The 56795-nt window shown below is 69.8% G+C and carries 51 protein-coding genes, 4 tRNA genes and 2 pseudogenes (1 of these 57 running past the window's edge); 26 read left to right on the top strand and 31 right to left on the bottom strand.

Annotation, left to right across the window (positions count from 1 at the left end; all coding sequences use genetic code 11):
* Positions 1-559 carry the start of a sensor histidine kinase gene (locus IEZ04_RS17995; RefSeq protein WP_189217902.1) on the bottom strand. 836 nt of this gene lie to the left of the window's left edge, so the window shows 559 of its 1395 coding nt (coding positions 1-559); it begins with the start codon at positions 557-559; its stop codon lies beyond the left edge, outside the window.
* A gap of 167 nt (positions 560-726) precedes the next feature.
* Between IEZ04_RS17995 and IEZ04_RS17990 the strand changes: the two genes are divergently transcribed.
* From IEZ04_RS17990 to IEZ04_RS17960, 7 genes are all read left to right on the top strand, one after another.
* Positions 727-1587: a hypothetical protein gene (locus IEZ04_RS17990; protein WP_189217901.1), complete on the top strand. Its 861-nt coding sequence runs from the start codon at positions 727-729 to the stop codon at positions 1585-1587.
* Positions 1588-1601: 14 nt separating this feature from the next.
* Positions 1602-1677: transfer RNA gene (locus IEZ04_RS17985), tRNA-Gln, on the top strand.
* Between the two features lie 122 nt (positions 1678-1799).
* Complete coding sequence (gene glmU, locus IEZ04_RS17980; protein WP_189217900.1) at positions 1800-3248, top strand: bifunctional UDP-N-acetylglucosamine diphosphorylase/glucosamine-1-phosphate N-acetyltransferase GlmU; 1449 nt, start codon at positions 1800-1802, stop codon at positions 3246-3248.
* 105 nt (positions 3249-3353) lie between these two features.
* Entirely contained in the window at positions 3354-4334 is a 981-nt protein-coding gene (locus IEZ04_RS17975; protein WP_189217899.1) for a ribose-phosphate diphosphokinase, read from the top strand.
* Positions 4335-4564: 230 nt separating this feature from the next.
* Positions 4565-5158, top strand: coding sequence for a 50S ribosomal protein L25/general stress protein Ctc (locus IEZ04_RS17970; protein WP_189217898.1), 594 nt, complete (start codon positions 4565-4567; stop codon positions 5156-5158).
* A 107-nt stretch (positions 5159-5265) separates the two neighbouring features.
* Positions 5266-5868, top strand: a complete 603-nt coding sequence (gene pth / locus IEZ04_RS17965; protein ID WP_189217897.1) for an aminoacyl-tRNA hydrolase — start codon at positions 5266-5268, stop codon at positions 5866-5868.
* Positions 5869-5964: 96 nt separating this feature from the next.
* Positions 5965-6492: a hypothetical protein gene (locus IEZ04_RS17960; RefSeq protein ID WP_373296327.1), complete on the top strand. Its 528-nt coding sequence runs from the start codon at positions 5965-5967 to the stop codon at positions 6490-6492.
* Positions 6493-6563: 71 nt separating this feature from the next.
* Here IEZ04_RS17960 and ppc read toward each other — a convergent pair whose 3' ends face one another.
* Positions 6564-9296: a phosphoenolpyruvate carboxylase gene (gene ppc / locus IEZ04_RS17955; protein ID WP_189217896.1), complete on the bottom strand. Its 2733-nt coding sequence runs from the start codon at positions 9294-9296 to the stop codon at positions 6564-6566.
* A 315-nt stretch (positions 9297-9611) separates the two neighbouring features.
* Here ppc and IEZ04_RS17950 point away from each other — a divergent pair, with 315 nt between their 5' ends.
* From IEZ04_RS17950 to IEZ04_RS17940, 3 genes and pseudogenes are all read left to right on the top strand, one after another.
* Positions 9612-10715, top strand: a complete 1104-nt coding sequence (locus IEZ04_RS17950) for an acyl-CoA desaturase (protein WP_229821099.1) — start codon at positions 9612-9614, stop codon at positions 10713-10715.
* 7 nt (positions 10716-10722) lie between these two features.
* Entirely contained in the window at positions 10723-11388 is a 666-nt protein-coding gene (locus IEZ04_RS17945; RefSeq protein WP_189217895.1) for a TetR/AcrR family transcriptional regulator, read from the top strand.
* Positions 11389-11489: 101 nt separating this feature from the next.
* A pseudogene (locus IEZ04_RS17940) lies at positions 11490-12119 on the top strand (Uma2 family endonuclease).
* Here IEZ04_RS17940 and IEZ04_RS17935 read toward each other — a convergent pair.
* Positions 12091-12921: a trans-aconitate 2-methyltransferase gene (locus tag IEZ04_RS17935; RefSeq protein ID WP_189217894.1), complete on the bottom strand. Its 831-nt coding sequence runs from the start codon at positions 12919-12921 to the stop codon at positions 12091-12093. The pseudogene IEZ04_RS17940 and the gene IEZ04_RS17935 overlap by 29 nt on opposite strands.
* Before the next feature lie 112 nt (positions 12922-13033).
* Between IEZ04_RS17935 and tamR the strand changes: the two genes are divergently transcribed.
* Entirely contained in the window at positions 13034-13531 is a 498-nt protein-coding gene (gene tamR / locus IEZ04_RS17930; RefSeq protein WP_189217893.1) for a MarR family transcriptional regulator TamR, read from the top strand.
* Here tamR and IEZ04_RS17925 read toward each other — a convergent pair.
* Positions 13490-14257: a LuxR C-terminal-related transcriptional regulator gene (locus IEZ04_RS17925; protein WP_189217892.1), complete on the bottom strand. Its 768-nt coding sequence runs from the start codon at positions 14255-14257 to the stop codon at positions 13490-13492. The genes tamR and IEZ04_RS17925 overlap by 42 nt on opposite strands.
* A gap of 310 nt (positions 14258-14567) precedes the next feature.
* Here IEZ04_RS17925 and IEZ04_RS17920 point away from each other — a divergent pair, with 310 nt between their 5' ends.
* A complete protein-coding gene (locus tag IEZ04_RS17920) occupies positions 14568-15011 on the top strand; it encodes a GNAT family N-acetyltransferase (protein WP_189217891.1) in 444 nt (147 codons plus the stop codon).
* A 174-nt stretch (positions 15012-15185) separates the two neighbouring features.
* On the opposite strand, the gene tuf is transcribed toward IEZ04_RS17920, so the two are convergent.
* The 4 genes from tuf to rpsL all read right to left on the bottom strand — a co-directional run bounded on the left by tuf (position 15186) and on the right by rpsL (position 19564).
* Positions 15186-16379, bottom strand: a complete 1194-nt coding sequence (gene tuf / locus IEZ04_RS17915; RefSeq protein WP_189217890.1) for an elongation factor Tu — start codon at positions 16377-16379, stop codon at positions 15186-15188.
* Positions 16380-16553: 174 nt separating this feature from the next.
* Positions 16554-18680: an elongation factor G gene (fusA, locus tag IEZ04_RS17910; protein ID WP_189217889.1), complete on the bottom strand. Its 2127-nt coding sequence runs from the start codon at positions 18678-18680 to the stop codon at positions 16554-16556.
* Positions 18681-18719: 39 nt separating this feature from the next.
* The gene (gene rpsG, locus IEZ04_RS17905) at positions 18720-19190 is read right to left on the bottom strand and encodes a 30S ribosomal protein S7 (protein WP_003998848.1); all 471 of its coding nucleotides are present in this window, start codon (positions 19188-19190) and stop codon (positions 18720-18722) included.
* Between the two features lie 2 nt (positions 19191-19192).
* Complete coding sequence (gene rpsL, locus IEZ04_RS17900) at positions 19193-19564, bottom strand: 30S ribosomal protein S12 (protein WP_003948652.1); 372 nt, start codon at positions 19562-19564, stop codon at positions 19193-19195.
* A gap of 446 nt (positions 19565-20010) precedes the next feature.
* On the opposite strand from rpsL, the gene IEZ04_RS17895 reads away from it, so the two are divergent.
* From IEZ04_RS17895 to IEZ04_RS17870, 6 genes are all read left to right on the top strand, one after another.
* Positions 20011-20805 carry a Crp/Fnr family transcriptional regulator gene (locus IEZ04_RS17895; RefSeq protein ID WP_189217888.1) on the top strand — a complete coding sequence of 265 codons (795 nt, stop codon included), beginning with the start codon at positions 20011-20013 and terminating at the stop codon, positions 20803-20805.
* A gap of 115 nt (positions 20806-20920) precedes the next feature.
* Positions 20921-21763: a hypothetical protein gene (locus IEZ04_RS17890; RefSeq protein ID WP_189217887.1), complete on the top strand. Its 843-nt coding sequence runs from the start codon at positions 20921-20923 to the stop codon at positions 21761-21763.
* Positions 21760-23994: a hypothetical protein gene (locus tag IEZ04_RS17885; RefSeq protein ID WP_229821098.1), complete on the top strand. Its 2235-nt coding sequence runs from the start codon at positions 21760-21762 to the stop codon at positions 23992-23994. Before IEZ04_RS17890 ends, IEZ04_RS17885 begins: the two co-directional genes overlap by 4 nt.
* A gap of 62 nt (positions 23995-24056) precedes the next feature.
* Positions 24057-25745, top strand: a complete 1689-nt coding sequence (locus tag IEZ04_RS17880; RefSeq protein ID WP_189217886.1) for a hypothetical protein — start codon at positions 24057-24059, stop codon at positions 25743-25745.
* Positions 25742-26311 carry a Pycsar system effector family protein gene (locus IEZ04_RS17875; protein ID WP_373296326.1) on the top strand — a complete coding sequence of 190 codons (570 nt, stop codon included), beginning with the start codon at positions 25742-25744 and terminating at the stop codon, positions 26309-26311. The genes IEZ04_RS17880 and IEZ04_RS17875 overlap by 4 nt, the downstream gene beginning before the upstream one ends.
* A gap of 48 nt (positions 26312-26359) precedes the next feature.
* Complete coding sequence (locus IEZ04_RS17870; RefSeq protein ID WP_189217885.1) at positions 26360-27526, top strand: M48 family metalloprotease; 1167 nt, start codon at positions 26360-26362, stop codon at positions 27524-27526.
* Between the two features lie 69 nt (positions 27527-27595).
* Here IEZ04_RS17870 and IEZ04_RS17865 read toward each other — a convergent pair whose 3' ends face one another.
* From IEZ04_RS17865 to IEZ04_RS17820, 10 genes are all read right to left on the bottom strand, one after another.
* The gene (locus IEZ04_RS17865) at positions 27596-31495 is read right to left on the bottom strand and encodes a DNA-directed RNA polymerase subunit beta' (RefSeq protein WP_189217884.1); all 3900 of its coding nucleotides are present in this window, start codon (positions 31493-31495) and stop codon (positions 27596-27598) included.
* A 97-nt stretch (positions 31496-31592) separates the two neighbouring features.
* Positions 31593-35075, bottom strand: coding sequence for a DNA-directed RNA polymerase subunit beta (rpoB, locus tag IEZ04_RS17860; RefSeq protein WP_189217883.1), 3483 nt, complete (start codon positions 35073-35075; stop codon positions 31593-31595).
* 697 nt (positions 35076-35772) lie between these two features.
* Entirely contained in the window at positions 35773-36162 is a 390-nt protein-coding gene (gene rplL, locus IEZ04_RS17855) for a 50S ribosomal protein L7/L12 (protein WP_189217882.1), read from the bottom strand.
* Positions 36163-36271: 109 nt separating this feature from the next.
* Positions 36272-36802 carry a 50S ribosomal protein L10 gene (gene rplJ, locus IEZ04_RS17850; protein WP_189217881.1) on the bottom strand — a complete coding sequence of 177 codons (531 nt, stop codon included), beginning with the start codon at positions 36800-36802 and terminating at the stop codon, positions 36272-36274.
* A 313-nt stretch (positions 36803-37115) separates the two neighbouring features.
* Positions 37116-38090 (bottom strand): SCO4651 family lipoprotein, encoded by a 975-nt coding sequence (locus IEZ04_RS17845; RefSeq protein WP_189217880.1) that lies wholly within the window; start codon positions 38088-38090, stop codon positions 37116-37118.
* 212 nt (positions 38091-38302) lie between these two features.
* On the bottom strand, positions 38303-39028 hold the full coding sequence (gene rplA / locus IEZ04_RS17840) for a 50S ribosomal protein L1 (protein ID WP_189217879.1): 726 nt from the start codon (positions 39026-39028) through the stop codon (positions 38303-38305).
* 77 nt (positions 39029-39105) lie between these two features.
* Positions 39106-39540 (bottom strand): 50S ribosomal protein L11, encoded by a 435-nt coding sequence (gene rplK, locus IEZ04_RS17835; RefSeq protein WP_189217878.1) that lies wholly within the window; start codon positions 39538-39540, stop codon positions 39106-39108.
* A gap of 205 nt (positions 39541-39745) precedes the next feature.
* Entirely contained in the window at positions 39746-40576 is an 831-nt protein-coding gene (gene nusG / locus IEZ04_RS17830) for a transcription termination/antitermination protein NusG (protein WP_189217877.1), read from the bottom strand.
* A 76-nt stretch (positions 40577-40652) separates the two neighbouring features.
* Positions 40653-40940, bottom strand: coding sequence for a preprotein translocase subunit SecE (gene secE / locus IEZ04_RS17825; protein ID WP_030572584.1), 288 nt, complete (start codon positions 40938-40940; stop codon positions 40653-40655).
* 105 nt (positions 40941-41045) lie between these two features.
* Positions 41046-41118: transfer RNA gene (locus tag IEZ04_RS17820), tRNA-Trp, on the bottom strand.
* A gap of 237 nt (positions 41119-41355) precedes the next feature.
* On the opposite strand from IEZ04_RS17820, the gene IEZ04_RS17815 reads away from it, so the two are divergent.
* Both IEZ04_RS17815 and IEZ04_RS17810 read left to right on the top strand, forming a co-directional pair.
* The gene (locus IEZ04_RS17815) at positions 41356-42582 is read left to right on the top strand and encodes a pyridoxal phosphate-dependent aminotransferase (protein WP_189217876.1); all 1227 of its coding nucleotides are present in this window, start codon (positions 41356-41358) and stop codon (positions 42580-42582) included.
* A 143-nt stretch (positions 42583-42725) separates the two neighbouring features.
* Positions 42726-43766 carry an adenosine deaminase gene (locus IEZ04_RS17810; RefSeq protein ID WP_189217875.1) on the top strand — a complete coding sequence of 347 codons (1041 nt, stop codon included), beginning with the start codon at positions 42726-42728 and terminating at the stop codon, positions 43764-43766.
* 15 nt (positions 43767-43781) lie between these two features.
* On the opposite strand, the gene IEZ04_RS17805 is transcribed toward IEZ04_RS17810, so the two are convergent.
* On the bottom strand, positions 43782-44390 hold the full coding sequence (locus IEZ04_RS17805) for a TetR/AcrR family transcriptional regulator (RefSeq protein WP_189217874.1): 609 nt from the start codon (positions 44388-44390) through the stop codon (positions 43782-43784).
* 67 nt (positions 44391-44457) lie between these two features.
* Here IEZ04_RS17805 and IEZ04_RS17800 point away from each other — a divergent pair, with 67 nt between their 5' ends.
* A complete protein-coding gene (locus IEZ04_RS17800; RefSeq protein WP_189217873.1) occupies positions 44458-45090 on the top strand; it encodes an NAD(P)-dependent oxidoreductase in 633 nt (210 codons plus the stop codon).
* A 25-nt stretch (positions 45091-45115) separates the two neighbouring features.
* On the opposite strand, the gene IEZ04_RS17795 is transcribed toward IEZ04_RS17800, so the two are convergent.
* The 6 genes from IEZ04_RS17795 to IEZ04_RS17770 form a co-directional block, all read right to left on the bottom strand.
* On the bottom strand, positions 45116-46171 hold the full coding sequence (locus IEZ04_RS17795) for a UDP-N-acetylmuramate dehydrogenase (protein ID WP_189217872.1): 1056 nt from the start codon (positions 46169-46171) through the stop codon (positions 45116-45118).
* A 152-nt stretch (positions 46172-46323) separates the two neighbouring features.
* Positions 46324-46752, bottom strand: a complete 429-nt coding sequence (locus tag IEZ04_RS17790; RefSeq protein ID WP_189217871.1) for a MaoC family dehydratase — start codon at positions 46750-46752, stop codon at positions 46324-46326.
* Positions 46753-46756: 4 nt separating this feature from the next.
* Positions 46757-47212, bottom strand: a complete 456-nt coding sequence (locus tag IEZ04_RS17785) for a MaoC family dehydratase N-terminal domain-containing protein (protein ID WP_189217870.1) — start codon at positions 47210-47212, stop codon at positions 46757-46759.
* A gap of 104 nt (positions 47213-47316) precedes the next feature.
* Complete coding sequence (gene rpmG / locus IEZ04_RS17780; RefSeq protein ID WP_003948671.1) at positions 47317-47481, bottom strand: 50S ribosomal protein L33; 165 nt, start codon at positions 47479-47481, stop codon at positions 47317-47319.
* 85 nt (positions 47482-47566) lie between these two features.
* Positions 47567-47642: transfer RNA gene (locus IEZ04_RS17775), tRNA-Met, on the bottom strand.
* Positions 47643-47688: 46 nt separating this feature from the next.
* Positions 47689-47761 (bottom strand) — tRNA-Thr (locus IEZ04_RS17770).
* A 354-nt stretch (positions 47762-48115) separates the two neighbouring features.
* Here IEZ04_RS17770 and IEZ04_RS17765 point away from each other — a divergent pair.
* Together IEZ04_RS17765 and IEZ04_RS17760 are read left to right on the top strand one after the other, a co-directional pair.
* Positions 48116-49387: an amidohydrolase family protein gene (locus tag IEZ04_RS17765; protein ID WP_189217869.1), complete on the top strand. Its 1272-nt coding sequence runs from the start codon at positions 48116-48118 to the stop codon at positions 49385-49387.
* A gap of 198 nt (positions 49388-49585) precedes the next feature.
* Positions 49586-50242 (top strand): NAD(P)H-binding protein, encoded by a 657-nt coding sequence (locus IEZ04_RS17760; protein ID WP_189217868.1) that lies wholly within the window; start codon positions 49586-49588, stop codon positions 50240-50242.
* 36 nt (positions 50243-50278) lie between these two features.
* Here IEZ04_RS17760 and IEZ04_RS17755 read toward each other — a convergent pair whose 3' ends face one another.
* Positions 50279-50485, bottom strand: a complete 207-nt coding sequence (locus IEZ04_RS17755) for a hypothetical protein (RefSeq protein WP_189217867.1) — start codon at positions 50483-50485, stop codon at positions 50279-50281.
* 190 nt (positions 50486-50675) lie between these two features.
* Between IEZ04_RS17755 and IEZ04_RS17750 the strand changes: the two genes are divergently transcribed.
* Positions 50676-50921 carry a hypothetical protein gene (locus tag IEZ04_RS17750; RefSeq protein ID WP_189217866.1) on the top strand — a complete coding sequence of 82 codons (246 nt, stop codon included), beginning with the start codon at positions 50676-50678 and terminating at the stop codon, positions 50919-50921.
* A 349-nt stretch (positions 50922-51270) separates the two neighbouring features.
* Complete coding sequence (locus IEZ04_RS17745) at positions 51271-51762, top strand: YajQ family cyclic di-GMP-binding protein (RefSeq protein WP_189217865.1); 492 nt, start codon at positions 51271-51273, stop codon at positions 51760-51762.
* Positions 51763-51881: 119 nt separating this feature from the next.
* Here the strand turns inward: IEZ04_RS17745 and IEZ04_RS17740 are convergent, their stop codons facing one another.
* Complete coding sequence (locus IEZ04_RS17740; protein ID WP_189217864.1) at positions 51882-52148, bottom strand: GlsB/YeaQ/YmgE family stress response membrane protein; 267 nt, start codon at positions 52146-52148, stop codon at positions 51882-51884.
* Positions 52149-52293: 145 nt separating this feature from the next.
* On the opposite strand from IEZ04_RS17740, the gene IEZ04_RS17735 reads away from it, so the two are divergent.
* A complete protein-coding gene (locus IEZ04_RS17735; RefSeq protein ID WP_189217863.1) occupies positions 52294-53580 on the top strand; it encodes an APC family permease in 1287 nt (428 codons plus the stop codon).
* Positions 53581-53607: 27 nt separating this feature from the next.
* Here IEZ04_RS17735 and IEZ04_RS17730 read toward each other — a convergent pair whose 3' ends face one another.
* The 4 genes and pseudogenes from IEZ04_RS17730 to IEZ04_RS17715 form a co-directional block, all read right to left on the bottom strand.
* Positions 53608-54000, bottom strand: a complete 393-nt coding sequence (locus IEZ04_RS17730) for a YccF domain-containing protein (protein ID WP_189217862.1) — start codon at positions 53998-54000, stop codon at positions 53608-53610.
* Positions 53997-54860 carry a zinc metalloprotease HtpX gene (gene htpX / locus IEZ04_RS17725; protein WP_189217861.1) on the bottom strand — a complete coding sequence of 288 codons (864 nt, stop codon included), beginning with the start codon at positions 54858-54860 and terminating at the stop codon, positions 53997-53999. The genes IEZ04_RS17730 and htpX overlap by 4 nt, the downstream gene beginning before the upstream one ends.
* Before the next feature lie 206 nt (positions 54861-55066).
* Positions 55067-56602 carry an NADH-quinone oxidoreductase subunit N gene (locus tag IEZ04_RS17720; protein WP_189217860.1) on the bottom strand — a complete coding sequence of 512 codons (1536 nt, stop codon included), beginning with the start codon at positions 56600-56602 and terminating at the stop codon, positions 55067-55069.
* A pseudogene (locus tag IEZ04_RS17715) lies at positions 56599-56795 on the bottom strand (NADH-quinone oxidoreductase subunit M); the annotation flags it as partial. The pseudogene IEZ04_RS17715 and the gene IEZ04_RS17720, both read right to left, overlap by 4 nt.

The raw sequence follows: 56795 nt of genomic DNA, 5'->3' as shown, positions 1-56795 counted from the left end.
CCCGCTCCCGCAGACTCTCCATCAGCCGCCGCCGCGCCCCCACGTACAGCCCCAGCAGCACCGAGGGCGCCGTCAGCCCGATCGCCAACGTCAGCGCCACGAACGGCGGGAACCACTCCCCACCCAGCTCGGAGGTGTGCCGCACACCCCGCGACGTCTCCACGATCGCGACGATGAACGTACCCACGAACGACATCCCCGACAGCGCCGCGATGACCCGCCGCGGCGCCTCCGACGCGGCCAGCGTGTACAGGCCGAGGACGCCCATCAGCAGGCCCATCTGGGCCGGCGTGATCGCGATCGACACCAGCACCACGGCGACCGGCCAGATCCGCCGCACCAACAGCACGGAACCGGCCACCAGACCGAACGCCACACCCGCGAACACGGGTACGCCCGCGTCCCGCGCGAAGGTCACCCCCTCCGCCGCGCACTCCAGCGCGGACACCAGGGCGAGCCCCACGTCCAGCGCCGCACCGCGCCTGCGCCTCCACCACCACGGACCCGCCGGACCTGCCCTGGTCCCGGTTCCCGCGTGGTCTTCCCCCGTCGTGGTCATGCACCCAGCCTACGGTCGCCGACCGCGGCTTTTCCGGTGAGTTTCCCGTACTGGCCTACACCACACTCCGTGACCGGACGGAAGCGAAATGCACCGATCTACCTCGAACTGCTGAATCGCTCACCGTTCGACCCCGGAAGCGATCATTCCGCCCGGACGGTAGGCGCATGGCACGTTCATCCGACAAGTACGCGGACTTCGAGGGGTTGCGGGCACGGGCGGTCGCGCTGCGGCGCGAGGGCCGCAGCCTCCGGCAGATCCGTGACGAGCTGAAGGTCTACAACAACGACATCCTCAACCAGCTGGTGAAGGGGGAACCGCCGCCCGAGTGGACAAAGCGCCCGCGAGCCAAGGACGACCTCCGCGCGAAAGCCCGTGAACTGCGCCTGCAGGGGTGGACATACGACCGGATCGAATCGGAACTCGGCTGTTCCAGGAGCTCGGTGTCGCTGTGGGTGCGGGACCTGCCGAAGCCCACGCCGCGCTACACACCCGAGGAGCAGCGAGCCCTCATGAACGAGGGGCTGGCCCGGTTCCGCTCAGCACGGAACGAAGAACTGCAAAGCGTCAAAGCCGCAGCCCGACAGGAGATCGGCGACCTCTCGGACCGCGAGCTGTTCATGGCCGGTATTGCGCTGTACTGGGCGGAGGGCGCCAAGAGCAAGCCCTACGCTCGGCGCGAGCGCGCCGTCTTCATCAACAGCGACCCCGGCGTCATTCTCACCTACCTCGCATGGCTCGACCTGCTCGGCGTCGAGGAGAACCGCCTCGGCTACCGGGTCCTCATCCACGAGTCGGCGGACGTCGATGCGGCTCTCAGGTACTGGGCAGATGTCGCCGCTGTCGACACCGCCGTCTTCGCGAAGCCGACGCTCAAGAAGCACAACCCCGTGACCGTCCGCAAGAACACCGGCGACGACTACCACGGCTGCCTGGTCATCACCGTGGCGAGAAGCGCTGATCTGTACAACCGCATCGAGGGCTGGTGGTACGGAATCGTGGCCCAAGCGAAGGAACGTCTCCGGTAAGGTCAGACGTGCTGTCCCCCGTGGTGTAACTGGCAGCACACTAGGTTTTGGTCCTAGCAGGACAAGGTTCGAATCCTTGCGGGGGAGCCACAGCACACATCACCCAAGTTCGGGTCCTGACCCAAGTCGGGACCCGTTCACATTTGACCCCCACTACGCCCCGGTATCCTGCGGATGACCCACCCCACCCATCCAAAGCCGAAGGGCACACCGTGAGCGCCATCTGCCCGGCCGCCGTCGTCGTACTCGCAGCGGGTGAGGGCACCCGTATGAAGTCGGCCACCCCCAAGGTCCTGCACAGCCTCTGCGGCCGATCCCTCGTCGGTCACGTCCTCGCCGCCGCGCGCGAGTTGGAGCCGGAGGAGCTGGTCGTCGTCGTGGGCCACGCCCGCGAGCAGGTCTCGGCCCACCTCGCGGAGATCGACGCGAACGTACGGACCGCCGTGCAGGCGCAGCAGAACGGCACGGGGCACGCGGTCCGCATGGCCCTGGAGGAGCTCGGCGGCACCGTCGACGGGACGGTCGTCGTCGTCTGCGGCGACACCCCGCTGCTCACCGGCGAGACGCTGAGGAAGCTGGCCTCCACCCACGCCGCCGACGGCAACGCTGTCACGGTCCTGACCGCCGAGGTTCCGGACGCGACCGGTTACGGCCGCATCGTGCGCGACGGCGCCTCGGGTGCCGTGACCGCGATCGTGGAGCACAAGGACGCCACGGAGTCGCAGCACGCGATCCGGGAGATCAACTCGGGTGTCTTCGCGTTCGACGGGCAGCTGCTCGCGGACGCGCTGGGCAAGGTGCGGACGGACAACAGCCAGGGCGAGGAATACCTCACCGACGTGCTCGGCATTCTGCGCGAGGCCGGTCACCGCGTGGGCGCCTCCCTCGCGGCCGACCACCGCGAGATCGTCGGGATCAACAACCGCGTGCAGCTCGCCGAGGCCCGCCGCATCCTGAACGACCGGCTGCTGACCGACGCGATGCTGGCCGGTGTGACCGTCGTCGACCCGGCGACCACCTGGGTGGACGTCACGGTGACGTTCGAGCAGGACGCGGTGGTGCACCCGGGGACGCAGCTGCTGGGGACGACGCATGTCGGCACGGGCGCCGAGGTGGGGCCGAACAGCCGGCTGAAGGACACGCGGGTCGGCGCGGGTGCCCGGGTGGACAACACGGTGTCGGACGGCGCGGAGATCGGCGAGGACGCGACCGTCGGACCGTACGCGTACCTGCGTCCGGGCACGCGGCTCGGGCGCAAGTCGAAGGTCGGCACGTACGTCGAGACCAAGAACGCGTCGATCGGCGAGGGCACGAAGGTGCCGCACCTGTCGTACGTGGGGGACGCGACGATCGGTGAGTACACGAACATCGGCGCGGCCAGCGTGTTCGTGAACTACGACGGCGAGGCGAAGCACCACACCACGGTCGGCTCGCACTGCAAGACGGGCTCGGACAACATGTTTGTGGCGCCTGTCACGATCGGGGACGGCGCCTACACCGCCGCGGGCTCTGTGATCACCAAGGATGTGCCGCCCGGTTCGCTGGCCGTCGCGCGCGGTCAGCAGCGGAATATCGAGGGTTGGGTGGCTCGTAAGCGTCCGGGCAGCGGCTCGGCGAAGGCGGCCGAGGCGGCTCGCCGGGAGGCGGCCGGCGAAAGCTGACCGGAAACAGGTACGTCCGGGACGGCGTACCGTGATAGGTGCCATCACCCTTCAGCTGAGACGTTCCCCCATGCCCAGCTGAGACACCTCTGAGGAGATTGTGCTGTGACCGGGATCAAGACGACCGGCGAGAAGAAGATGATGTTCTTCTCCGGCCGCGCCCACCCCGAGCTTGCCGAGGAGGTCGCCCAGCAGCTGGGTGTCGGGGTCGTCCCGACGAAGGCCTACGACTTCGCCAACGGCGAGATCTATGTCCGTTACCAGGAGTCGGCGCGAGGCGCGGACTGCTTCCTGATCCAGAGCCACACGGCTCCGATCAATAAGTGGATCATGGAGCAGCTGATCATGATCGACGCGCTGAAGCGTGCGTCGGCCCGCTCCATCACGGTCATCGTGCCGTTCTACGGTTACGCGCGGCAGGACAAGAAGCACCGTGGACGTGAACCGATCTCGGCGCGTCTGGTCGCGGACCTGATGAAGACGGCGGGTGCGGACCGGATTCTCACGGTGGACCTGCACACGGACCAGATCCAGGGCTTCTTCGACGGTCCGGTGGACCACCTGTTCGCGCTGCCGCTGCTGGCGGACTACGTGGGCAACAAGGTCGACCGTTCGAAGCTGACGGTGGTGTCCCCGGACGCCGGCCGGGTGCGGGTGGCGGACCGCTGGTGCGACCGGCTGGGTGCGCCGCTGGCGATCGTGCACAAGCGGCGTGACAAGGACGTCGCGAACCAGGTGACGGTGCACGAGGTGGTCGGTGATGTGAAGGGCCGGGTGTGTGTCCTGGTCGACGACATGATCGACACGGGTGGCACGATCTGTGCGGCGGCGGACGCGCTGTTCGCGCACGGTGCGGAGGACGTCATCGTGACGGCGACGCACGGTGTGCTGTCGGGTCCGGCGGCGGACCGGCTGAAGAACTCGCGGGTGAGCGAGGTCGTGCTGACCAACACGCTGCCGACGCCGGGTGAGCTGGGCCGTGACCTGGACAAGATCTCAGTGCTGTCGATCGCGCCGACGATCGCGAGCGCGGTGCGTGAGGTGTTCGAGGACGGTTCGGTGACGAGCCTGTTCGACGAGCAGTAGGACACCCACCGGGGCTTCCCCGGGGTGATCGATTTTCCTGCGGCCTCCCTGGCCGAGTACCCTGATGAGGTTGCTCGGCGAGGGAGGCCGTCTCCGTTCACGCGGATACGGCGGTCCGTTATCGACGCGCTCTTCGTAGCAGGCCGTTCGTGGCCGGGTGACCACGACCGTTTCCGTCGTACGCCCCTTGTGCGGGTTCGTACGACCGCTTACTTCTACGAGGAGTGAACATGTCCGAGGTGAAGCTCACCGCCGAGACCCGTACCGAGTTCGGCAAGGGTGCGGCCCGTCGTATCCGCCGTGACAACAAGGTCCCGGGTGTGCTGTACGGCCACGGCTCGGCCCCGCTGCACCTGACGCTTCCGGGCCACGAGCTGCTGCTGGCGCTGCGTACGTCGAACGTTCTGATCGCCCTGGACATCGACGGCAAGACCAACGAGCTGGCGATCCCGAAGGCCGTGCAGCGCGACCCGCTGAAGGGCTTCCTGGAGCACGTCGACCTGCAGCTGGTCAAGCGGGGCGAGAAGGTCACCGTCGAGATCCCGGTCCACGCCGAGGGCGAGCTGGCCCCGGGCGGCAACCTGCTGGAGCACGTCCTGGACGCGCTGCCGGTCGAGGCCGAGGCCACGCACATCCCCGAGTCCGTCACCGTCTCGGTCGCGGGCCTGGAGGCCGGTGCGTCCGTCCTGGCCAAGGACATCACGCTGCCCGAGGGTGTCTCGCTGAACGTCGAGGAGGACGCGGTGGTCCTCCAGGTGCTGGCCGCGCAGGCGGAGGAGCCGTCGGAGGGGGCCGCCGAGGGCGGCGAGGCCACCGAGGCCTGATCCTTCGGCAAGGATCCCCGCAAGGGGTTCCCGGGGCAGAATGCACATCAGCCGCCGGGCCCGCGCCGCGAGCGCGGGCCCGGCGGCTGACGCATACGTGAGGAGACATGGACGTGACGACCGACGCGGGCGCCCCCTGGCTCGTGGTGGGCCTGGGCAATCCGGGCCCCGGGTACGCCATGAACCGGCACAACGTGGGGTTCATGGTGGCGGATCTGCTGGCGGAGCGGATCGGCGGGAAGTTCAAGCGGGCCCAGAAGGCGCAGGCGCAGGTGGTCGAGGGGCGGATCGGTCCGCCCGGTCCGGGCAGCCGCCGGGTGGTGCTGGTCAAGCCGACGTCGTACATGAACCTGTCGGGCGGTCCGGTGAACGCGCTGCGGGAGTTCTACAAGGTGCCGGTGGGCAACATCGTGGCGGTCCATGACGAGCTGGACATCGACTACGGGACCCTGCGCCTGAAGCTGGGCGGTGGGGACAACGGTCACAACGGGCTGAAGTCGATGACGAAGGCGATGGGGCCGGACTACCACCGGGTGCGGTTCGGGATCGGGCGGCCGCCGGGCCGGATGCAGGTGGCGGACTTCGTGCTGAAGGACTTCTCGGCGGCGGAGCGCAAGGAGCTGGACTACTTCGTGGACCGGGCGGCGGACGCGGTGGAGTGTCTGCTCGCGGAGGGGCTGGAGCGGGCGCAGAGCTCGTACAACTCCTGATCGGGCAGTGACGTACGCGGACAACTGCCGACTTGTCCACCCGCATTCTCGGCCGAAAGTTGACCGATCGCGGCGCCATGGCCAATTATCGCCGCCATGCCAGCCAGGTCAGCCGTGCCAGCCAGGTCAGCGTCGCGCAGGACCCGCCGGGGCGCGCGCACCGTGCTGCGGTTCGGCCGTCTCGCGGCGATGGGTACGGTCGCCGCGCTGATCCTGGTCGCCGGGGTGTGGGCGTCCTGGGGCACGGCCCAGCACGTGATGCTCAGCAAGGGGCGCGAGCAGGGCACGATGAAGGTGACGGAGTGCGGCGAGGACGTGTGCGCGGGGCCGTACACACCGGTCTCGCCGGGGTCCGAGGCGCGGCACCGGGTCGTGATCGACGACTCGGTGGCGGTGGACGAGGGCGGGACCTACTCGGTCGCGGTGAAGCCCGGCGGCGACGGCGGCAGCGTCGACGTGGTCCGTACCGGTGCCTCGGGGCTGCTGTACGCGTGGGTGCCGCTGGGCGGTGCGCTGCTGCTGAGCTCGGTGGTGGTGGCGGGCGGTCTGCGGATGAGCCGGTCGGCGTGGGTGCTGGGTGGCGTGGGACTGGCCCTGATCACGGCGGCGTACGTCGCGCTCTGAGGGTGGTGGCTGCTCATGGTGGTGCCCCGTGGCCGTACGGCCACGGGGCACCACCATGAGCACCGGGTGTCTCAGCCGGTGTTGCGCAGGCCGGCCGCCACGCCGTTGACGGTGAGCAGCAGGGCGCGGGCCAGCAGCGGGTCGGGTTCGGCGCCCGCGGCGGCGGCGTCGCGCTGGCGCTTGAGGAGCGCGACCTGGAGGTAGCTGATCGGGTCGAGGTAGGCGTCGCGGATGGCGAAGGTCTGCTGGAGGACGGGGTTGGCGTCCAGCAGCTTCTCCTCGCCGGTGATGCGGAGGATCTCGCGGACGGTGAGCTCGTGCTCGGCCTCGATGGTGGCGAAGACGTGGCGGAGCTCCTCGGGGACGAGGGTCTCGACGTAGTGGCGGGCGATCCTGAGGTCGGTCTTGGCGAGGGTCATCTCGACGTTGGAGACGAAGTTGCGGAAGAAGTGCCACTGTTCGTGCATCTCTTCCAGGACGCTGTCGAGGCCGGCCTCGCGCAGTGCCTTGAGGCCGGAGCCGACGCCGAACCAGCCGGGGACGATCTGCCGGGACTGGGTCCAGCCGAACACCCAGGGGATGGCGCGCAGTCCGTCGAGGCCGGCGCCGGAGTCGGGGCGCCGTGAGGGGCGCGATCCGAGGTGCAGGTCGGCGAGCTGGTCGACGGGGGTGGCGGCGAAGAAGTAGGAGGGCAGGTCGGGGTCCTCGACCAGCTTGCGGTAGGCGGCGTGGGCGGCGTCGGAGACGACGTCCATGGCGGCGTCCCAGCGGGCGAGGGCCTCGACGGACTGGCGGGGCGCGGTGTGCAGGGCGGAGGCCTGGAGGGTGGCCGCGACGGTGAGTTCGAGGTTCTCCCTGGCGAGGGACGGCACGAGGTACTTGTCGGAGATGACCTCGCCCTGTTCGGTGACCTTGATCTCGCCTTCGAGGGTGCCCCAGGGCTGGGCGAGGATCGCGTCGTGGGAGGGGCCGCCGCCGCGTCCGACGGTTCCCCCGCGGCCGTGGAAGAGGCGGAGCCGTACGCCGTAGCGGTGGGCGACGTCGCGCAGGCGGCGCTGGGCGCGGTGGATCTCCCACTGGCTGGTGGTGATGCCGCCGAACTTGGAGGAGTCGGAGTAGCCGAGCATGACCTCCTGGACGTCGCCGCGCAGGGAGACGAGGCGCCGGTAGGAGGGGTCGGAGAGCATGTCCTCCAGGATGGTGTCGGCGGCCTTGAGCTCGTCGGTGGTCTCCAGCAGCGGCACGATGCCGATCCTGGCCCAGCCGGCGTGGAGGTCGATGAGTCCGGCCTCGCGGGCGAGGACGGTGGCGGCGAAGACGTCGTCGGCGCCCTGGCACATGGAGATGATGTACGACTCGATGACCTCGGGTCCGAAGACCTCCAGGGCCCGCTTGACGGTCTCGAAGACGCCGAGGGTCTTGCTCCCGGCCGCGTCGAGCGGGGCGGGGGTCGGCGCGAGGGGCCGCCTGCTGCGGAGTTCCTTGGCGAGCAGCTTGTGCCGGTACTCGCGGGGCATGTCCTCGTAGCGCCAGGACTCCTCGCCGAGGCGGTCGAAGAGCTGGCCGAGCGCGTGGTGGTGGGCGTCGGCGTGTTCGCGGACGTCCATGGTGGCGAGCTGGAGGCCGAAGGCGGCGAGGGTGCGGATGGTGCGGTTCATCCGGCCGTCGGCGAAGAGGCCGCCGCGGTGCTCGCGCAGGGAGGTCTGGATGAGGACGAGGTCGTCGAGGAGTTCGGCGGTGCCGAGGTAGTCGTGGCCCTCACGGTGGGGGGTGCCCTTGGCGAGGCGCTGCTTGGTGTTCTCCAGCTTCTGCCGGATGGCGGTGGCCTTGAGCCGGTAGGGCTCCTCGGCGTTGAGGCGCTTGTAGCGGGGGCTGATCTCGGGGAGGGCCTCGAGGTCGGCCTGGAGCGAGGCGAGGAGTTCCTCGGTGGCGCCGGTGTAGCGGATGGAGTTGGAGAGGAAGCCGCGCAGCTCGTCGATGAGGTCGAGGGCGTCGTTGATGCCGTGTTCGTGCTGGAGGATCAGCACGTCCCAGGTGACCTGCGGGGTGACGTTGGGGTTGCCGTCGCGGTCGCCGCCGATCCAGGTGCCGAAGGTGAGCGGGCGGGTGTCGTCGGGGAGGGTCACGCCGACGCGTTCGAGTTCGGCGGTGAGGTCCTCGAGGACGTCGCCGACGGCGTTCGCGTGGAGTTCGTCGAGGTAGTAGATGGCGTTGCGGGCCTCGTCGGCGGGTTCGGGGCGGACGACGCGGAGTTCGTCGGTCTGCCAGACGAGGTCGATGTTCTCGGCGAGACGGATGTCGTGGCGGCGCCGGTCGGACTCGATGACCGGGGTTTCGAGGAGGGCGGCGATGCGGCGGAGCTTGTTGAGGACGGAGCGCCGGGCGGCCTCGGTGGGGTGGGCGGTGAAGACGGGCCGCACGTTGAGGTTGGCGACGGTCTCGCGCAGGTGTTCGGGGTCGGCGTCCTTGAGGCGGTCGGCCGTGCGGGCGAGGAGGCCGCCCTCGGCGGAGCGCCTGGCGCGCAGTTCCCGGCCGCGGTGGACCTGTTCGGTGACGTTGGCGAGGTGGAAGTAGGTGGAGAAGGCGCGGACCAGCTTGGCCGCGGTCTCCAGTTCGGTGCCGCGCAGCAGTTCGGCGGCGGCTTCACCGTCCTCACGGGTGAGGCGGCGGACCTTCTCGACCAGCTCCAGGAGTTCCGGGCCCTCCTGCCGGACGAGCGTCTCGCCCAGCAGGTCGCCGAGGCGGCGGATATCGGCACGCAGCTCACTGCTGACCGTCGTGGTCTGGTCGTCGGCACTGCTCACAGGTGCGGCTCCTTGCAGTTGCAGTGTTGAAGCTCGTCTGGGAGGGGGGCACCCGGCTGCCGGCCGGGCGGCTGAGCCGCGTACGGCCGGGCGACCGGGCAGTATTTCGCAGCGGACCGCGCTGTCCGACCGACATCAAGGATAGGTGTCGAAGGGGTCCATGGGGACGCGCGGGCTCAAGGGCTCTTGCCGCCGGCCACCGCGCTGCCATACTTACGATGCCGTAGGTTACGGAACCGTAGGGAGCCCCACCGTCCCCCACGGACCGCCGCCGCGGGCACCTGCCCCGATCCTCGACCCCACAGGGGACGCCCCATGACCACAAGCTCCGATGTGATCGAAGACGCCCCGGAGGCGAACGGTCCCGATGGGACCAAGGCATCCACGACAGCCAAGGCATCCGGAGGAGCCGCGGATACCAAGGGTTCCCGGGCCGCCTCCGCCACCTCCGCGACCGACACCCCCCTGCCCTCGGCGACGCTGGGCGGCGAGCAGAAGCGCTCGGTCGAGCAGCTGGCGCTGCTGGCGTTCATCACCGTCCCGTTCCTGGCGCTGGTGGCGGCGGTGCCGCTGGCCTGGGGGTGGGGCGTGAGCTGGCTGGACCTCGGCCTGCTCGTGTTCTTCTACTTCCTGGGCTGCCACGGCATCACGATCGGTTTCCACCGGCACTTCACGCACGGTTCGTTCAAGGCGAAGCGTCCGCTGAAGGTCGCGCTGGCGATCGCGGGTTCGATGGCGGTCGAGGGGCCGCTGGTGCGCTGGGTGGCGGACCACCGCAGGCACCACAAGTTCTCCGACGCGGAGGGCGACCCGCACTCGCCCTGGCGGTACGGGGAGACGGTCCCGGCGCTGTTGAAGGGCCTGTGGTGGGCGCACGTCGGCTGGATGTTCGACGAGGAGCAGACCCCGCAGGAGAAGTACGCGCCGGACCTGATCAGGGACCCGGCACTCCGCGCGGTCTCCCGCCAGTTCGTCCTGTGGACGGCGCTGTCCCTCCTGCTGCCCGCGCTGATCGGCGGTCTGGTGACGATGTCCTGGTGGGGCGCGTTCACGGCGTTCTTCTGGGGCTCGCTGGTCCGGGTGGCCCTCCTGCACCACGTCACCTGGTCGATCAACTCGATCTGCCACGCGGTCGGCAAGCGCCCGTTCAGGTCGCGTGACCGTTCCGGCAACGTGTGGTGGCTCGCGATCCTGTCCTGCGGTGAGTCCTGGCACAACCTGCACCACGCGGACCCGACCTCCGCGCGGCACGGTGTGGAGCGCGGGCAGCTGGACTCCTCGGCCCGGCTGATCCGCTGGTTCGAGCAGTTCGGCTGGGCGTACGACGTGCGCTGGCCGTCACGCTCGCGTATCGATTCCCGCCGCAACACGGACCAGGACGGCTCCCGACGCAAGAAGGCGGCCGTCAAGGCGGCATGATGGGCGGGTGGCGACCGATTCGAGCAGTACTCCCAGCAGTGACAAGCCGCGGCGCACTCGCCGGACTCGGATGACGGGCGCCGAGAGACGTCAGCAGCTCCTCGAGATCGGCCGCACCCTGTTCGCCGCCAAGGGCTTCGAAGGCACGTCGGTGGAGGAGATCGCGGCGAAGGCCGGGGTCTCCAAGCCGGTGGTGTACGAGCACTTCGGCGGCAAGGAGGGCCTGTACGCGGTGGTGGTGGACCGCGAGATGCGGCGCCTGCTGGACATGGTGACCGGCTCCCTCACCGCCGGCCACCCCCGCGAACTGTGCGAGCAGGCCGCCTTCGCGCTCCTGGACTACATCGAGGAGTACACGGACGGCTTCCGCATCCTGGTCCGCGACTCCCCCATCCCGCAGTCCACGGGTTCCTTCGCGTCTCTCATCTCGGACATCGCCACCCAGGTGGAGGACATCCTGGGCCGCGAGTTCAAGAGCCGCGGCTTCGACCCCAAGCTCGCGCCGCTGTACGCGCAGGCGCTGGTCGGCATGGTGGCGCTGACGGGCCAGTGGTGGCTGGACGTGCGCCGCCCGAAGAAGGCCGAGGTGGCGGCGCATCTGGTGAACCTGGCGTGGCACGGGCTGGACGGGCTGGAGCAGAAGCCCCGGCTGATAGGACACAGGAAGAACTGACAGCGCCGAGCATCTGATCACTCTTCGTGATGACCACTCGCTGGTTCAGGCGGCTACGGTGGTGGCGAAGGCCCAGGATCCCGTCCATGGGAGGGATCACCATGACTGCCGAGCCGATCGCCGAGCCGACCCCCGAGCCCGCCGACGAGCGGTCCGGCACCCGCTGGCCCGTGCCGCCGCCCGAGGGCTACACGGTGGACGACCTGTTCACGCTGCCCGGCCTCCCGCCGCACACCGAGTTGATCGACGGGAGCCTGGTTCTCGCGAGTCCGCAGCGACGTTTCCACAACAAGATGATGGAACTACTGGTCAATGGCCTGCGGTCGACGCTGCCGGAGAACTTGAGCGTCGAACGCGAGATGACCGTGGTGCTGGACCGCCGCAACGGCCCGGAACCCGACGTCAGCATCGTCCGTGCGGAAGTTGTCTCCGATTTCACCCAGACCCGGTTCCAGGCCCGGGATGTGCTGCTGGCCGTGGAAGTCGTCTCCCCCGACTCGCAGGCTCGCGACCACGACAGCAAGCCCGGCAAATACGCCGCCGCCGGCATCCCGCACTTCTGGCTGGTGGAGATGACCGAGCCGAATTAGCACCCGGTGATCAAGACGTACGAGATCGACCCGGTGAACAAGGTGTACGCGCTTACCGGCATCCACCACGACCGGCTCAAGCTGACCGCCCCGTACGACATCGACATCGACATCACAGTGGACGCTTCGAGGAAGCTTTAGCCTCTATCCGCGCCACCCCGAACACCCGCCGGAACGGGAACACCGTCCCGTGCGCCCCCGCCGGATACGCCTCCCGCAGCAGGACCCGGTACTCCTCCACGAAAGCGTCCGCGTCCCCGCCCAGCTCGGTGAGCACCGGCCGCAGGCCCGTCCCCTTCACCCAGTCCAGTACCGCGTCGTCCCCCTGCAGGACCTGCTGGTACGTGGTCTCCCAGACGTCCGCCTCGCAGCCGAGCCCGGCCAGCGCCTCCAGGTAGACCGCCGGACCGTGCACCGCGTCCTCGTGGCGGAGCACCCCGCCGAGCCGGTCCCTCCAGCGCGCCGAACCGGCCAGCTCGCGCATCAGGCGGTGGCTGGGCGCGCCGAAGTTGCCCGGTACCTGGAAGGCGAATACGCCACCGGGCACGAGGGCGTCCGTCCAGGCGGCGAACCGGTCGAGGTGCCCGGGCACCCACTGCAGCGTGGCGTTGCTGATGATCAGATCGTACGGTTCCGTGGGCGTCCAGGTCCGCGCGTCGGCGTGCCGGAAGTCGAGGCGGCCACCGCCCGGGGTGGGACCGGCGAGGGACCGGGCCTCGGCGAGCATCCGCTCGGAGCTGTCCAGGCCCGTGATGTGTGCGGCGGGCCACCGCTCGGCGAGCAGCCGGGTGACGTTGCCGGGGCCGCAGCCGAGGTCGGCGATGCGGGGGCGCTCGGCGGGGAGGGCAGGCACCCGGGCCAGGAGGTCGACGAAGGCGCGGGCGCGGTGACCCGAGTGGCGCAGGTACTGGTGCGGGTCCCAGACGGGGGTGGTGGCGGACACGGTGGGGCTCCTCGTCCTCGTGCGTCGTCTTCTCGCTCCGGCGCCACTGTCGTACGCAAGGCATCTTGACGTCAAGAGACTTCATGTCGACACAACCACTACACTGATCTCCATGGAGGACGAGGTCGATCGACTGGTCGCAGCGTGGCGCCGCGAGCGCCCGGACCTCGATGTGGAGCCGCTGGAAGTACTCAGCCGGGTGAGCAGGCTGGCCCGGCACCTGGACCGCGCCCGTCGGCTGGCCTTCTCCGAGCACAACCTGGAGCCGTGGGAGTTCGACGTCCTGACCGCGCTCCGGCGCGCCGGCTCCCCGTACCAGCTCTCGCCCGGCCAGCTGCTGACCCAGACCCTGGTCACCTCGGGCACGATGACGAACCGTATCGACCGGCTGGCCAAGAAGGGCCTGGTGGAGCGGCTGCCCGACCCCAGTGACCGGCGGGGTGTACTGGTCCGGCTCACCGACGAAGGCCGGGACCGCGCGGACCAGGCCCTCGCCGGACTCCTGGACCAGGAGCGGGCGATCCTCGCCGAGCTGTCGCGCGCCCAACGGGGTGAACTGGCCGGGCTGCTACGCCAGCTGACCGCCCCGTTCGACAACATCCCCGGCTAGGTCGACGGGTCCGACCCCGGCGCGCCGGGCGAGGGCCACGGCGGCGAGGGTGGAGTGGACGCCGAGCTTCCCGAGGACGTTCTGCATATGGGTGCGGACGGTGTGCGGGGAGAGGAACAGGCGCTCGGCGACGGCCTTGCGCCCCAGTCCCGCCACCATGCACCGCAGCACCTCGCGCTCGCGCGGCGTGAGGGACTCCACCAGCCGCTCGCTCTCGGTGCGGTGCTTGCGCGCGGCGGTGAGCTCGCGGAGCACGCCGGTGAGCAGGGCGGGCGGCAGGTGCGTCTCCTCGCGCAGCACCCCGCGGATGACGGTGAGCAGCCGGGACAGCGAGCAGTCCTTGGCGACCCAGCCCGAGGCGCCGGCCTGCAGGGCGAGGGCGGCGCGCCGCGGGTCGTCCTTCTCCGCGAGCACGACCGTCCGTACGCTCGGCTGTCCGGAGCGCACCCCGGCGACGAGCGAGATGCCGTCCACCAGCCCGTCCTCGTTGCCCTCCTGTACGGGCACGGCGGGGCGCGACCCGGGTACGTTGCCCCCCAGGTCGGCGTCCACGAGCATCACGTCGAACTTGCGCCCCTCCGCCGCCGCGCGCTCCAGTGAGCGCAGTGCGGCGGGACCGCTGCCGGCCGCGGAGACGTCGACGTCGGGCTCGGCGGCGAGGGCCGCGGCGAGCGACTCGGCGAAGATCCGGTGGTCGTCGACGACCAGGACTCGGATGCGAACCACGAAACCCCCTTCCCCGAGCTCCTGTCAGAGCAGGGGAGACCCACAAGGCCGGACGGGTGACGGTCGGCGCAGGTACGGCGCCCGGGGCTGTGCCCCGGACCGTGGGAACCGGCCCGGGAACGGGGTGCCACAGCCGCACGGCCGCCGCCGCGCTGTGACTGCCGCCCCCCACTCCGGGCGTCGTACCCGACTCTTTCGCCCCCTGATCGGCACCGGCCCCCACCGGTGCTGCTCATCAGGGTAAGGCCGGGGGCGGGGAGGGGAAGGTAATTTGCAGAACTGATTGGCCGACCCGTTTAGGGTGAGCCGCATGTTTCGTATCGAGACAGAAGTCGACAAAGAACGCACCCAGTTCCTGCGTTCCCGGCTCAGGGAGACCAACACGGCGGCGTCCCCGGTCCTCCGCGCCCTGCGCGAGACCCCGGACGACCGGGAGGTACCGCTCCAGGTCTGGGCGCTGGACGAGGGTGGAGAGCTCGCGGGCGGCACGGTCGGGCACACCTGGGCGGGCTGGCTCCACGTGACGTTCCTGTGGGTCGACGCACGGTACCGCGAGCGGGGCCTGGGGTCCCGCATTCTGTCCGAGACCGAACGCATCGCCCGCGAGGAACGCGGCTGCCGCGACTCCCGCCTGGAGACCTGGGACTTCCAGGCGCCCGGTTTCTACCTGAAGCAGGGCTACGAGGTGGTGTGCGTGATTCCCGACTACCCTCCGGGGATCACGGAGTACACGCTGACGAAGCGACTGGAGTGAGCGGGGGGCGCGTGAAGGTGCAGTGAGGCGCGAGGTCGTGAACGACTTGCATCTGCGATCGGCCGAAAATACGTCCGGCACATGCCGGAGCAAGGCCACCGGAAACGCGAGAGGGCCCGTACGACCGAAGTCGTACGGGCCCTCTCAGGTCAGGCGACCCTCAAGCGAGTGGACTCACTTGTTGATCTTGGTGACCTGGCCGGCGCCCACGGTACGGCCACCCTCACGGATGGCGAACTTGAGGCCCTCCTCCATGGCGACGGGCTGGATGAGCTCCACCTTCATCTCGGTGTTGTCACCCGGCATGACCATCTCGGTGCCCTCGGGGAGGGTCACGACGCCGGTCACGTCCGTCGTACGGAAGTAGAACTGCGGACGGTAGTTGTTGAAGAACGGGGTGTGGCGGCCACCCTCGTCCTTCGACAGGATGTAGGCCTGGGCCTCGAACTCGGTGTGCGGCGTGACCGAACCGGGCTTGATGATGACCTGGCCGCGCTCGACGTCCTCGCGCTTGATGCCACGGAGGAGCAGACCGACGTTCTCACCGGCCTGGCCCTCGTCGAGCAGCTTGCGGAACATCTCGATGCCGGTGACCGTGGTGGTGGTCTTCTCCTGCTTGATACCGATGATGTCCACGGTCTCGTTGACCTTCAGGACACCACGCTCGATACGGCCGGTGACGACCGTACCGCGACCGGTGATCGTGAAGACGTCCTCGATCGGCATGAGGAACGGCTTGTCGACGTCGCGCTCCGGCTGCGGGATCGCGGTGTCGACGGCCTGCATGAGCTCCAGGACCGACTTGGTCCACTGCTCGTCGCCCTCGAGGGCCTTGAGCGCGGAGACCTTGACGACCGGGACGTCGTCGCCGGGGAACTCGTACTCGGAGAGGAGCTCACGCACCTCGAGCTCGACGAGCTCCAGGATCTCCTCGTCGTCCACCATGTCGGCCTTGTTCAGGGCGACGACGATGTAGGGGACGCCGACCTGGCGGGCCAGGAGCACGTGCTCCTTGGTCTGCGGCATCGGGCCGTCGGTGGCGGCGACCACGAGGATGGCGCCGTCCATCTGCGCCGCACCCGTGATCATGTTCTTGATGTAGTCGGCGTGACCCGGGCAGTCGACGTGGGCGTAGTGACGCTCCTCCGTCTGGTACTCGACGTGCGCGATGGAGATGGTGATACCGCGCTGACGCTCCTCGGGCGCCTTGTCGATGTTGTCGAACGCGGTGGCCTCGTTCAGGTCCGGGTACGCGTCGTGCAGCACCTTGGTAATGGCGGCCGTGAGGGTCGTCTTACCGTGGTCGATGTGACCGATGGTGCCGATGTTGACGTGCGGCTTAGTCCGCTCGAACTTCGCCTTCGCCACTGGGGTCCTCCTGGGAGTGGTTCTGGTACGCCTTACTTCATCGGCGCCAGGTGATCTTTGCTGTTAAATCCCGGGCCCTGGGGCATTCCTCCCGCTCCACCGGCTTTCGCAGGTGACCGGCGGAATGCCCCACGAGGCTCCGGAGTCAAGCCTAAAGCGTCGGAACGCTGTGCGTTACTCGCCCTTGGCCTTCGCGATGATCTCCTCGGCGACGTTCCGCGGAACCTCGGCGTAGGAGTCGAACTGCATCGAGTAGCTCGCGCGACCCGACGTCTTGCTGCGGAGGTCGCCGACGTAGCCGAACATCTCCGACAGCGGGACCAGGCCCTTCACGACGCGGGCACCGGCACGCTCCTCCATGGCCTGGATCTGGCCACGGCGGGAGTTGATGTCACCGATGACCTCGCCCATGTAGTCCTCGGGCGTGGTGACCTCGACGGCCATCATCGGCTCGAGCAGCACGGGGCTGGCCTTGCGCGCGGCCTCCTTGAAGGCCTGCGAACCGGCGATCTTGAACGCCAGCTCGGAGGAGTCGACCTCGTGGTAGGCACCGTCGATCAGGGTGACGCGCACGCCGGTCATCTCGTAACCGGCGAGGATGCCGAACTGCATGGCCTCCTGCGCACCGGCGTCCACCGAAGGGATGTACTCCTTCGGGATGCGTCCACCGGTGACCTTGTTCACGAACTCGTACGAGGCGTCGCCGCCCTCGATCGGCTCGATCGCGATCTGCACCTTGGCGAACTGGCCGGTACCACCGGTCTGCTTCTTGTGCGTGTAGTCGACGCGCTCGACGGCCTTGCGGATCGTCTCGCGGTAGGCGACCTGCGGCTTGCCGACGTTCGCCTCGACCTTGAACTCGCGCTTCATGCGGTCGACGAGCACCTCGAGGTGAAGCTCGCCCATACCGCCGATGACGGTCTGGCCGGTCTCCTCGTTGGTGTGCACCTGGAAGGAGGGGTCCTCCTCCGCGAGACGCTGGATGGCGACACCCAGCTTCTCCTGGTCACCCTTGGACTTGGGCTCGATGGCGACCTCGATGACCGGCGCCGGGAAGTCCATGGACTCCAGGATCACCGGGTTCTTGTCGTCGGCCAGCGTCTCACCGGTGGTGGTCTGCTTCAGGCCCATGACGGCGACGATGTCGCCGGCGCCCACCGACTCGATCTCCTCACGCTTGTTGGCGTGCATGCGGTAGATCTTGCCGATGCGCTCCTTCTTGCCCTTGACGGAGTTCAGCACCTGCGTGCCGGACTCCAGGCGGCCCGAGTAGACCCGGACGAAGGTGAGCTTGCCGAGGTGCGGGTCGCTCATGATCTTGAACGCCAGCGCGGACAGCGGCTCGTCGTCGGACGGCTTGCGCTTGACGACCTCCTCCGGGTTGCCCACGGCGTGGCCCTCGATGGCCTCGACGTCGAGCGGGGTGGGGAGGTAGCGCACGACGGCGTCGAGCAGGGGCTGGACGCCCTTGTTCTTGAACGCGGTACCGCAGAACACCGGGGTGACCGTGGTGCCCTCGCCCTTGCCGGAGGCGATGGTGATACGACGGATCGCGGCGTACAGCTGCTCCTCGGTGGGCTCCTCGCCCTCCAGGTACAGCTCCATGATCTCTTCGTCGTTCTCCGCGACGGCCTCGAGCAGCTTGCCGCGCCACTCCTCGGCGGCCTCGGTGTGCGTGGCCGGGATGTCGACGACGTCGTACATCTCGCCCTTCGCGGCCTCGGCGGACCACACGAGCGCCTTCATGCGGACCAGGTCCACGACACCCTTGAAGTCGGCCTCGGCACCGATCGGCAGCTGCATGACGAGCGGCTGGGCGCCCAGGCGGTCCGAGATCATGTCCACGCAGCGGTGGAACTCGGCGCCGGTCCGGTCCAGCTTGTTCACGAAGCAGATGCGCGGCACGCCGTAACGGTCGGCCTGACGCCACACCGTCTCGGACTGCGGCTCGACACCGGCGACACCGTCGAACACCGTGACAGCACCGTCGAGCACACGCAGGGAGCGCTCCACCTCGACGGTGAAGTCGACGTGCCCCGGGGTGTCGATGATGTTGATGGTGTAGTCGTTGTCCTCGAGCGGCCAGTGACAGGTGGTCGCAGCAGACGTGATCGTGATGCCACGCTCCTGCTCCTGCTCCATCCAGTCCATCGTGGCAGCGCCGTCGTGGACCTCACCGATCTTGTACGAGACGCCGGTGTAGAACAGGATCCGCTCGGTCGTCGTCGTCTTGCCCGCGTCGATGTGGGCCATGATCCCGATGTTGCGGACCCTGGCCAGGTCAAGTGAAGTGGTAGCCATAAGGCTTCAGTCTTCTCTCGGTCTCGATGTGGGTAGCGACTACCAGCGGTAGTGCGCGAAGGCCTTGTTGGACTCGGCCATCTTGTGGGTGTCCTCGCGCTTCTTGACGGCCGCACCGAGGCCGTTCGAAGCGTCGAGAAGCTCGTTGAGCAGACGCTCGGTCATGGTCTTCTCGCGACGGGCGCGGGAGTAACCGACCAGCCAGCGCAGCGCCAGGGTGTTGGCACGGCCGGGCTTGACCTCGACCGGGACCTGGTAGGTGGCGCCACCGACACGGCGGGACTTGACCTCGAGGGTCGGCTTGATGTTCTCGAGAGCGCGCTTCAGGGTGATGACCGGGTCGTTGCCGGTCTTCTCGCGCAGGCCCTCCATGGCGCCGTAGACGATGCGCTCGGCGGTGGAGCGCTTGCCGTTCAGCAGCACCTTGTTGATCAGGGAGGTCACCAGAGGAGAACCGTAGACCGGGTCGATGATGACCGGGCGCTTCGGGGCGGGGCCCTTACGAGGCATTCTTACTTCTCCTTCTTGGCGCCGTAACGGCTGCGGGCCTGCTTGCGGTTCTTGACACCCTGGGTGTCGAGCGAACCACGGATGATCTTGTAGCGAACACCCGGCAGGTCCTTCACACGGCCACCACGCACGAGCACGATGGAGTGCTCCTGCAGGTTGTGACCCTCACCCGGAATGTAAGCGGTGACCTCGATCCCGCTGGTCAGACGCACACGCGCGACCTTACGCAGGGCCGAGTTCGGCTTCTTCGGGGTGGTCGTGAACACACGCGTGCAGACGCCGCGACGCTGAGGGGAACCCTCGAGTGCGGGCGTCTTGTTCTTCTCGACCTTGTCCTGCCGGCCCTTACGGACCAGCTGCTGGATCGTAGGCACTACTTCTCCGGTTTCTGTGTGCCGATAGGTGAAGCTAACCTGGAACGTCGCCGACCCACGCGGTCGGGTGTGTCGAATCCCGCGGGCTCCTGCCGCGAGGCAGAAAGGGCGCAGATCACGGTGGCCGCTTATGGCCCCGTCTGCGGTCGAAGGCACGCAGCAGAGCCAGGGCACACCCCAGGCACAAGGTCTGAGCGTACCTACCGCATGGTCTTCGGTCAAAACAAATGGAGCGTGGCCCGACACGCCGGACTTTCCCGCCTCTGTCCTCGCCTTTTGCCGGGGTTGTCCATGCCCCTCCCACCGGGAGGAACCGCAGGCCGTACGGCGGGAGGTGCCGGCGGGCGGCGTTTCGGCGGGATTGGCCGGATCGAGTCCTTCACGGAAACGTGATACCGGCCGTTCAGTACCTTGATCGGTCCTGCGCCGAACGGGGGATTGAGCTGATGAGGACGGTGCCGTACGCGGCGGACGACGGAGGCCTGGACGACCGCGTGCCGTTCCTGGCGCGACTGGAGAGCGAGGACCGCACGGCGCTGCTGTCCTTCGGCCGGGAGCTGCGTTTCGCGGCCCGGGTGATCCTGCTCCACCAGCGTGAGCCGTCGTCGCACGTCCTCTTCCTGGTACAGGGCTGGACGAAGGTCACAGCGTCGGCGGCCAGCGGTTACGAGGCGCTGCTCGCCCTGCGCGGTCCGGGGGACATCGTGGGTGAGTCCGCGGCCCTCACCGGGCGGCCGCGGTCGGCGACCGTCACCGCGCTGGAGCCGGTGCGGGCGGTGGCCGTGGAGCACGAGCGGTTCAAGGACTTCCTCAACCGTTCCCCCGCTGTCTCCTTCGCGCTGCTGGGCCTCACGGCGGACCGCACCCGGGCGGCCGACCGGCGGCGCCTGGAGTTCGCGTCGATGAACGTGCGGCAGCGGTTCGCCGTCCTGCTGCTGGACCTGGCCCGCACGCACGGCCGCCGCACCGCCGAAGGCGTCGAGCTCGCCGTCCCGCTCAGCAAACAGGAGCTGGCGGGCTCGGTGGGCGCCTCCCGCGAGATGGTCCAGCGCCTGCTGCGGGAACTGCGCGAGAAGGACGCGGTCGTCACGGGCCGGCGCGCCCTGCTGATCCTGCGTCCCGACATCCTGCGGCGCATGGCGGCCACCGGGCACCCGGCTCCGGAGCTCCCCTCCCCGCCCGCGCCTGCGGCGCCTGAGCCCTGGAACGGCCGGACCGAACCGCGGTGGGAGATCCGCTAGCCCCGTTCTGTGCACGTGGTCACACTTCTACTGCGTCATCCGCCCTCACACCCCCCACCCGGCTCACGCCACTCTGCTGCCCTGCACGGCACTCCCACCGTTGTGAAGGGCGACCATGAACGACCCCGTGAGCCGCACGATCCTGCTGCTGGACATCGAGAGGTTCAGCGACCGGGACGACGTGGAGCAGGCGTACCTGCGGCGCATGCTGTACGACATCACCGACCGCGCCCTGGAGGCGGCCGGCGTCGACGAGACGCGTCGCGTCCGGGCCGACCGCGGCGACTCCGTCATGGAGCTCATCGACGCGGGCGCCTCCGTCACCGCACTGCTGCGGGCTCTGCTCACCGAGGTCCCCGCACAGCTGCGGACGGTCAACCGCATGGCCTCCCGCTCGGCGCAGATCCGGCTGCGCGGTGTCCTCGCCACCGGATACGTGGCCGTCGACCGGCACGGCGGCTGGGTCGGTTCCGACCTGAACCACGCGTGCCGGCTCCTGGACGCCCGCCTCCTCCGCGCCGCCCTGCGCGAACGGCGCGACGACTTCGCCCTGTGCGTCTCGGACGCCCTGTACACCGGTGTCGTACGGCACGACCACCCCGGCATCCCGGCCGCGGACTTCCACCCCGTGACGGTGGACAGCAAGAACGGCCCGCTGAGGGCGTGGCTGCACGGGCCGGTACCGGCCGCCCGGGAGGACGGGGAGGCCGGACGGGGGCACGGGGGAACGGGGGACGGGGAGGCCACGGGCGGTCCGGGCCTCCCCGGGGACCGCCCGGCGCCGGCCGGATCGGGGGAAGCCCCGGCGCCGGGCCCGGTCGTCACCTTCAACGGCGGCTCCGTGCGCTTCGGCGGCAGCTTCGTCGGCCGGGACCAGCACGGCGTCAGCGGCGGCCGGGTCACCGGCGACGTCGTCATGGGCGACCGCGGCCCGGCCGGGCGGGGTGAGCCGGCATGAGCCCGCAGGAGCCGCACGGGGACGACGCCTCCGCCACGCCGGACCAGCAGACCGACGGCACCGCGGACGACACCGGCAAGGACGGCGCCGCCGAGGAGCCGGAGGAGCGGGACCAGCCGCAGAACGCCTGGTCGGCACGGCGCGACCTGGTCGACCACGCTCCTCGCACCATGAACGTCGGCACCCGCACCCGCTTCGGCGGCAGCCTGGTCGGCGGCGACCAGCACGGCGTCAGCGGCGGCCGGGTCACCGGCGACGTCATCATGGGCAGCAAGACGGAGATCCACCACTGGACCTTCTCCGGTGCCCTGGGGACGACCGGGCTGCCCGCCGTCTCCGCGGCCGCGGGGGAGGTCCCGCGCAGCACCCTGGACCGGCTGGCCGGCTCGTTCGTCGCCGCCACGGAGACCGTCGAGGACCTGCTGGCCGGACTGCGCCGTGACCGGGTGCTGGTGCTGTCCGGCGCCCGCTTCACCGGCCGCCGCACGGCGGCCCTGACGCTGCTGCACCGGCTCGGCGCCTCCCCCGTACGCACGCTGGACCGCGACACCGCCCCCGGCGCGCTCGCCGAGCGGATCGCCGCCGCCGGGCAGGACGACGGCGGGCAACGGGAGGACGGGCGGGCCCGCGGCTACGTCCTGTGCGACCTGGGCACCCGCCGCGGCAGCCCGCTGCGTGAGCCGCACCTGCTCGCCGTGCGGGACCGGCTCGAGCAGCAGGACGCCTACCTGGTCGTCACCGTCGGTGCCACCGCCGTGCTGGAGGACGTGCCCGCCGTCGGCTGGGAGCCCCCCGGCGCCGCCGAGGTCCTCGCCGCCCACCTGCGCACCTGGACGGACGAGACGACGGTGGCCGGGCTGCTCGGTCTCGCGGACGTCAAGGAGTTCCTGGGCCGCGCCCACCAGTTGCGGGAGACGGTGGCGTTCGCCCGGCTGCTCGCCCGGTACGCCGCCGGGGAGGTCACCGACCGGGCGGTCGCGCAGTTCTCGCTCGTCTCGCTGGAGAACCAGGTCCAGGAGTGGTTCGAGGAGGACGAGACCGCCGTCCACCTGCGGGACAAGGCGTTCCTGGTCGCGCTGGCGGCGTTCGACGGCGGCCCGTACGCGCTCACCGCGGAGCTCAGCGACCTGCTGTACCGGTTCCTGCAGAAGACCGAGAACCCGGCGCGCGTGCCCGAGGTGCCCGTCTTCGGCACGCACATCGGCAAGCGGCTGCAACTGGCCCGCGCCGAGCGGTTCGAGGACGACGAGCACACCGAGTGGGGACCCGTCACCCAGCAGAAGGCCAGATACGTCGACGAGCGGATCTCCCTGGTGGTGCTGCGCGAGGTGTGGACGGGGCATCCGTCCGCGCGGCCCGCGGTGATCGACTGGCTGCGCCGGCTCGCGGACGACGGCCGCCCCCTGGTCCGCACGCGGGCCGCCTCCACCGTCGCCGTCCTCGCCCGCACCGACCTGCCGTCCGCGATGGCGCTCGTCATCGAGCCGTGGGCGACCTCCAGCCGTTCCCGTCACCGGCTGGTGGCGGTCAACTCGCTCACGCTCGCCCATCTCATCGACACGCCCAACGTCCCGCGCATCCTCGACACGTGGTGCGAGAGCGACGATCCACGGCTGCAATGGGTGGCCGTACGGGCGTACGGGCTGATCGGACCGGAACGGCCGGAGCAGGCTCTCGCGGCGCTGCGCTCGGTCGTTCTCAGATTGGGCGTCACCCTCGACACCGGCATCCCGGACGACGTCATGGACGACCTCGCCGACACCGTCGGCCTGCTGCTGCTCTCCCCGGCCGGCGACCGCGTCCTCGCCGAGCTCCGCGCCCACCTGGACGACAGCGGCTGGGTGCACGAACTCTCGTGCCGCGGCCTCGTGCACGCCGGCCACCACACGGAGAACGACGAGGAGTACGGCACTCCCCCGGTCCTCGACTGGTACGCCCGGGCGGTGGCTGAGGGCGGCAGTGCGGCGATCGACCTCCCCTTCGTCCTGCGTGCCGCCCTCGGCTCCCCGCGGACCACTTACGCCGCCCTCGGGGTCCTCGAGCTCTGGGTGCGCATCGCCGACCGGTCCCCGGCCACCGAGTGGGCGCTCGCCGCGCTGCTGCCGAAGCTCGTCACCACGGCAACCGAACACCAGCGGCTGAGCCACCTGCTGCGGACCCTGCCCGGCACCGACGGCGCTCCCCCGCCCCCGGTCGCCGCCCGTCTGCTCACCACGCTGCCGCCGCACTGACCGGCGACCGCCCCGACCCGCCCACGTACGTACGCCGGCACGTCCCCGAGGAGACACGCGCCATGTCCACCTTCCACCACCGGCCCGACTGGCAGCAGTCCGCGGACCGGCACACCCGGCTGACCGACCCGGTGCTCACCGTGCGGCAGCTGTCGCGCTTCGACCTGTCGCTGAAGCACCTGGTCCGTATCGATCACGCGCTGGTGTTCTCGACCCCGAAGGGCGGCTACGAACCGTTCCTGCCGCCCCGGCGGCCGACGCGCGGCGAGATCGCGAAGCACCGGTACACCGCGGTGTACGAGGTGGACATGGGCGTCCATCCGTTCACGGAGACGCTCGTCCTGCCCAGCGACAACGACGCGTTCGAGTTCGCGGCCGAGATCGACGTCTCCTGGCAGGTGCTCGACCCGGCCCGGTTCGTGGCGAGCGGCGTCCGGGACGTGCCGGCGCTGTTGCTGGGTGAGTTGCAGCAGGCGGCTCGGCCGGTGGCGCGACGGTTCCCGAGGGAGGACAGCGCCGGGGCCGAGCGGGAGCTGCTGAAGGCGGCCGGTGCCCTGGGTCCGCTCGGCGCGCCCGCGGGACTGCAGGTCACCTGGGGTCTGCGGCTGCGGCGGAACCAGGCGGACATCGACCACCAGCAACGGCTGCAGGCGATCGACCACTCCGCCGCCGAGCAGATCCGCGTGGCCGAGCAGGGGATGCAGGTCGACGTCGAGATGGACCGCCGCCACCGGCAGCAGGACGCCCTGCAGCTGGGGCGGACCATGGAGTACGGGCGTCAGCAGCAGGAACTCGTTCTGCAGCAGCAACACTGGCAGCACGAACAGGCGCTGCTGAACAGTGGGCAGCACCATGAGCTCGCCCGCCTGCAGGCGCAGCACATGCTGGAGATGCAGCGGTTCGAGGCAGAGAAGATCGCCTTCTACCAGTGGCACCTGCAACAGGGCGGCGTACAGGCCTGGGCCCTGCACCTCGCCCAGCATCCCGACGACTCCCACCTCGTCATGCGGAGCATGCGCGACGACCAGCTCCGCATGATCCAGGCGCAGATGGACCTGGTGAAGGAGCTGCTGGGCGGCAACGCCGCCGAGAAGTTCGAACTGGAGGGCCCCAAGCAGCTGGCCCTGCGCACCGTCAGCGACATCCTCAACCAGCGCCTGCCGGGAGTGTCCCAGGACCCCGCGCCGCTGCCGCCGGGCCCCGGCCTGCCGCACGCTCCGTCGACGGGCCCGGAGACGGCGGACGGGCACGAGGCCACGCCGTCGGACGGGGTGGCCGCGGGCGGCGGCGGACCCGCCGGGCCAACGGACCCGGACGACGACGATGCCGGGGCTCCCCCGGCGTCGGGCCCGGGCACCGGCTTCCCTGACCCGTACACGGTTCCCTCTCCGCCCTTCCCCACCACGCCTCCGACCGCTGCACCGGCCCCCGCACCGGGCGGCCCCGGCACGCCGGACCCCCCGTATCCGGCGCCGGGTACGTCCGCCGCCGCACCCGGCGCCCCGGGCCCGTACGCCTGGCAACCGCCCGTGCCCAGCGCCCCGCCTCCCCCGCCGCCGCCCGTGACCGCGGGCGCCCCCGCGCCGTACCCGATGCCGCAGGGCGCCCCGTGGGCCCCGCCCGCCTGGCAGCCGCCTCCCGGCTACGGCACCACCCCGACCGCACCCCCGCGGCGGAACACCGCGCCGGAACCGGCCGGCTCGGCCGACCCGGCCGGGACCGACGGCCCGGAGGAGGACCGCCGCCCGTGACGACGACGGACCCGCTCCGCTCACCCGCTCCGGGCGGTCCCTCCGGCGAACAGGGCGTGGACCGGGCCGGCCGGGACGCCCGTGCCCGCCTCTGCGAGCGCCTCCTGAGCGACCTGCGCAGCGAGATCGCGCGCGCCGACAACAAGGCGTCCGTCCTCATCGCCGCGCTCGGCATGACCGCCGGCGTGTTCAGCGGCCTGCTCACCGGACGCGACTGGACTCCGCAGGCCCTGTCCGCCTCGGGCACCGCCGTCTGGTGGGCCGGGGTCGCCTCGCTCACCCTCTCGCTGCTCGCCCTGCTGCTGGCCGTCCTGCCCCGCTACCGCTCCGGCGACTGGGTACCGGGCCGGCCTCTGACGTACTTCGGTGACATCCGGCGCGCCGTACGCACGGACGCGCTGGACACCGCACTCGCCGACACCGGAGCCGACCCGCTGGCCGGTCTCACCGCGGCCCTCACCGAGAACAGCCGGATCGCCTGGCGCAAGCACCAGTGGATCCGCACCGGACTGATCGCCTTCTGTGCCGGCACGCTCCTGCTGCCCGCATCCCTGCTGATCGGCTGACCTGCCGACCGGCCGCCGTAGCCCATCGGAGACACCCCGGGAACGACCATGACCCAGCCGCCGCCGTACCCACCCGAGTATCCGGACCCCGCCGCCCGGCCCCCGGTGCCCCCGCAGACGCCGCCCGGCCCCCCGGGCGTCCCACCGCAGTACCCCACGCACCCGGGACACCCCGTGCCCCCGGCGTACCCGCAGCAACCCCCTACGGCCCCGGAGGCGCCCCTGTCGGCCTCCCCCTCCGCTGCCGCCCTGGGTACCCCGCCGCACCCCCACCACATCTCCACCGACAGCGGCCGCGTGCACCTCTCCCACCAGCAACGCCGGACCGACGCCACGGCCGTCGGCAACCTGCTGGTCTACCTGCCCCACTTCCTCGGCAGCCTCTTCGTCGTCACCCTGGTCTCCCTCTTCTTCGGTGGGCTCGGGATCCTGCTCGTCCTGGCCTGGCTCGTCAGCGGCGCACTCGTCTTCCACCGGCCCACCGAAAGCGCCGTCGCGCGCCATGTGCTCCGCTTGCGCTACCCCACTCCACAAGAACGAGCCAAACTCGAACCGGTCTGGCGTGAGGTCACCGCCCGCGCCGGCATCGAGGGCCGCGCCTACGAGCTCTGGGTGGAGGACAGCGACAGCCTCAACGCGGTCGCGGCGGCAGGCCACATCGTCGGAGTCACCCGCTTCTCGATGAACCATCTGCCCAACGGCGAGCTGGCCGCGGTCATGGCGCACGAACTCGGCCACCACGTCGGCGGCCACGCCTGGTCCTCACTGCTCGGCTACTGGTACGCGCTCCCCGGACGGATGGCCTGGCGCGCGCTGCGCTCCGTCACCGGCTTCCTGTTCCGGGTGTCGCGTGCCTTCTCCTGCTTCGGGGTGGCCTTCTTCGCGCTGTGCGGCGGCTCCCTCGTACTCGCCTCGATCAGCTCGCTGTACGGTCTGCCGCTGCTGGTCCTCGCCGTACCGTACGCCCTGGCCGCGGTCGGCCGCCGGGCCGAGCTCCGTGCCGACCGGCATGCCGCCGCCCTCGGCTTCGCCCCGATGCTGGCCGCCGTCCTGGACAAGCTGCACCAGCAGGAGCAGCTGGAGGCTGCCGCGCTGGCCGCCCGCACCGGTGGCGCGCCACCGGCCGAGAGCCCGCTGAGCAGGCTGCTCTCCTCGCACCCGGACTACCACACCCGGCTGCACCACCTGCAGCCCTACCTCCAGCCGCGGCGCTGACCGGGTGCCGCAGGGAACGCCGAAGGGCGGCCACCCCGAGGGGTGACCGCCCTTCATGCTGCTGCTCGCTTACTGGTTGTACGGCCCGTAGTCGTAGTCCTCCAGCGGAACGGCCTGGCCGGAGCCCGTGCCGAACGGCGAGTAGTCGATGTCGTCGTAGCCGACGGCCGAGTACATCGCGGCCTTGGCCTCCTCGGTCGGCTCGACCCGGATGTTGCGGTAGCGGGACAGACCCGTACCGGCCGGGATGAGCTTACCGATGATGACGTTCTCCTTGAGGCCGATCAGGGAGTCGGACTTGGCGTTGATCGCCGCGTCCGTGAGGACCCTGGTCGTCTCCTGGAAGGACGCCGCCGACAGCCACGACTCGGTCGCCAGCGAGGCCTTGGTGATACCCATCAGCTGCGGACGGCCGGAGGCCGGGTGGCCGCCTTCCTGGACCACACGACGGTTCTCGGTCTCGAACTTCGACCGCTCGACCAGCTCGCCGGGCAGCAGCTCGGCGTCGCCGGACTCGATGATCGTCACGCGGCGGAGCATCTGCCGGATGATGATCTCGATGTGCTTGTCGTGGATCGACACGCCCTGCGAGTTGTACACCTTCTGGACCTCGCCGACCAGGTGGACCTGGACGGCGCGCTGACCCAGGATGCGCAGCACGTCGTGCGGGTTGGTGGCACCCGCGGTGAGCTTCTGGCCCACCTCGACGTGGTCGCCCTCGGACACCAGCAGCTTGGCGCGCTTCGAGATCGGGTAGGCCGTCTCGTCGCTGCCGTCGTCCGGCGTGACGACGATCTTCTTCGTCTTCTCGGTCTCCTCGATCCGCACGCGGCCGGCGGCCTCGGAGATCGGGGCGACACCCTTCGGGGTACGGGCCTCGAAGAGCTCGACGACACGCGGCAGACCCTGGGTGATGTCGTCACCGGCCACACCACCGGTGTGGAAGGTACGCATCGTCAGCTGGGTACCGGGCTCACCGATGGACTGGGCGGCGATGATGCCGACCGCCTCACCGATGTCGACCAGCTTGCCGGTGGCCAGCGAGCGGCCGTAGCACATGGCGCAGGTGCCGACGGCGGACTCACAGGTCAGGACCGAGCGGGTCTTGACCTCCGCGACGCCGTTGCGGACCAGCTCGTCGATGAGCACGTCACCGAGGTCGGTGCCGGCCGGGGCCAGCACACGGCCGTCGACCACGATGTCCTCGGCGAGGCAGCGCGCGTACACGGACGTCTCGACGTCCGAGGCCTTGCGCAGCACGCCCTCGGCGTCCCGCTCGGCGATCGCCAGGCGCAGACCGCGGTCGGTGCCGCAGTCCTCCTCGCGGATGATGACGTCCTGGGAGACGTCGACCAGACGACGGGTGAGGTAACCGGAGTCGGCGGTACGCAGAGCGGTGTCCGCCAGACCCTTACGGGCACCGTGGGTGGCGATGAAGTACTCGAGCACGGTCAGACCGTCTCGGTACGACGCCTTGATCGGACGCGGGATGGTCTCGTTCTTGGCGTTCGACACCAGACCACGCATACCGGCGATCTGACGCAGCTGCATCATGTTTCCTCGCGCGCCCGACTCGATCATGATGAAGATCGGGTTGGTGCGCGGGAAGTTCGCCTGCATCGCCTCGGCGACCTCGCTGGAGGCCTTGTTCCAGATGACGATCAGTTCCTGCGTGCGCTCTTCCTTGGTGACGAGACCACGCTCGAACTGCTTCTGGATCTTGAGGGCCTGCTCCTCGTAGTGCTCGAGGATCCGCGGCTTCTCCGGCGGCCCGACGATGTCGGAGAACGCGACGGTGACGCCGGAACGGGTGGCCCAGAAGAAGCCGGACGCCTTCAGGTTGTCGAGCGTCGCCGCCACGATGACCTTCGGGTAGCGCTCGGCGAGGTCGTTGACGATCTCCGAGAGCTGCTTCTTGCCGACCTCGTAGTCGACGAACGGGTAGTCCTCGGGCAGCAGCTCGTTGAAGAGCGCGCGGCCCAGCGTGGTGCGCAGCGTGAAGCTGTCACCCTGCTGCCACTCCGGCTCGCCCTCCTCGCGCGCCGGCGGCGTCCAGCCGCGCGGCGGGATGGTGCCCACCGGGAAGCGGATGTCGACCTTCGCCTGCAGCGAGAGCTCGCCCGCGTCGAACGCCATGATGGCCTCGGCCACGGACCCGAAGGCCCGGCCCTCGCCCTTGACGTCGCGCATCTCGCCGTCGGTCGTCAGGAAGAACAGACCGAGGACCATGTCCTGGGTCGGCATCGTCACCGGACGGCCGTCGGCGGGCTTGAGGATGTTGTTCGAGGACAGCATCAGGATGCGGGCCTCGGCCTGCGCCTCCGCGGACAGCGGCAGGTGCACGGCCATCTGGTCACCGTCGAAGTCCGCGTTGAACGCGGTGCAGACGAGCGGGTGGATCTGGATGGCCTTGCCCTCGACCAGCTGCGGCTCGAAGGCCTGGATGCCGAGGCGGTGCAGCGTGGGCGCACGGTTCAGCAGAACCGGGTGCTCCGCGATGACCTCTTCCAGCACGTCGTACACGACCGTACGGCCGCGCTCGACCATCCTCTTCGCGCTCTTGATGTTCTGCGCGTGGTTCAGGTCGACCAGGCGCTTCATCACGAACGGCTTGAAGAGCTCCAGCGCCATGGCCTTGGGCAGACCGCACTGGTGCAGCTTCAGCTGCGGGCCGACGACGATGACGGAACGCGCCGAGTAGTCGACTCGCTTGCCGAGCAGGTTCTGACGGAAACGACCCTGCTTGCCCTTCAGCATGTCGCTGAGGGACTTCAGCGGACGGTTACCGGGACCGGTGACCGGCCGGCCACGACGGCCGTTGTCGAAGAGGGCGTCGACGGCCTCCTGGAGCATGCGCTTCTCGTTGTTGACGATGATCTCGGGCGCGCCGAGGTCGAGAAGCCGCTTCAGGCGGTTGTTGCGGTTGATCACACGGCGGTACAGGTCGTTCAGGTCGGAGGTCGCGAAGCGGCCACCGTCCAGCTGCACCATCGGACGCAGGTCCGGCGGGATGACCGGCACGCAGTCCAGCACCATGCCCTTGGGGCTGTTGGACGTCTGCAGGAAGGCGGACACGACCTTCAGCCGCTTCAGGGCGCGGGTCTTCTTCTGGCCCTTGCCGGTGCGGATGATCTCGCGGAGGCGCTCGGCCTCCTCCTCCAGGTCGAAGGACTCCAGGCGCTTCTGCAGCGCCGCGGCACCCATCGAGCCGTCGAAGTACGTGCCGAAGCGGTCACGCAGCTCGCGGTAGAGGAGCTCGTCGCCCTCGAGGTCCTGGACCTTGAGGTTCTTGAACCGGGTCCACACCTCGTCGAGACGGTCGATCTCGCGCTGCGCACGGTCGCGCAGCTGCTTCATCTCGCGCTCGGCACCCTCGCGCACCTTGCGGCGCACGTCGGCCTTGGCACCCTCGGCCTCCAGCTCGGCCAGGTCGGTCTCGAGCTTCTTGGCGCGGGCCTCGAGGTCGGCGTCGCGGCGCTGCTCGATCTGCTGGCGCTCGACGGAGACGTGGGCCTCCAGCGAGGGCAGGTCGCGCGTACGGCGCTCCTCGTCGACGTACGTGATCATGTACGCCGCGAAGTAGATGACCTTCTCCAGGTCCTTCGGGGCGAGGTCGAGCAGGTAGCCCAGCCGCGACGGAACGCCCTTGAAGTACCAGATGTGCGTGACGGGAGCGGCCAGCTCGATGTGGCCCATCCGCTCACGGCGCACCTTGGCGCGCGTGACCTCGACGCCACAGCGCTCGCAGATGATGCCCTTGAAGCGGACGCGCTTGTACTTGCCGCAGTAGCACTCCCAGTCCCGGGTCGGACCGAAGATCTTCTCGCAGAAGAGCCCGTCCTTTTCCGGCTTGAGGGTGCGGTAGTTGATGGTCTCGGGCTTCTTGACCTCGCCGTGGCTCCACTGCCGGATGTCGTCAGCGGTGGCCAGGCCGATCCGGAGCTCGTCGAAGAAGTTGACGTCGAGCACTATGCGTCAATCCCTCTCAGGGTTGTAAGTCTTTGGGTCTGATACGGGGTCCCGGGGTCGGCGGGCCTTCCGGTCAGGGAAGGCCCGCCGGACTCCGTCAGACCTCTTCGACGCTGCTCGGCTCGCGCCGGGACAGGTCGATGCCGAGCTCCTCCGCGGCGCGGAAGACGTCCTCGTCGGTGTCACGCATCTCGATGGACATGCCGTCGCTGGACAGCACCTCCACGTTGAGGCACAGGGACTGCATCTCCTTGATGAGCACCTTGAAGGACTCGGGGATGCCGGGCTCGGGGATGTTCTCGCCCTTGACGATGGCCTCGTAGACCTTCACGCGGCCGGTCACGTCGTCGGACTTGATGGTCAGCAGCTCCTGGAGCGCGTAGGCGGCGCCGTACGCCTCGAGTGCCCACACCTCCATCTCGCCGAACCGCTGGCCACCGAACTGGGCCTTACCACCCAGCGGCTGCTGGGTGATCATGGAGTACGGACCGGTCGAGCGGGCGTGCAGCTTGTCGTCGACCAGGTGGTGCAGCTTGAGGATGTACATGTACCCGACCGAGATCGGGTCCGGGAACGGCTCGCCGGAGCGGCCGTCGAACAGCCGCGCCTTGCCGGACGGGAGGACCATGCGGTCGCCGTCGCGGTTCGGCAGGGTGTTCTCCAGCAGACCGGTCAGCTCGTCCTCACGGGCACCGTCGAAGACCGGCGTCGCCACGTTGGTACGCGGCTCGACACGGTCCGCGCCGATCGCCTGGAGGCGCTGCGCCCACTCGTCGGCGAGACCGGAGACGTCCCAGCCCTGGCTGGCGAGCCAGCCGAGGTGGATCTCCAGGACCTGTCCCGGGTTCATCCGGGACGGCACACCGAGCGGGTTGAGGATGATGTCGACCGGGGTGCCGTCCTCCAGGAACGGCATGTCCTCGATCGGGTTGATCTTGGAGATGACGCCCTTGTTGCCGTGGCGGCCGGCGAGCTTGTCACCGTCGGTGATCTTGCGCTTCTGCGCCACGTACACGCGCACCAGCTGGTTCACACCGGGGGGAAGCTCGTCGCCCTCCTCGCGGTCGAAGACGCGGACGCCGATGACCTTGCCGGTCTCGCCGTGCGGCACCTTCAGCGAGGTGTCACGGACCTCACGGGCCTTCTCACCGAAGATCGCGCGGAGCAGGCGCTCCTCCGGCGTCAGCTCGGTCTCACCCTTGGGCGTGACCTTGCCGACGAGGATGTCACCGGCGATGACCTCGGCACCGATGCGGATGATGCCGCGCTCGTCGAGGTCGGCGAGGACCTCCTCGGAGACGTTCGGGATGTCCCGGGTGATCTCCTCGGGGCCGAGCTTGGTGTCACGGGCGTCGACCTCGTGCTCCTCGATGTGGATGGAGGAGAGGACGTCGTCCTGCACGAGGCGCTGCGACAGGATGATCGCGTCCTCGTAGTTGTGGCCCTCCCACGGCATGAACGCGACCAGCAGGTTCTTGCCGAGCGCCATCTCGCCGTTCTCGGTGGCCGGGCCGTCCGCGAGGACCTGGCCCACGATGACGCGGTCGCCCTCGTTGACGACGACCTTCTGGTTGACCGAGGTGCCCTGGTTGGACCGGGAGAACTTGGCCAGGCGGTACGTGATGTACGTGCCGTCGTCGTTGGTGGTGGTGATGTAGTCCGCGGAGACCTCCTGGACCACACCGTCCTTCTCGGCCTTGACCACGTCGCCGGCGTCGACGGCGGAGCGGTACTCCATGCCGGTGCCGACGAGCGGGGCCTCGCTCTTGATGAGCGGCACGGCCTGGCGCATCATGTTCGCGCCCATGAGGGCGCGGTTGGCGTCGTCGTGCTCGAGGAACGGGATCATGGCGGTCGCGACCGACACCATCTGGCGCGGCGAGACGTCCATGTAGTGGACCTCGTCACCCTGCACGTAGTCGACCTCGCCGCCGCGGCGGCGGACCAGCACGCGCTCGGAGAACCGCATCTCCTCGTCCAGCGGCGCGTTGGCCTGGGCGATGACGAACCGGTCCTCCTCGTCGGCGGTCAGGTAGTCCACCTCGTCGGTGACCTGGCCGTCGACGACCTTGCGGTACGGCGTCTCGACGAAGCCGAACGCGTTGACCCGGCCGTACGAGGCGAGCGAGCCGATCAGACCGATGTTCGGGCCTTCGGGCGTCTCGATCGGGCACATCCGGCCGTAGTGCGAGGGGTGCACGTCACGGACCTCGAAGCCGGCCCGCTCACGGGAGAGACCACCCGGGCCGAGCGCGGACAGACGGCGCTTGTGCGTCAGCCCGGACAGCGGGTTGTTCTGGTCCATGAACTGGGACAGCTGGCTGGTGCCGAAGAACTCCTTGATGGAGGCGACGACCGGCCGGATGTTGATCAGGGTCTGCGGCGTGATCGCCTCGACGTCCTGCGTGGTCATGCGCTCGCGCACGACGCGCTCCATACGGGCCAGACCCGTACGGACCTGGTTCTGGATGAGCTCGCCGACGCTGCGCAGACGACGGTTGCCGAAGTGGTCGATGTCGTCGGTCTCGACGACGATCGTCTCGCCGTTGTCGGCGACCGTCTCGGTCTCGCCGGCGTGCAGCTGCACCAGGTACTTGATCGTCGAGATGATGTCCTCGACGGTCAGGATGCCCGCGTCCAGCGGGGCGTCCGCACCCAGCTTCTTGTTGACCTTGTAGCGGCCGACCTTCGCGAGGTCGTAGCGCTTGGGGTTGAAGTAGAGGTTCTCCAGCAGCGTCTGCGCGGCCTCACGCGTGGGGGGCTCGCCCGGACGCAGCTTGCGGTAGATGTCGAGCAGCGCGTCGTCCTGGCCCTGGGTGTGGTCCTTCTCCAGGGTGGCGCGCATGGACTCGTACTCGCCGAACTCCTCGAGGATCTGCTCGGTCGTCCAGCCGAGGGCCTTGAGGAGCACGGTGACGGACTGCTTGCGCTTGCGGTCGATACGGACACCGACCATGTCGCGCTTGTCGATCTCCATCTCCAGCCAGGCACCCCGGGACGGGATGATCTTGGCGGAGAAGATGTCCTTGTCGGAGGTCTTGTCGATCGAGGAGTCGAAGTAGACGCCCGGCGAACGGACCAGCTGCGACACGACGACACGCTCGGTGCCGTTGATGACGAAGGTGCCCTTGTTGGTCATGAGCGGGAAGTCGCCCATGAAGACCGTCTGGGACTTGATCTCACCGGTCTCGTTGTTCGTGAACTCCGCCGTGACGAAGAGCGGCGCGGCGTACGTGAAGTCGCGCTCCTTGCACTCGTCGATGGAGTTCTTCGGGGGCTCGAAACGGTGGTCGCGGAAGGTCAGCGACATCGACCCGGAGAAGTCCTCGATCGGGGAGATCTCCTCGAAGATCTCCTCCAGACCGGACTTGGTGGGGACGTCCTGACCGTTCTCGAGAGCCGCCTCGACGCGAGCCTTCCACGCTTCGTTGCCGAGCAGCCAGTCGAAGCTCTCGGTTTGCAGCGCGAGAAGGTTCGGAACCTCGAGGGGCTCCTTGATCTTTGCAAAGGAGATGCGCAGCGGGGCGGTGCTTGCGCCGTTGTTCGTATTCGCGGTCGAGGCAGTGCGCGAGGCGGCCAAGAGGGGGTCCTTCCGAGGGCTCGGACTCACTACGCGCGTACCAGCCCCCCGACCGGGCACAAGCGGGAAGGTCCCAGGTCAGGGACGATTCCTACGTCAGTGCTCGAGCGAGGGCATGCTCCTGGTGACGGGCAGGAGGCAGCTAACAGGCAGCGCAAAGGGTCAGTGTAGCCACTAGGCCCACTGATGTCCAGTGCGGGTTTGCGGATCCTCGGAAACCCTCGTTGTTTCTCAATACCTGCGGCAAGCCACGCCCTCGATGCACCTCGATACTGCCCTCTACGCCGTCGATCCATGCCTCGGATGCGGATCGTTGTGACGACGCGTCCTGAGAATTGCGCGCTGCGTGCAGTTCGTCAAGCCCCCCTTGCCCGAAGCACATGCCGCGATCGTCACTCGCGACGGGGCGTCCGGGGTGCTCAGAGGCACGACGAAGATCACCATACTCGTCGCGACCGTCAGTGCAAGGCAGCCGCCGCCGGACGTCGTGAAACGCCGAAGGGCGACCACCCACTTGGGTGATCGCCCTTCGGTGTCTGCGCGTTACAGCCCCACGGCACAGCCGCGGGGCTGCGGAGCGTACGACGGTCCGAGCGGACCGGGCCGCCCGGCGGACGTTGCAGTCGCCATCGGCCCGTGCCCGTGCGGACGGGGGTCCCTGCGGGCCCCTGTGAGGTCCTCGCGGACCCGTGAGGTCTTACTTGACCTCGACGGAGGCGCCGGCGCCCTCGAGGGCCTCCTTGGCCTTGTCCGCGGCGTCCTTGGCGACCTTCTCGAGGACGGGCTTCGGGGCGCCGTCCACGAGGTCCTTGGCCTCCTTCAGACCCAGGGAGGTCAGCTCACGCACGACCTTGATGACCTGGATCTTCTTGTCGCCGGCGCCGGTGAGGACGACGTCGAACTCGTCCTTCTCCTCGGCGACGGCGGCCTCGCCGCCACCGGCGGCACCACCGGCGACGACGACCGGGGCGGCCGCGGCGGCGGTGACGTCGAACTTCTCCTCGAAGGCCTTCACGAACTCGGAGAGCTCGATGAGGGTCATCTCCTCGAACTGCGCGAGCAGGTCTTCCTGGCTGAGCTTCGCCATGAGGGGCGATCCTTCCACTAATTCGGCTGGTGCCGGATGTACATGTGAGGCGGGCGTACGTTCGGCCCGCTACGGCCGTGCCTGGCGGCACCGGCCATGACGAGCCGAGTTACTCGGCACCGCCCTGCTCGTCCTGCTTGGCGCGCAGCGCGTCCACGGTGCGGACGAGCTTCGACGGCAGCGCCTGGAAGACGGAGGCAGCCTGGGACTGCTTCGCCTTGAAGGCACCGGCCAGCTTGGAGAGCAGAACCTCGCGGGACTCGAGGTCCGCAAGCTTCTTGATCTCGTCGGCGGAGAGCGCCTTGCCGTCAAGGACACCGCCCTTGATGACGAGATTCGGGTTGTCCTTGGCGAAGTCACGAAGACCCTTCGCCGACTCCACCGGGTCACCGGTGACGAAGGCGACCGCCGTCGGACCGTTGAACAGGTCGTCGAGCGTCGTGATCCCGGCCTCGTTGGCCGCAATCTTGGTCAGCGTGTTCTTCACCACGGCGTACTGGGCGTTCTCACCGAGCGACCGGCGCAGCGTCTTCAGCTGCGCCACGGTGAGACCCCGGTACTCGGTCAGCACGGCGGCGTTCGAGCTGCGGAACTGCTCCGTCAGCTCGGCCACCGCGGCAGCCTTGTCGGGCCTTGCCATAGAGCGTCGGCCTCCTTCCGGGTGATGAGGACCGCTCGGAAGGGGCTGGGGAAACGAAACGCCCCGGCGCAGGCGCACGGGGCGTAGCTCGACCGGACGGGTTCCGTGTGTTTCGGAACCGACCCAGGAGCTTGTCCACAGTCACCTGCGCGGGTCGTCCGCGGTTCAGCGGATCCTTCGGCCACCGGGCCCTCTCACGAGCGCACGGCGACGACCAGCGGTCTTTGGCTTCTGTAGGAAGGTACCTGACCGGATCGCCGTCGGGCAAATCCGGTCAGCGGACCGTCGGCGCGGCGGGGCCGCCGCCGCGGGCTCAGACGCCGGACTCCAGCGCCTCCAGCTCGGCCATCTCCTTCTCGAAGGCCTCCTCGTCGAAGGCGCCCTCGCTGCCGGCCATCTCGCCCGCGCCCTGGAGCATCTCGAACAGGTCGACGGTCTCGCCGGCCGGCGGCAGCTCGACCTCGGCCTTGGCGCCGTAGTCCGAGAGCTTCATGCTCATGTCGACGTCGCCCTCGGGGGTCTCCATGGTGATGTCCATGCGGACCGGCAGGTCGTCCTCGTTGACCCACACATCGGTGTCGTAGCCCTTGATGCCCGACTTCTCGATGTTGTCCAGGAGCTGCTTGCGCTCCTCGGGCTCCAGGAGGTCCAGGGTGTCGTTGCTCTCCATCATCTCCTTGACGGTGAGCGTGCCCGTGTAGTGCTCGGCCTCGACGCCGTCGATCTTCTCGCTGCCGACGTGCTTGAGGTTGGGCGACTCGCGGAGCATGGCGAGCTGCTCGGTCGGGTTCTGGTTCATGTTGTCCAGACCGGACGTCATCTGCTTGGTCAGGTCCTCGTCCCCGGCAGCCTCCGCCGCGGCCGCCAGGTCGAGCTTCATCCAGCGCTTGCCGTCCATGTCCTTGGCGGCCTCGGCCCCCATGTCCATGTACATGACGTTGTCCTGCCAGACCATCCGGACCTGCTCCGGGGCGCCCGGCTGGGTGCTGAACGCGGACCCCTTCATGGTCAGGTCCATGACGGTCGGATCCCAGCCCATCACGCCGCTCATGGTCATGTCGCCGCCGCCGTCCAGCGCAGCCGGCATCGACATGGTCATCTCGACCTTGGCGGACTTGACCTCGGCGGTTCTCTCGAACGCCGCCGTCAGCACCTGCTGCACGGTCCGCGCGGAGCCCGAGGCCCCGTCCTGCTTCTCGGCGCCGCAGCCGACGGCCCCACCGGCCATGACCAGTGCCGCGATCCCCGCGAGCGTCGCCCCGCCCCGCCTGCGCACAGAAAGCCCCATCGATTCCCCCCAAGGAACATAGGAACAAATTGCCGATTCTTTGAAATCCCTGTGATCCTAGCCCAGTGATCACCCGGCTCCCCCGGATTCCCGTCCGCCCTCTGCAACAGCCACGTCACATTCGCCGCCCCCGTGGGCGCTCCGCTGAATGGCGACGGGCCCCGCACCCTGAGGGTGCGGGGCCCGTGGACCGGTCGGGCGAGCGCGGAGGCTCAGACCGCGGCCGGGTCCTCCTCGACGAGGAGGTTGCGGGTGCGGTTCGGGTCGACCGGGACACCGGGGCCGATCGTGGTGCTGATCGCGGCCTTCTTGATGTAGCGACCCTTGGCGGCGGACGGCTTCAGACGGAGGATCTCCTCCAGCGCCGCGCCGTAGTTCTCCACCAGCTTGGTGTCGTCGAAGGACACCTTGCCGATGATGAAGTGCAGGTTCGAGTGCTTGTCGACGCGGAACTCGATCTTGCCGCCCTTGATCTCGGTGACGGCCTTGGCGACGTCGGGGGTGACGGTGCCGGTCTTCGGGTTCGGCATCAGACCACGCGGACCGAGCACGCGGCCGAGGCGGCCGACCTTGCCCATGAGGTCCGGGGTGGCGACGACGGCGTCGAAGTCCAGACGGCCCTTCGACACCTCGTCGATGAGCTCGTCGGCGCCGACGATGTCGGCGCCCGCGGCACGAGCGGCCTCGGCACGGTCACCGGTCGCGAAGACCAGGACCCGGGCGGTCTTACCGGTGCCGTGCGGGAGGTTCACGGTGCCACGGACCATCTGGTCGGCCTTGCGCGGGTCGACGCCCAGACGGAAGGCGACCTCGACGGTGCCGTCGAACTTGGTCGTGGAGGTCTCCTTGGCGAGACGGACGGCCTCGAGCGGGGCGTACAGCTTCTCCCGGTCGACCTTGGCGTCCGCAGCGCGGAGAGCCTTGCTGCGCTTGCTCACAACTGCTCCTGTGTGTTTCGAAAGGAGTCGTGGTACGGGCCGAGCAGGCCCTGCCACGGTGTTCTGGAAGGTGGGGTTCAGCCCTCGACCGTGATGCCCATGGAACGGGCGGTGCCGGCGATGATCTTCGACGCGGCGTCCAGGTCGTTGGCGTTGAGGTCGGGCAGCTTGGTGGTGGCGATCTCGCGGACCTGCGCCTCGGTGATCTTGGCGACCTTGGTCTTGTGCGGCTCGCCGGAGCCCTTCTCGACACCAGCGGCCTTGAGGATCATCTTCGCGGCCGGCGGGGTCTTGGTGATGAAGGTGAAGGAACGGTCCTCGTAGACCGTGATCTCCACCGGGATGACCCAACCGCGCTGCGACTCGGTCGCGGCGTTGTAGGCCTTGCAGAACTCCATGATGTTGACGCCGTGCTGACCCAGCGCGGGGCCGACCGGCGGAGCCGGGTTGGCGGCACCGGCCTGGATCTGGAGCTTGATGAGCCCCGTGACCTTCTTCTTCTTGGGAGGCATTGCTCTCTCCGGGTCCTAGTGAGAGTTTTCAGCCCGCTCATCCGAATCCATCCGGATGGAGGCATACCGCACAACGATAACGGGTATCCATGCGCGGCCAAAAACCGAGCAGGTCAGACCGTCCCCCGCAAGCGGAAGGTGCCCCCAGTAGGAGCATGGTCTGACCTGGTCGGAGGCGTGTGGTCCAAAGGAGACCGAGTACGACTCAGTTCTTCTGGATCTGGTCGAAGCTCAGCTCGACCGGGGTCTCGCGGCCGAAGATCTCGACGAGGCCCTTGACCTTCTTCGAGTCGGCGTTGATCTCGTTGATGGTGGCCTGGAGCGTGGCGAACGGGCCGTCGGTGACGGTGACCGAGTCGCCGACCTCGAAGTCCAGCACCTGGACCTCGACCTTGCGCTGCGGCGCCGGCTTGCCCTCGGCCTCGGCAGCCTCGCGGGCGGCCTTCTCCTCGGCCTCCGGGGCGAGCATCTTGACGATCTCGTCGAGGGAGAGCGGGTACGGGTCGTAGGCGTTGCCCACGAAGCCGGTGACGCCGGGGGTGTTGCGGACGACGCCCCAGGACTCGTTCGTCAGATCCATGCGGACGAGCACGTAACCGGGCAGCTTGTTCTGCCGTACGGTCTTGCGCTCGCCGTTCTTGATCTGGACGATCTCCTCCTCGGGGACCTCCGCCTGGTAGATGAAGTCCTCGACGTTCAGGGAGACGGCGCGCTGCTCCAGGTTGGCCTTCACGCGCTTCTCGTAACCGGCGTACGTGTGGATGACGTACCACTCGCCGGGCAGCGTGCGCAGCTCCTCGCGCAGGGCGGCGACGGGGTCGACGGGCTCGGCAGGCTCGGACGGCTCCGCGGCCGGAGCCTCCTCCGGCTCCTCGACGTGCACGGCGGCCTTCTCGGCGGGCTCACCCACGGCGGCTTCCGCAGCCTCGGCCTCGTCGACCACGTCCGAGCCCTCGAGGATGTCGAGCTCGTCGTCCACGGACTCGACATCGTCCCCGCGAGGCTCCATGGCGTCGTTCACGTTCGGGTCAGACACGGTGGCTGCTTCTTCCTCGATACAGGGGGTGGAACACGCGAAAGGGGCGCCGGGTACGGCGCCCTTCGCTTTCGGCTCAGCCGAAGACGTACTTGGCGGCCTTGTCGAGTCCAAAGTCAATCACAGTGACCAGACCGATCATGATGACCACGAAGATGATGACCACGGTCGTGTACGTCGTCAGCTGCGAACGGGTGGGCCAGACGACCTTGCGGAGTTCCGCGACGATCTGGCGGTAGAAGAGCGCGAGCCGCTTCAGCGGGCCTTTCTTGGCTCGCTTGCCGCCCTTGCGGGTCTTCTTCTTCGACTCAGGCGCCTCGTCCTCGGCATCAGGCATGTCGATGGAGCCCACGGCGTCCGTCACTCGTCCTCACCTGATCCCGGGTCGTGGCCGTGCCGCGCCCGGTCTGAGCCGCACGGCGGTGCATTGCTGTACGTACATGCGCACACATCCTGGCGGTGTGTGTAGCAGGGCCGGAGGGACTTGAACCCCCAACCGCTGGTTTTGGAGACCAGTGCTCTACCAATTGAGCTACGACCCTTTGGTTCCCCCCAACGTACCGCATCCGCTCGGGTGCTCGGAGTGCATCCGATGAGAGCGGCCTGCTGGAGGCCAACGAGGTGAGAGTGTACGTGCTCCACGGCCGGGCGTCGAACAGAAAATGGCGGCTCGGGCCCCGTTCCCCGGAGATCGGCCGGTGATCCGGCGTCCCACAGGCGGTTGTTCGGTCTGTGAAACCCGTGTGCCCGGGGCATTTCAGGTCTGGAACGATGGGGTCATGAGCGCTGCAACCCCTCCCACCGAGCGCCGGGTCTCCGCCCGGGTCGGTGCGATCTCCGAGTCCGCCACCCTCGCCGTGGACGCCAAGGCCAAGGCCCTCAAGGCGGCCGGCCGTCCGGTGATCGGTTTCGGGGCCGGTGAGCCCGACTTCCCGACTCCGGACTACATCGTCGAGGCCGCCGTAGAGGCCTGCAGGAACCCGAAGTACCACCGGTACACGCCGGCGGGCGGCCTGCCCGAGCTCAAGGCCGCGATCGCCGCCAAGACGCTGCGCGACTCCGGCTACGAGCCCGAGGTCTCGCAGATCCTCGTCACCAACGGCGGCAAGCAGGCCATCTACGAGGCCTTCGCCGCGATCCTCGACCCGGGCGACGAGGTCATCGTCCCGGCGCCGTACTGGACGACGTACCCGGAGTCCATCCGGCTCGCCGGCGGTGTCCCGGTCGAGGTCGTCGCCGACGAGACCACCGGCTACCGGGTCTCGGTCGAGCAGCTGGAGGCCGCGCGCACGGAGAAGACCAAGGTCGTCCTCTTCGTCTCCCCCTCCAACCCGACCGGCGCCGTCTACAGCGCCGAGGAGGCCGAGGCGATCGGCCGCTGGGCCGTCGAGCACGGCCTGTGGGTGCTGACGGACGAGATCTACGAGCACCTGGTGTACGGGGACGCGACGTTCACCTCGCTGCCGGCGGTCCTGCCCGAGCTGCGCGACAAGTGCATCGTGGTCAACGGCGTCGCCAAGACGTACGCCATGACGGGCTGGCGCGTGGGCTGGGTCATCGGCCCGAAGGACGTGGTCAAGGCCGCGACGAACCTCCAGTCGCACGCCACGTCCAACGTCTCCAACGTCGCCCAGGCGGCCGCGATCGCCGCCGTCTCCGGTGACCTGACGGCCGTCGCCGAGATGCGCGAGGCCTTCGACCGCCGCCGCCGGACGATCGTGCGGATGCTGAACGAGATCGACGGCGTGGTCTGCCCGGAGCCCGAGGGCGCCTTCTACGCGTACCCGTCGGTGAAGGCCCTCATCGGCAAGGAGATCCGCGGCAGGCGCCCGCAGAGCTCCGTCGAGCTGGCCGCACTGATCCTGGACGAGGTCGAGGTCGCGGTGGTCCCGGGCGAGGCCTTCGGCACGCCGGGGTACCTGCGGCTGTCGTACGCGCTCGGTGACGAGGACCTCGTCGAGGGCGTCAGCCGGATCCAGAAGCTGCTGGCGGAGGCACGGGACTGACATCCGGGCTCACAGCGGGCCGCGCTCCACTCCGGTGAGTGGGCCGCGGCCCGCTTCGACGTTTCTTCGCAGCTGTTTGCGATAAAGAGCACTATCGGGGAAAGCGCTACCGATGCGGACGCGGCGTGCGGCAGGATCGCGGAATGGAGCACGTGCGTGATCTGTCTGAGCTGCCCAAGGCCCATCTTCACCTGCACTTCACCGGGTCCATGCGGCCCTCCACCCTCCTCGAACTCGCGGACAAGTACGGCGTACGGCTGCCCGACGCGCTGACCGACGCCCTGAGCGGCGGCGAACCGCCGAGACTGCGGGCGACGGACGAGCGGGGCTGGTTCCGCTTCCAGCGGCTGTACGACGCGGCGCGGTCCTGCCTGAGACAGCCCGAGGACATCCAGCGCCTGGTCCGCGAGGCGGCCGAGGAGGACGTCCGGGACGGCTCCGGCTGGCTGGAGATCCAGGTCGACCCGACGTCGTACGCCCCCCGGCTGGGCGGGCTCATCCCGGCCCTGGAGATCATCCTCGACGCGGTGGACACGGCGTCGCGCGAGACCGGTCTCGGGATGCGCGTCCTGATCGCCGCCAACCGCATGAAGCACCCGCTGGACGCGCGCACGCTGGCCCGGCTGGCCGTGCGCTACCGGGACCGCGGCATCGTCGGCTTCGGCCTCTCCAACGACGAGCGGCGGGGCATGGCCCGGGACTTCGACCGGGCCTTCCACATCGCCCGGGAGGGCGGGCTGATGGCCGCGCCGCACGGCGGCGAGCTGACCGGCCCCTCGTCGGTCCGCGACTGCCTGGACGACCTGCACGCCTCCCGGATCGGGCACGGGGTGCGGGCCGCGGAGGACGCGCGGCTGCTGCAGCGGCTGGCCGACCGGCAGGTGACCTGCGAGGTCTGCCCCGCGTCGAACGTGGCCCTCGGGGTGTACGAGAAGCCGGAGGACGTGCCCCTGAGGACACTGTTCGAGGCGGGGGTGCCGATGGCGCTCGGCGCGGACGACCCGCTGCTGTTCGGCTCGCGGCTGGCGGCCCAGTACGAGATCGCGCGCCGCCATCACGCCTTCTCGGACGCGGAGCTCGCCGAGCTGGCACGGCAGTCGGTACGGGGCTCGGCGGCCCCGGAGGACGTCAAGCGGAAGCTGCTCTCCGGCGTGGACGACTGGCTGACCGCGCCGGTCTCCTGACGGCCGCACGGCCGTTCAGGACGCCTCCGGGGGCCCGGCTTCCGGGGAGATCCCGCGCAGGAGCGTGCGGGCGAAGGCGGGGGCGAAGGTGTCGAGCGGCGGGCGCGCCTCCTCCGTCGCGTCGTAGGCGAACGCCCGCTCCGCGCAGGCGCCCAGAAACAGTGAGGCGGCCGCGAAGGTGTCGGCGGACGGGTGGATGCGGCCGGCGCGCTGTTCGGCCCGGAGGTAGGCGTCCAGTCCCTGGATCGGGATGTGCGGGCCGCTGCCCATCTCCCGCATGGCCTGTTCGTGCCGGCGCTTGAGCTGCGGCTCCGCGTACAGGGACGCGGCGATCGGGAAGCTCTGTTCGTAGAAGAGGGCGGCCCGGCGGGCGATCTCCGTCAGATTCTCCTCGACACCGCGCTCCCCCGGCTCCGCCGTGAGCCTCTCCAGGAGGGGCCCCAGCCGCTCGCGCAGCACGTCGACGAAGAGCTCCTCCTTGCTCGCGAAGTACTTGTAGAGCGCGGCCTCCGAGCAGCCCGCCGTCCTGGCGATCTCCTTGGTCGTGACCCGCGCGAGCCCCAGGGTCGTCATCAGCTCGTGGGCGGCGTCGAGGATGCGGATCCTGGCCGGTTTCTGCTGCACGGCACTCCCTGCTGGCGGAGAGGGTTGACGGGTGAGTGAGCACTTACCCACCTCGGGGAGGGACACCATGAGACTCACCGTGTTCGGTGCGACGGGCGGGGTCGGCCAGGAGATCGTCCGGCTGGCGCTGGCCGCGGGCCACCAGGTCACCGCCGTCGTCCGGGACCCGGCCCGCCTGACCGTGACGGGCGAGGGGCTGGAGGTGGCCGGCGCCGACCTGACGGACCCGGGGCCGCTGCTGCCCGCGCTGACCGGCCGGGACGCGGTGCTGTCGGGTCTCGGGGCCCGGTCGCGCAAGGACGCCGGGGTCGCCGCCCGGCTGACCCGTACGGTGCTGCGCGCGATGGACTCCGCGGGCGTCCTGCGGATCGTGGTCGTGAGCGCCGCCCCGCTCGCCCCGCCGCCGCAGGACGACCCGGTCGTCGACCGCGTGGTGCGCGCGATACTCCGGAGGGTCCTCGCCGACACCTACGCGGACCTGAGGGAGATGGAGGCCGAGCTGGAACGCAGCGCCGCGGACTGGACCTCGGTACGCCCGCCCAAGCTCACCGACGGTCCGCTGACCGGCACCTACCGCACGGCCGTCGGCGGTGTCCCGCGCGCGGGACGCACGCTGGCCCGCGCGGACGTGGCCCACGCGATGCTGGCGGCGGCCGGCGACCCGGGGACGGTGAAGCAGACGGTCGGGGTGGCCTACTAGGCGCTCACCGTACGGGGCGGGAGCCTCAGAGGCTGACGCCCACCGTCACCGGCTCGTTGACGAGGGTGATCCCGAAGGCGTCCCGGACCCCGGCGACGACCTCACGGGCGAGGGCGAGCAGGTCCTCGGTGGTGGCTCCGCCCCGGTTGGTGAGGGCGAGGGTGTGCTTGGTCGAGATGCGGGCGGGCCCGGTGCCGTACCCCTTCGTGAAGCCCGCCCTGTCGATCAGCCAGGCGGCGGAGGTCTTGGTGTACCCGTCGCCCGCGGGATAGGCGGGCGGCACGACGCCGGCGCCCAGGCGCGCCTCCACGCGCGCGCGGAACGCGGCGAACGCCTCGTCCGTGAGGATCGGGTTGGTGAAGAACGATCCGGCGGACCAGGTGTCGTGGTCCTCGGGGTCGAGCACCATGCCCTTCCCCGCGCGGAGCTTCAGCACCGCCTCGCGGGCCGCGGCGAGGGGCACCCGCTCGCCGACCCCGACACCGAGGGTGCGGGCCGTCTCGGCGTACCGGACGGGCGCCGACATCCCGTCCGCGTCCTCCAGCGCGAAGCGGACGCGCAGCACCACGTAGCGTCCGGGGTCGGCCTTGAAGCGGCTGTGGCGGTACGAGAAGGCGCAGTCGGCGTTCGGGAGGGTGACCGTCTCGCGAGCGACGCGGTCGTAGGCGACCACCTCGGTGACGGTGGACGCGACCTCCTGGCCGTACGCGCCGACGTTCTGGATCGGCGTCGCGCCCGCGGAACCGGGGATCCCGGCGAGGCACTCGATGCCCCCGAGCCCGGCCTCGACGACGCGGGCCACCGCGTCGGTCCACACCTCGCCGGCGGCCAGTTCCAGCCGGGTGCCGTCGAGCGAGAACCCCTCGGTCGCGACGACGAGCGCGGTTCCGGCGAACCCCTTGTCACCGATGACCAGGTTCGATCCGCCGCCGATCAGCAGCAGCGGCGTCCCGGAGTCGTCGGCCTCCCGCACGGCGGCGATCACTTCGGCGTCGGTCGTCGCGGTGATCAGCCGGTCCGCGGGGCCGCCGAGCCGGAAGGTGGTCAGCGGGGCGAGCGGGGCGTCGTGGAGTTCCTGCACGGGCACAAGGGTACGAGACGGGGCCGGCTCCCCCTTCGACCCCATGCGCACGGCCATGCGTAAGGCCGTGCCGCCCCCATGCGCACGGCCGTGCGTAAGGTCATGAGTAAGGGGCGCCCCGCAGTGGAGGGCGCCCCTTACATGTGCGTTGTTCAGGCGAGCCGTACGACAGCCCGGGACATGCCGAGCACCTTCTGGCCGGCGCTCTTCACCAGGAGGTCGACGCGGACCGTGTCGTCGTCCAGCTTGGCCGCGACCTTGCCGCTGACCTCGATGGTCGCACCCTGGTCGTCGTTCGGGACGACGACGGGCCGGGTGAAGCGGACACCGTACTCGACGACCGCACCCGGGTCGCCCACCCAGTCGGTGACCACCCGGATCGCCTCGGCCATGGTGAACATGCCGTGCGCGATGACGTCCGGCAGCCCGACCTCCTTGGCGAACTTCTCGTTCCAGTGGATCGGGTTGAAGTCCCCGGACGCGCCCGCGTACTGCACGAGCGTGGCGCGGGTCACGGGGAAGGTCTGGGCGGGCAGCTCGGTGCCGACCTCGACGTCCGCGTACTGAACCTTGGCCGTCATCGACTCACGCCTCCTCGTCCTCGCCACGGGCCACGAGCTTGGTCCAGGCGGTGACCACGTGCTCGCCCGCCTCGTCGTGGACCTCGCCCCGGACGGTCAGGACGTCGTGGCCGGCCATGGACTTGATCGTTTCGATGGTGGAGGTGATCGCGAGCCGGTCGCCGGCGCGCACCGGGCGCGTGTAGGCGAACTTCTGGTCCCCGTGCACCACACGGCTGTAGTCGAGGCCCAGCTGAGGGTCCTCGACGACCTGTCCCGCGGCCTTGAAGGTGATCGAGAAAACGAAGGTCGGCGGAGCGATCACATCGGCGTACCCGAGCGCCTTCGCGGCCTCCGGGTCCGTGTACGCCGGGTTGGTGTCTCCCACTGCCTCCGCGAACTCGCGGATCTTCTCCCGGCCGACCTCATAGGGGTCGGTGGGCGGATAGGTCCGCCCCACGAAGGACTGGTCGAGCGGCATGGGCTCGGCACCTCCTGCTTGTTCGATACTGACCGGTATCGACTCAGAGAACGACACGAGGCCGCCCCCCGTTCAGTGGGGGCGGCCTCGTGTACGAGCCTGAATCAGCGCGTCTCGCGGTGCGCGGTGTGCGCGTTGCAACGCGGGCAGTGCTTCTTCATTTCAAGACGATCCGGGTTGTTGCGCCGGTTCTTCTTGGTGATGTAGTTCCGCTCCTTGCACTCCACGCAGGCCAGCGTGATCTTCGGGCGGACGTCGGTGGCAGCCACGTGAGTGCTCCTTGACGAACGGATTGACTTGATTAACGCAGAAAGAGTAGCCGATCGAAGGACCGACCCCGCAATCGGCTACTTGTGGTAGCGGTGACCGGACTTGAACCGGTGACACAGCGATTATGAGCCGCTTGCTCTACCGACTGAGCTACACCGCTGTGATGCGATCGAGCCCCGCCTCGCGACGGGTACCTCTCACACCAGAGCCCCAAAACGGAATCGAACCGTTGACCTTCTCCTTACCATGGAGACGCTCTGCCGACTGAGCTATTGGGGCGAGCGATGAAGACATTACACGCCCCACCGCCGTTCCCCCAAATCCGTTTCGCGGTGCCCGCCCCGACCTGTTCCCGGCCCGTTTCCCGGTACGTCCCCTGACGCGCCGCACCGGCCCCTGCCGTCCCACCGGGCACAACCGCGCGCGTGAAGCCCTGCGGGCAGGCTCTCCCGGGTCGACCGCGGTGTGCGGCGTCCGGCGGACGGGGCCCTGGCGGCGTACCACCGCCACCGGGAACCACACCGGTACGACTATTGCGCTCCTCCCTGAAGCCAAGGCCCGGCCGTCCTAGGCTCGACTCACGCTGCGTGACCAGGCGCCCCCTCCGCGCCGCAGCCCTACCCCAGGAGTGCGATGCCCGACAGCCAGCCGCAGCCCTCCCGCTTTCCGTCGGGTTCCTCGTCGGGACCGGGCACGGGATCCGCGCTGCTGCTGTGCGGGGCGCGGCTCACCGACGGCCGGACCGTGGACGTACGGCTGGGCCGCGGGCGCATCGAGGCGGTCGGTACCGCCGGGAGCCTCACCACGGGAGTGGCCGGGACCCGGGGCTCGTCCATCGCGCGCGTGGACCTCGGCGGCTATCTGCTCCTGCCGGCGCCCGCCGAGCCGCACGCCCACAGCGACACGGCGCTGTCGGCCGACGTGGCCGGACCGGTCTCGTACGCCCCCCACGAGGTCCAGCGGCGTGCCACCGAGGCGACCCTCCTGCAGCTCGCGCACGGCGTCACGGCGCTGCGCTCGCACATCCACGTCGGCGACGTACAGGGGCTGGGCGCGCTCGCGGCCGTGCTCCGGGCCCGGCGGGCGCTGCGCGGGCTGGCGGAGTTGACGGCCGTGGCGATGCCCCGGGTCCTGACCGGGCTCGCCGGGGCGGACGGGCTGGCGATGCTGCGGGAGGCGGTCGAGATGGGCGCGTCCGTGGTGGGCGGCTGCCCCGACGCGGACCCGGATCCCACGGGTTACGTCGAGGCCGTCCTCAAGCTCGCCGCCGAGTACGCCTGCCCGGTGGACCTGCACGTCGACGGGTCCGATCCCGTCCGGCTCGGCCGCCTCGCGACGATGGCGGGCGGGCTGCGGCCGGGGGTGGCCCTCGGGCCCTGCGGAGGGCTCGGGGACCTGCCCTCGGACGCGGCGGCGCGCGCGGCGGACCAGTTGGCCGCGGCCGGGGTGACCGTCGTGTGTCTGCCGCAGGGCGGCTGCGGGAGTGTGGACGGGCGCGGCACGGCTCCCGTACGGCTGCTGCGGACGGCCGGGGTACGGGTGGCGGCCGGCAGCGGGGCGTTGCGTGACGTGTCGAACCCCGTGGGCCGGGGCGATCCGCTGGAGGCCGCGTACCTGCTGGCCTCGCGGTACGGGCTCCGCCCGGAGGACGCCTACGACGCCGTCAGCTCGTCGGCGCGCGCGATGCTCGGGTTGCCAGAGGTCCGTGTGGAGGCCGGTTTCCCGGCCGAGCTCCTCGCCGTCCGCGGCGGCCGGCTGGCGGGGGCGCTGTCCCTGGCGTACAGCCGGATCGTGGTGCACCGGGGGCGCGTGGTGGCGCGGACCAGCGCGGTCCGGGAGTACTGCCACTCACCGGCGGTCGCGGCACTGGACCTGCCGCGGCAGGGGCGGGGGGAGCTGTCGTAGGGCGCGGGGTGAGGCTGCCCACGGCTGGGGCTGGAGCTCGCGGGCGGGTGGGCGGGAGCACTCGTACGCGCGGCGCGCCGCGCACAGCGGGGCGGGCGGCGGCGAGCGGGCGCGGGCGGTCGACCGGTCGCGCAGTCGGTCGGTCGCGCAGTCGGTGTCGTTCGGCGGATGCGCCTGTGCGGGCGTACGGTCGAAGACATGCGCATTGTCATCGCTGGAGGTCATGGTCAGATCGCGCTGCGGCTGGAGCGGTTGCTCGCCGCGCGTGGTGACGAGGCGGTGGGGCTGATCCGCCGCGCCGAGCAGGGCGACGATCTTCGGGAGGCCGGTGCCGAACCGGTGGTGTGCGATCTGGAGTCGACGCCGGTCGACGAGGTCGCGGAACATCTTCGGGGCGCGGACGCGGCCGTCTTCGCGGCGGGTGCCGGCCCGGGCAGCGGCGCCGCCCGCAAGGAGACGGTGGACCGGGCGGCGGCGACGTTGTTCGCGGACGCGGCGGTACGCGCGGGCGTGCGCCGCTACATCGTCGTGTCGTCGATGGGTGCCGACCCCCTGCACCCGGGTGACGAGGTGTTCGACGTCTACCAGCGCGCCAAGGGCGAGGCCGACGAGTACATCCGTCGCCTGGACTCCCTGGACTGGACGATCCTGCGCCCCGGAATGCTCACGAACGACGCCGGCACGGGCCTCGTCCGCCTGGAGGCCCACACGGGGCGTGGCCCGATCCCGCGGGACGATGTCGCCGCCGTTCTCGTGGAGTTGGTGGACACTCCGGCCACGGCCGGCCTCACCCTGGAACTGATCAGCGGCTCGGCACCGGTCCCGGTGGCGGTGAAGTCGGTGGCGGGCAACTGACGGCCCGGCACGTACACGCCGTCAGCGGCGGGGGGTTCAGAACAGCGGCATCTGGCCGGGGAACTCGGGAACGACGTACCCGTCCAGCGTCGGCTGAGCGGCGCCCAGCTGCGCCGGCGTGCGGGACCCGGGACACGACACGAGGTCACCGCTGGTGCCGGGCGGGTCGTGGCGCGCGAACCGCCCGGCGACCACGGCGATCTCGCGAAGGCACACGGGACAGCTTTTGCGATGCGACGGCATGCGCTCAGTGTGCCCCGTGAGCTCACCGCCGTATCGACCGACGTGTCGAACTCGTCGACGCCGGCCATCACCTCCCGGACGCGTATGCCGGAGCCACGGCGACCTCTGAGCCCGGATCAGCATGTTCCGCCCGTACGGGGGTATCACGGCACGGCTGGTGCTTCCGAGGGGGACGCAAAGGGGGACTCAGATGACAACACCGCCTGGTGAGTGTGTCGTACTCGACATCCCACAAGGCCTGCGGCTGAATCTGCTCGGCCTCGTCGTCGAGGTCGGTCAGGTGCGCATCGTCGCCGACCGGGCCGGTCTGCTCGGCGGCCTCATAGCCTCATTGACCTGCGGCGGCGGCACGGCCGCGGCGCAGAGCCTGGAGGCGATGGCACAGATGCTCAGGTCCCAGGAGGAACAAACCGCAGGGGCCGATCAGCGGCCGTAGAGAAGGAGCACCCGAAGAAAGACCCCCTCCGTCTGCGTTTCCGCAGTTCGGAGGGGGTCTTTCCCAATGTGGCGGCGCCAGGATTCGAACCTGGGAAGGCTGAGCCACACCGCCGGGTTTGCTACCGCTTCGAACCGCTTTTCGGCGGTGCTCCGTGGCAACGACGTAAATGATACCTGATGCGCGGGGGTGCTTCGCCACTCGATTGATCGGCGTCCGTCGGGGAGGGGGTGGCTAGGCTTATGCGGATGCGGCCCGGGATGCACGCCGGGCTCGGCGGCCCCCTGCAGCGCGCCGTTTCGCACCCGACAGTCACCCGATAGTCATCCGATACAAGGAGCCACAGGACATGGCCGACTCCAGTTTCGACATCGTCTCGAAGGTCGAGCGGCAGGAGGTCGACAACGCCCTCAACCAGACCGCCAAGGAGATCTCCCAGCGCTACGACTTCAAGGGCGTGGGTGCCTCCATCTCGTGGTCCGGCGGCGACAAGATCCTGCTGGAGGCGAACTCCGAGGACAGGGTCAAGGCGGTTCTCGACGTCTTCCAGTCCAAGCTGATCAAGCGCGGTATCTCCCTCAAGGCGCTGGACGCCGGTGAGCCGCAGCTGTCCGGCAAGGAGTACAAGATCTTCGCCTCGATCCAGGAGGGCATCTCCCAGGAAAACGCCAAGAAGGTGGCGAAGATCATTCGCGATGAGGGTCCCAAGGGCGTGAAGGCCCAGGTCCAGGGTGAGGAGCTGCGCGTCAGCTCCAAGAGCCGGGACGACCTGCAGACCGTGATCGCCCTTCTGAAGGGCAAGGACTTCGACTTCGCACTGCAGTTCGTCAACTACCGGTAGGCCGAGCAGACCGGTGGCCGACGCGGGCCGGTCCGGCGCCTCGAGGCGCCGGACCGGCCCGCGTCGCTTCATCCGCCCGCAGCCGCGTCGCAGTCGACAGTCGGCTGCGGCGTATCCGCTCAGCGGCGCGAGTGGCCGAAGAGAAGGCGGTAGGCGATGAGCAGTACGAGAGAGCCGCCGATGGCGGCGGCCCAGGTGGCACCGTCGTAGAAGTTGTTGTTGATGGGGTGGTCCAGCCAGCGGGCGGAGATCCAGCCGCCGATGAACGCCCCCGCGATGCCGATGAGCGTCGTGCCGATGAAACCGCCCGGGTCGCGGCCCGGCAGCAGGAACTTGGCGATGGCTCCGGCCAACAGTCCCAGAATGATCCAGCCGATGATGCCCATGACCTGAAACCGCCCTTTCTTCCCACTTGCCCCAGGACGTCCTGCGTCTCGTTCGTTCGCTGAAGACTTGTTCGTTGATGTCCTGTTGTTGGGGAGGACATCTCCACCGTGTCCGAAGGTTGCGTGGATCAGTAGGGTGCGGCACATGACACAGTCTGGTCCGGACGCCGGCCTGCGGCGGACGCTGGGAGTCGGGGACGCGGTGGTCATCGGGCTCGGCTCGATGGTCGGCGCCGGGGTGTTCGCCGTCCTGGGGCCTGCCGCGCGTGCGGCCGGATCCGGTCTGCTGCTCGCTCTCGGCTTGGCGGCCGTGGTGGCCTACTGCAACGCGATGTCCTCGGCGCGGCTGGCCGCCCTCCACCCTGAGTCCGGCGGCGCGTACGTCTACGGACGTGAGCGGCTCGGTGAGTTCTGGGGCTATCTGGCGGGCTGGTCCTTCCTGGTCGGCAAGACGGCCTCGTGCGCGGCGATGGCGCTGACCGTGGGGGTGTACGTGTGGCCGGATCAGGCGCACGCCCTCGCCGTCGCGGCCGTGGTGTCACTGACCGCCGTGAACTACGGCGGCATCCGGAAGTCGGCCCGGCTGACGCGGCTGATCGTGGTCCTGGTCCTGGCGGTCCTCGCCTCCGTCGTGGTCGTCTGCCTCTCTGCCGCCGGGTCCGGCGGCGGACGGTCGGACACCGGGCTCCCGTCGGGGGCCGGCGGGGTGTTCCAGGCCTCCGGTCTGCTGTTCTTCGCGTTCGCCGGGTACGCGCGGATCGCGACCCTGGGCGAGGAGGTGCGTGATCCGGCGCGTACCATCCCGCGCGCGATCCCGCTGGCGCTGGGCATCGCGCTGGTGGTGTACGCCGCCGTGGCCGTCGCCGTCCTGTCCGTGCTGGGGCCGGGCGGGCTCGGGAACGCCTCGGCTCCGCTGGCCGACGCCGTACGGGCCGCCGGTGTCCCGGAGCTGGTGCCCGTGGTGCGGGCAGGTGCCGCCGTGGCCGCGCTGGGGACCCTGCTGGCGCTGATTCTGGGTGTCTCACGGACGGCGCTGGCCATGGCCCGGGACCGGCATCTGCCCGGTTTCCTCGCCGCCGTACATCCCCGCCGCCAGGTCCCGCACAGGGCGGAGCCGGCCGTCGGCATGGCGGTCGCCGTGCTGGCCGCCACGGCGGACGTGCGGGCGGCGGTCGGTTTCTCCTCCTTCGGCGTGCTCGCGTACTACGCCGTCGCCAACGCGTCGGCGTGGACGCTGAGCCCGGCACCGGTCGCGCGGATCGTGCCGTTCGTGGGGCTGGTCGGCTGCGTGACGCTGGCGTTCGCGCTGCCGGCCATGTCGGTCGTCGTGGGCGCGGCCGTCCTGGGACTGGGGGCGGCAGCGTACGGGGTACGGCGGCGGTGGTGGGGGCCGCGTGTGCGGGGACCAGGTTCAGGGACGCCGGGAGGGTGAAACCGCGTCGCGGCGGCGCCGTTTCTGTCAGCGTTGGGTGAACGGCTGGTCCGTGCGCACGATCTCGCGGCCCAGGGGCAGCAGCGAGACCGGAATGAGCTTGAAGTTGGCGATGCCCAGGGGGATGCCGATGATCGTGACGCACAGGGCTATGCCCGTGGCGATGTGGCCGAGCGCCAGCCACCAGCCGGCGAGGACCAGCCACAGCACGTTGCCGACGCAGGAGGGCGCGCCGGCGTCCCGGCGTTCGACCGCGGTGTACCCGAAGGGCCACAGGGCGTAGACGCCGATGCGGAAGGCGGCGACGCCGAACGGGATGCCGATGATCGTGATGCACAGCAGCAGTCCCGCGAGCATGTAGCCGCAGAACAGCCAGAAGCCGCTGAAGATCAGCCAGATGATGTTCAGGATTGTCTTCACTGGTGGCGACCTGCCATCTGCTCGAGCCGGGCGATGCGTTCCGCCATCGGCGGGTGCGTCGAGAACATCTTGGACAGCCCCTGGCCTGGGCGGAAGGGGTTGGCGATCATCATGTGGCTCGCGGTCTCGATGCGCGGTTCCGGGGGCAGCGGGAGCTGCTTGGTGCCCATCTCGAGTTTGCGCAGGGCACTGGCGAGGGCCAGGGGGTCGCCGGTCAGCTGGGCACCGGAGGCGTCCGCCTCGTACTCCCTGGAGCGGCTGATGGCGAGCTGGATGACGGTGGCGGCGAGCGGGCCCAGGATCATGATCATTAGCATGCCGAGAAGGCCGGGTCCGTCGTCGTCGTTGGAGCGGCCCACGGGGATCAGCCAGGCGAAGTTCACCAGGAACATGATCACCGAGGCCAGGGCGCCGGCGACCGAGGAGATCAGGATGTCGCGGTTGTAGACGTGGCTCAGTTCGTGACCGATCACGCCGCGGAGTTCGCGCTCGTCCAGGATGCGCAGAATGCCTTCGGTGCAGCAGACGGCGGCGTTGCGCGGGTTGCGGCCCGTCGCGAACGCGTTCGGCGCGTCCGTCGGGGAGATGTACAGACGGGGCATCGGCTGCCGGGCCTGCGTGGAGAGCTCGCGGACCATGCGGTACAGACCGGGAGCCTCGAACTCGCTCACCGGGCGGGCACGCATCGCGCGTAGCGCCAGCTTGTCGCTGTTCCAGTACGCGTACGCGTTCGTGCCGATCGCCACGAGCAGCGCGACGACGAGGCCCATGCGCCCGAAGAAGCTGCCGATGACGATGATGAGTGCGGACAGCCCGCCGAGGAGTACGGCGGTCCTGAGCCCGTTGTGCCGGCGGTGCACGGTACGCCCTCCAAGTCGTGCGGCAGGGGAACCCTTGCTTGCTTACGGATGCGTTGACGTCACTTCCCAGTTCTCCCTTTCTCCCTGGTCAACGCCCGGCAGGGAGGACTAGTTCCCTGGTGCGCGGGTGCGCGGGTGCGCGGGTGCGCGCAGCGGTGCGGGTTCCCCTCACGCGCGCGTGGATGCGGTTTCCGGCGGAGCCCGGATCAGAAGAGGCCGGTGCCGGCGAAGCGCAGGACGAGCTGGGGCGCCCCGGAGAGGACGACCGCCAGGACGCCGGTGAGGGCGAGGGCCGCCGTCAGCGGGGCCGTCGCGCGGTGCTTCGCGGGCGCGCCCTCGGGGGCCCGGAACAGCAGTGCGGTCCACTGCAGGTAGTAGAAGAGGGCGATCACGACGTTGACGGCCATGACCACGGCGAGCCAGCCGAGGCCCGCGTCGACGGCGGCCGAGAAGACGGTCACCTTGGCGAAGAGCCCGATGACGCCCGGGGGCAGTCCGGCGAGGCAGAGCAGGAAGAAGCCCAGGAGCAGGGCGGTGAGCGGGCTGGCGGCGTACAGGCCGCGGTAGTCGGCGACGCGGTTCAGCGGCTTCGTGCGGGCCACCAGGGCGGCCACGGCGAAGGCTCCGAGGTTCACGGCGGCGTACATCAGCGCGTACGCGACGGTGGAGCCGACCGGCCGCCGGGGGTCGTCGGCGTACGCGGCCGCGGCGACCGGCACCAGGAGGTACCCTGCCTGCCCGACGGAGGACCAGGCGAGGAGCCGTACCGCGCTGTACGCGCGCGTGGTCTGCTGGCGGAGGGCACCGACGTTGCCGACGGTCATGGTGAGGGCGGCCAGAACGGCGAGTGCCGGACCCCAGACGTCCGCGTACGAGGGGAGGGCGACGACGGTGACGAGGATGAGGCCGGAGAAGCCGACCGCCTTGCCGACGACCGACAGGTAGGCGGCCACGGGGAGCGGCGCGCCCACATAGGTGTCGGGCACCCAGAAGTGGAACGGCACGGCGGCCGTCTTGAAGGCGAAGCCGATGAGCGTGAGGACGACGCCGGCCCGGGTGAGCGTCTGGAGCTGCCCGTCGACGTCCTGCACGCGTGTGGCGATCTCGGTCAGGTAGAGGGTGCCCGTGGCGGCGTACACGAAGCTGATGCCCAGGAGGCTCACGGCGGTCGCGGTGACCGACGACAGGAAGAACTTGAGCGCCGCTTCGGCGGAGCGCCTGTCCCCGTACCTGAGGCCGACGAGGGCGAAGGCGGGCAGGGAGGCGACCTCCAGGGCGACGACGAGGGTCGCCAGGTCGCGAGCGGCGGGCAGGAGGGCGGCGCCCGCGGCGGACGACAGCAGCAGGAACCAGAACTCTCCTTCGGGGAGCAGTCCCCTGGCGTCCTTCAGGGCCGTGGTCGACAGGATGGCCGCGAGGAGGGCGCCGCCGAGGACCAGGAACTGGATGACGAGCGCGAACCGGTCGGCGGTGTAGCTGCAGACGTCCGCGTCGCCGGCGAGGCAGAAGGTGGAGCGGTCGCCGTCCAGCAGCGGCAGCAGCGCGAGCAGGGAGACGGCGAGACCGGCGACCGACACCCAGCCGAGCACGGCCTTCTTCCCGTCGCCCACGAACAGGTCGGCGACGAGCACGCCGAGTCCGACGACCGCCGCGAGGGTGGGCGGGGCGATCGTGAGCCAGTCCACCGACTGGACCACGGACTGGGCCAGGGGGTGGGCCAGGGGGTGGGCCAGGGCGCTCATCGGGTGCCTCCTGCGAGGAGCTGCTGCACGGCCGGGTCGGTCAGGCCGAGGAGGGCCGCGGGCCAGAGACCGGCGAGGACGGTGAGGACGACGAGTGGGGTCCAGGCGGCGAACTCGTACGCCCGGACGTCGGGGAGCCCGGTGCCGCTGACGCTGCCCCGGGCTTCTCGTGCGCCCCCTGCGTCTCGTGTTT

Source organism: Streptomyces ruber (assembly GCF_014648075.1).
Classification (GTDB): domain Bacteria; phylum Actinomycetota; class Actinomycetes; order Streptomycetales; family Streptomycetaceae; genus Streptomyces; species Streptomyces ruber.
The sequence above is the reverse complement of the archived record's forward strand: the minus strand, read 5'-3'. Positions and strand labels throughout refer to the sequence as shown.

What these genes read in the sequence shown, in the direction of transcription:
- rpsG (WP_003998848.1), bottom strand. Translation starts at nt 19,190, where the DNA reads ATGCCTCGTAAGGGCCCCGCCCCGAAGCGCCCGGTCATCATCGACCCG.
- IEZ04_RS17885 (WP_229821098.1), top strand. Translation starts at nt 21,760, where the DNA reads ATGAGCCCGCAGGAGCCGCACGGGGACGACGCCTCCGCCACGCCGGAC.
- IEZ04_RS17755 (WP_189217867.1), bottom strand. Translation starts at nt 50,485, where the DNA reads ATGCCGTCGCATCGCAAAAGCTGTCCCGTGTGCCTTCGCGAGATCGCC.
- IEZ04_RS17745 (WP_189217865.1), top strand. Translation starts at nt 51,271, where the DNA reads ATGGCCGACTCCAGTTTCGACATCGTCTCGAAGGTCGAGCGGCAGGAG.
- IEZ04_RS17815 (WP_189217876.1), top strand. Translation starts at nt 41,356, where the DNA reads ATGAGCGCTGCAACCCCTCCCACCGAGCGCCGGGTCTCCGCCCGGGTC.
- IEZ04_RS17950 (WP_229821099.1), top strand. Translation starts at nt 9,612, where the DNA reads ATGACCACAAGCTCCGATGTGATCGAAGACGCCCCGGAGGCGAACGGT.
- IEZ04_RS17895 (WP_189217888.1), top strand. Translation starts at nt 20,011, where the DNA reads ATGAGGACGGTGCCGTACGCGGCGGACGACGGAGGCCTGGACGACCGC.
- IEZ04_RS17845 (WP_189217880.1), bottom strand. Translation starts at nt 38,090, where the DNA reads ATGGGGCTTTCTGTGCGCAGGCGGGGCGGGGCGACGCTCGCGGGGATC.
- IEZ04_RS17920 (WP_189217891.1), top strand. Translation starts at nt 14,568, where the DNA reads ATGTTTCGTATCGAGACAGAAGTCGACAAAGAACGCACCCAGTTCCTG.
- fusA (WP_189217889.1), bottom strand. Translation starts at nt 18,680, where the DNA reads ATGGCTACCACTTCACTTGACCTGGCCAGGGTCCGCAACATCGGGATC.
- IEZ04_RS17790 (WP_189217871.1), bottom strand. Translation starts at nt 46,752, where the DNA reads ATGACGGCCAAGGTTCAGTACGCGGACGTCGAGGTCGGCACCGAGCTG.
- IEZ04_RS17750 (WP_189217866.1), top strand. Translation starts at nt 50,676, where the DNA reads ATGACAACACCGCCTGGTGAGTGTGTCGTACTCGACATCCCACAAGGC.
- IEZ04_RS17810 (WP_189217875.1), top strand. Translation starts at nt 42,726, where the DNA reads ATGGAGCACGTGCGTGATCTGTCTGAGCTGCCCAAGGCCCATCTTCAC.
- IEZ04_RS17785 (WP_189217870.1), bottom strand. Translation starts at nt 47,212, where the DNA reads ATGCCGCTCGACCAGTCCTTCGTGGGGCGGACCTATCCGCCCACCGAC.
- IEZ04_RS17800 (WP_189217873.1), top strand. Translation starts at nt 44,458, where the DNA reads ATGAGACTCACCGTGTTCGGTGCGACGGGCGGGGTCGGCCAGGAGATC.
- IEZ04_RS17960 (WP_373296327.1), top strand. Translation starts at nt 5,965, where the DNA reads ATGCCAGCCAGGTCAGCCGTGCCAGCCAGGTCAGCGTCGCGCAGGACC.
- rplK (WP_189217878.1), bottom strand. Translation starts at nt 39,540, where the DNA reads ATGCCTCCCAAGAAGAAGAAGGTCACGGGGCTCATCAAGCTCCAGATC.
- IEZ04_RS17760 (WP_189217868.1), top strand. Translation starts at nt 49,586, where the DNA reads ATGCGCATTGTCATCGCTGGAGGTCATGGTCAGATCGCGCTGCGGCTG.
- IEZ04_RS17740 (WP_189217864.1), bottom strand. Translation starts at nt 52,148, where the DNA reads ATGGGCATCATCGGCTGGATCATTCTGGGACTGTTGGCCGGAGCCATC.
- IEZ04_RS17890 (WP_189217887.1), top strand. Translation starts at nt 20,921, where the DNA reads ATGAACGACCCCGTGAGCCGCACGATCCTGCTGCTGGACATCGAGAGG.
- IEZ04_RS17880 (WP_189217886.1), top strand. Translation starts at nt 24,057, where the DNA reads ATGTCCACCTTCCACCACCGGCCCGACTGGCAGCAGTCCGCGGACCGG.
- IEZ04_RS17970 (WP_189217898.1), top strand. Translation starts at nt 4,565, where the DNA reads ATGTCCGAGGTGAAGCTCACCGCCGAGACCCGTACCGAGTTCGGCAAG.
- IEZ04_RS17720 (WP_189217860.1), bottom strand. Translation starts at nt 56,602, where the DNA reads ATGAGCGCCCTGGCCCACCCCCTGGCCCACCCCCTGGCCCAGTCCGTG.
- IEZ04_RS17870 (WP_189217885.1), top strand. Translation starts at nt 26,360, where the DNA reads ATGACCCAGCCGCCGCCGTACCCACCCGAGTATCCGGACCCCGCCGCC.
- pth (WP_189217897.1), top strand. Translation starts at nt 5,266, where the DNA reads ATGGACGTGACGACCGACGCGGGCGCCCCCTGGCTCGTGGTGGGCCTG.
- rplJ (WP_189217881.1), bottom strand. Translation starts at nt 36,802, where the DNA reads ATGGCAAGGCCCGACAAGGCTGCCGCGGTGGCCGAGCTGACGGAGCAG.
- rplL (WP_189217882.1), bottom strand. Translation starts at nt 36,162, where the DNA reads ATGGCGAAGCTCAGCCAGGAAGACCTGCTCGCGCAGTTCGAGGAGATG.
- IEZ04_RS17990 (WP_189217901.1), top strand. Translation starts at nt 727, where the DNA reads ATGGCACGTTCATCCGACAAGTACGCGGACTTCGAGGGGTTGCGGGCA.
- IEZ04_RS17765 (WP_189217869.1), top strand. Translation starts at nt 48,116, where the DNA reads ATGCCCGACAGCCAGCCGCAGCCCTCCCGCTTTCCGTCGGGTTCCTCG.
- IEZ04_RS17735 (WP_189217863.1), top strand. Translation starts at nt 52,294, where the DNA reads ATGACACAGTCTGGTCCGGACGCCGGCCTGCGGCGGACGCTGGGAGTC.
- tamR (WP_189217893.1), top strand. Translation starts at nt 13,034, where the DNA reads ATGGAGGACGAGGTCGATCGACTGGTCGCAGCGTGGCGCCGCGAGCGC.